This window comes from Haloarcula salina (assembly GCF_049603855.1).
GTDB classification, from domain to species: Archaea; Halobacteriota; Halobacteria; order Halobacteriales; family Haloarculaceae; genus Haloarcula; species Haloarcula salina_A.
Genome location: NZ_CP187146.1, coordinates 278,875 through 334,798 on the forward strand (window position 1 = coordinate 278,875; position 55,924 = coordinate 334,798).

Annotated in this window: 53 protein-coding genes (2 of these 53 running past the window's edge); 34 read left to right on the forward strand and 19 right to left on the reverse strand. The window is 68.5% G+C overall.

From position 1 onward, the window contains the following. The 3 genes from ACOZ4I_RS01420 to ACOZ4I_RS01430 form a co-directional block, all read left to right on the forward strand. Positions 1-144, forward strand: partial view of a metallophosphoesterase family protein gene (locus ACOZ4I_RS01420; protein ID WP_424002286.1) — the final stretch only. Its footprint begins 567 nt before the window's first position; the window shows 144 of its 711 coding nt (coding positions 568-711); the start codon falls outside the window, past its left edge; its stop codon occupies positions 142-144. Positions 145-147: 3 nt separating this feature from the next. After that, complete coding sequence (gene ppk1, locus ACOZ4I_RS01425; RefSeq protein WP_424002288.1) at positions 148-2,619, forward strand: polyphosphate kinase 1; 2,472 nt, start codon at positions 148-150, stop codon at positions 2,617-2,619. A 221-nt stretch (positions 2,620-2,840) separates the two neighbouring features. Beyond that, a complete protein-coding gene (locus ACOZ4I_RS01430; protein ID WP_424002290.1) occupies positions 2,841-4,196 on the forward strand; it encodes a right-handed parallel beta-helix repeat-containing protein in 1,356 nt (451 codons plus the stop codon). 174 nt (positions 4,197-4,370) lie between these two features. On the opposite strand, the gene ACOZ4I_RS01435 is transcribed toward ACOZ4I_RS01430, so the two are convergent. Further along, complete coding sequence (locus ACOZ4I_RS01435) at positions 4,371-5,312, reverse strand: M48 family metallopeptidase (RefSeq protein WP_424002292.1); 942 nt, start codon at positions 5,310-5,312, stop codon at positions 4,371-4,373. A 159-nt stretch (positions 5,313-5,471) separates the two neighbouring features. Between ACOZ4I_RS01435 and ACOZ4I_RS01440 the strand changes: the two genes are divergently transcribed. Continuing rightward, positions 5,472-6,686, forward strand: coding sequence for an ABC transporter substrate-binding protein (locus tag ACOZ4I_RS01440; protein WP_424002294.1), 1,215 nt, complete (start codon positions 5,472-5,474; stop codon positions 6,684-6,686). A gap of 971 nt (positions 6,687-7,657) precedes the next feature. Here ACOZ4I_RS01440 and ACOZ4I_RS01445 read toward each other — a convergent pair. Both ACOZ4I_RS01445 and ACOZ4I_RS01450 read right to left on the reverse strand, forming a co-directional pair. Further along, on the reverse strand, positions 7,658-9,403 hold the full coding sequence (locus ACOZ4I_RS01445; RefSeq protein WP_424002296.1) for an excinuclease ABC subunit C: 1,746 nt from the start codon (positions 9,401-9,403) through the stop codon (positions 7,658-7,660). Between the two features lie 33 nt (positions 9,404-9,436). Then, entirely contained in the window at positions 9,437-10,063 is a 627-nt protein-coding gene (locus tag ACOZ4I_RS01450; protein ID WP_424002298.1) for a hypothetical protein, read from the reverse strand. A gap of 74 nt (positions 10,064-10,137) precedes the next feature. Here ACOZ4I_RS01450 and ACOZ4I_RS01455 point away from each other — a divergent pair, with 74 nt between their 5' ends. Continuing rightward, positions 10,138-10,644: a hypothetical protein gene (locus tag ACOZ4I_RS01455; RefSeq protein WP_424002300.1), complete on the forward strand. Its 507-nt coding sequence runs from the start codon at positions 10,138-10,140 to the stop codon at positions 10,642-10,644. Positions 10,645-10,665: 21 nt separating this feature from the next. Here the strand turns inward: ACOZ4I_RS01455 and ACOZ4I_RS01460 are convergent, their stop codons facing one another. Continuing rightward, complete coding sequence (locus ACOZ4I_RS01460; RefSeq protein WP_424002302.1) at positions 10,666-10,863, reverse strand: hypothetical protein; 198 nt, start codon at positions 10,861-10,863, stop codon at positions 10,666-10,668. 172 nt (positions 10,864-11,035) lie between these two features. On the opposite strand from ACOZ4I_RS01460, the gene ACOZ4I_RS01465 reads away from it, so the two are divergent. From ACOZ4I_RS01465 to ACOZ4I_RS01490, 6 genes are all read left to right on the forward strand, one after another. Continuing rightward, positions 11,036-12,148, forward strand: a complete 1,113-nt coding sequence (locus ACOZ4I_RS01465; RefSeq protein ID WP_424002304.1) for a pyridoxal-phosphate-dependent aminotransferase family protein — start codon at positions 11,036-11,038, stop codon at positions 12,146-12,148. Positions 12,149-12,309: 161 nt separating this feature from the next. Next, on the forward strand, positions 12,310-13,911 hold the full coding sequence (locus ACOZ4I_RS01470) for a methyl-accepting chemotaxis protein (protein ID WP_424002306.1): 1,602 nt from the start codon (positions 12,310-12,312) through the stop codon (positions 13,909-13,911). Beyond that, complete coding sequence (locus tag ACOZ4I_RS01475; RefSeq protein ID WP_424002308.1) at positions 13,904-14,626, forward strand: rhodopsin; 723 nt, start codon at positions 13,904-13,906, stop codon at positions 14,624-14,626. The genes ACOZ4I_RS01470 and ACOZ4I_RS01475 overlap by 8 nt, the downstream gene beginning before the upstream one ends. 286 nt (positions 14,627-14,912) lie before the next feature. Further along, on the forward strand, positions 14,913-15,185 hold the full coding sequence (locus ACOZ4I_RS01480; RefSeq protein ID WP_424002310.1) for a HalOD1 output domain-containing protein: 273 nt from the start codon (positions 14,913-14,915) through the stop codon (positions 15,183-15,185). A 108-nt stretch (positions 15,186-15,293) separates the two neighbouring features. Next, positions 15,294-17,378 carry an NAD-dependent DNA ligase LigA gene (gene ligA / locus ACOZ4I_RS01485; protein WP_424002312.1) on the forward strand — a complete coding sequence of 695 codons (2,085 nt, stop codon included), beginning with the start codon at positions 15,294-15,296 and terminating at the stop codon, positions 17,376-17,378. Between the two features lie 150 nt (positions 17,379-17,528). Next, a complete protein-coding gene (locus ACOZ4I_RS01490) occupies positions 17,529-19,730 on the forward strand; it encodes a response regulator (RefSeq protein ID WP_424002314.1) in 2,202 nt (733 codons plus the stop codon). A gap of 20 nt (positions 19,731-19,750) precedes the next feature. Here the strand turns inward: ACOZ4I_RS01490 and ACOZ4I_RS01495 are convergent, their stop codons facing one another. The 3 genes from ACOZ4I_RS01495 to ACOZ4I_RS01505 all read right to left on the reverse strand — a co-directional run bounded on the left by ACOZ4I_RS01495 (position 19,751) and on the right by ACOZ4I_RS01505 (position 22,089). Continuing rightward, positions 19,751-20,755 (reverse strand): ABC transporter permease, encoded by a 1,005-nt coding sequence (locus ACOZ4I_RS01495; RefSeq protein WP_424002316.1) that lies wholly within the window; start codon positions 20,753-20,755, stop codon positions 19,751-19,753. Further along, complete coding sequence (locus tag ACOZ4I_RS01500; protein WP_424002318.1) at positions 20,752-21,690, reverse strand: ATP-binding cassette domain-containing protein; 939 nt, start codon at positions 21,688-21,690, stop codon at positions 20,752-20,754. Before ACOZ4I_RS01500 ends, ACOZ4I_RS01495 begins: the two co-directional genes overlap by 4 nt. 123 nt (positions 21,691-21,813) lie before the next feature. Further along, positions 21,814-22,089 (reverse strand): hypothetical protein, encoded by a 276-nt coding sequence (locus ACOZ4I_RS01505; RefSeq protein ID WP_424002320.1) that lies wholly within the window; start codon positions 22,087-22,089, stop codon positions 21,814-21,816. Positions 22,090-22,255: 166 nt separating this feature from the next. Between ACOZ4I_RS01505 and ACOZ4I_RS01510 the strand changes: the two genes are divergently transcribed. From ACOZ4I_RS01510 to ACOZ4I_RS01530, 5 genes are read left to right on the forward strand one after another with little or no spacing between them, the layout of a single operon-like run. Then, positions 22,256-25,018 (forward strand): transglutaminase TgpA family protein, encoded by a 2,763-nt coding sequence (locus ACOZ4I_RS01510; protein WP_424002322.1) that lies wholly within the window; start codon positions 22,256-22,258, stop codon positions 25,016-25,018. Then, the gene (locus ACOZ4I_RS01515; protein ID WP_424002324.1) at positions 25,018-25,614 is read left to right on the forward strand and encodes a DUF7269 family protein; all 597 of its coding nucleotides are present in this window, start codon (positions 25,018-25,020) and stop codon (positions 25,612-25,614) included. Before ACOZ4I_RS01510 ends, ACOZ4I_RS01515 begins: the two co-directional genes overlap by 1 nt. Continuing rightward, positions 25,611-27,002: a DUF58 domain-containing protein gene (locus tag ACOZ4I_RS01520; RefSeq protein WP_424002326.1), complete on the forward strand. Its 1,392-nt coding sequence runs from the start codon at positions 25,611-25,613 to the stop codon at positions 27,000-27,002. The genes ACOZ4I_RS01515 and ACOZ4I_RS01520 overlap by 4 nt, the downstream gene beginning before the upstream one ends. 2 nt (positions 27,003-27,004) lie before the next feature. Further along, a complete protein-coding gene (locus ACOZ4I_RS01525; RefSeq protein ID WP_424002328.1) occupies positions 27,005-28,618 on the forward strand; it encodes a DUF7519 family protein in 1,614 nt (537 codons plus the stop codon). A 56-nt stretch (positions 28,619-28,674) separates the two neighbouring features. Beyond that, complete coding sequence (locus ACOZ4I_RS01530) at positions 28,675-29,085, forward strand: SHOCT domain-containing protein (protein ID WP_424002330.1); 411 nt, start codon at positions 28,675-28,677, stop codon at positions 29,083-29,085. Between the two features lie 2 nt (positions 29,086-29,087). Here the strand turns inward: ACOZ4I_RS01530 and ACOZ4I_RS01535 are convergent, their stop codons facing one another. Next, positions 29,088-29,420, reverse strand: coding sequence for a DMT family transporter (locus ACOZ4I_RS01535; protein ID WP_424002332.1), 333 nt, complete (start codon positions 29,418-29,420; stop codon positions 29,088-29,090). A gap of 187 nt (positions 29,421-29,607) precedes the next feature. Between ACOZ4I_RS01535 and ACOZ4I_RS01540 the strand changes: the two genes are divergently transcribed. Beyond that, positions 29,608-30,399: a TrmB family transcriptional regulator gene (locus tag ACOZ4I_RS01540; protein ID WP_424002334.1), complete on the forward strand. Its 792-nt coding sequence runs from the start codon at positions 29,608-29,610 to the stop codon at positions 30,397-30,399. 27 nt (positions 30,400-30,426) lie between these two features. Here the strand turns inward: ACOZ4I_RS01540 and ACOZ4I_RS01545 are convergent, their stop codons facing one another. Further along, entirely contained in the window at positions 30,427-31,386 is a 960-nt protein-coding gene (locus tag ACOZ4I_RS01545; protein ID WP_424002336.1) for an AAA family ATPase, read from the reverse strand. A 141-nt stretch (positions 31,387-31,527) separates the two neighbouring features. On the opposite strand from ACOZ4I_RS01545, the gene ACOZ4I_RS01550 reads away from it, so the two are divergent. The 3 genes from ACOZ4I_RS01550 (at position 31,528) to ACOZ4I_RS01560 (ending at position 34,387) form a co-directional block, all read left to right on the forward strand. After that, on the forward strand, positions 31,528-32,814 hold the full coding sequence (locus ACOZ4I_RS01550) for an O-acetylhomoserine aminocarboxypropyltransferase/cysteine synthase family protein (RefSeq protein WP_424002338.1): 1,287 nt from the start codon (positions 31,528-31,530) through the stop codon (positions 32,812-32,814). Then, positions 32,811-34,013: a homoserine O-acetyltransferase MetX gene (gene metX, locus ACOZ4I_RS01555; protein ID WP_424002340.1), complete on the forward strand. Its 1,203-nt coding sequence runs from the start codon at positions 32,811-32,813 to the stop codon at positions 34,011-34,013. Before ACOZ4I_RS01550 ends, metX begins: the two co-directional genes overlap by 4 nt. A 71-nt stretch (positions 34,014-34,084) precedes the next feature. Beyond that, a complete protein-coding gene (locus tag ACOZ4I_RS01560) occupies positions 34,085-34,387 on the forward strand; it encodes a DUF7130 family rubredoxin-like protein (RefSeq protein WP_424002342.1) in 303 nt (100 codons plus the stop codon). A 9-nt stretch (positions 34,388-34,396) separates the two neighbouring features. Here the strand turns inward: ACOZ4I_RS01560 and ACOZ4I_RS01565 are convergent, their stop codons facing one another. Further along, on the reverse strand, positions 34,397-34,972 hold the full coding sequence (locus tag ACOZ4I_RS01565) for a hypothetical protein (RefSeq protein WP_424002344.1): 576 nt from the start codon (positions 34,970-34,972) through the stop codon (positions 34,397-34,399). 90 nt (positions 34,973-35,062) lie between these two features. Between ACOZ4I_RS01565 and ACOZ4I_RS01570 the strand changes: the two genes are divergently transcribed. From ACOZ4I_RS01570 to ACOZ4I_RS01580, 3 genes are all read left to right on the forward strand, one after another. Next, a complete protein-coding gene (locus ACOZ4I_RS01570; protein WP_424002346.1) occupies positions 35,063-35,944 on the forward strand; it encodes a ketopantoate reductase family protein in 882 nt (293 codons plus the stop codon). 255 nt (positions 35,945-36,199) lie between these two features. Next, positions 36,200-37,366, forward strand: a complete 1,167-nt coding sequence (gene dgoD, locus ACOZ4I_RS01575; RefSeq protein WP_424002348.1) for a galactonate dehydratase — start codon at positions 36,200-36,202, stop codon at positions 37,364-37,366. A gap of 129 nt (positions 37,367-37,495) precedes the next feature. After that, complete coding sequence (locus ACOZ4I_RS01580; protein ID WP_424002350.1) at positions 37,496-38,158, forward strand: DUF502 domain-containing protein; 663 nt, start codon at positions 37,496-37,498, stop codon at positions 38,156-38,158. A gap of 101 nt (positions 38,159-38,259) precedes the next feature. On the opposite strand, the gene ACOZ4I_RS01585 is transcribed toward ACOZ4I_RS01580, so the two are convergent. Further along, on the reverse strand, positions 38,260-39,192 hold the full coding sequence (locus tag ACOZ4I_RS01585) for a branched-chain amino acid transaminase (RefSeq protein WP_424002352.1): 933 nt from the start codon (positions 39,190-39,192) through the stop codon (positions 38,260-38,262). A gap of 155 nt (positions 39,193-39,347) precedes the next feature. On the opposite strand from ACOZ4I_RS01585, the gene ACOZ4I_RS01590 reads away from it, so the two are divergent. Next, entirely contained in the window at positions 39,348-40,241 is an 894-nt protein-coding gene (locus tag ACOZ4I_RS01590) for a CBS domain-containing protein (protein WP_424002354.1), read from the forward strand. A gap of 96 nt (positions 40,242-40,337) precedes the next feature. Further along, a complete protein-coding gene (locus ACOZ4I_RS01595) occupies positions 40,338-41,072 on the forward strand; it encodes an N-acetyltransferase family protein (protein ID WP_424002356.1) in 735 nt (244 codons plus the stop codon). A 3-nt stretch (positions 41,073-41,075) separates the two neighbouring features. On the opposite strand, the gene ACOZ4I_RS01600 is transcribed toward ACOZ4I_RS01595, so the two are convergent. From ACOZ4I_RS01600 to ACOZ4I_RS01615, 4 genes are all read right to left on the reverse strand, one after another. After that, positions 41,076-42,143 carry a nucleoside recognition protein gene (locus tag ACOZ4I_RS01600; protein ID WP_424002358.1) on the reverse strand — a complete coding sequence of 356 codons (1,068 nt, stop codon included), beginning with the start codon at positions 42,141-42,143 and terminating at the stop codon, positions 41,076-41,078. 64 nt (positions 42,144-42,207) lie between these two features. Then, a complete protein-coding gene (locus ACOZ4I_RS01605; protein WP_424004770.1) occupies positions 42,208-42,726 on the reverse strand; it encodes a magnesium transporter in 519 nt (172 codons plus the stop codon). 48 nt (positions 42,727-42,774) lie between these two features. Continuing rightward, positions 42,775-43,353, reverse strand: coding sequence for a magnesium transporter (locus ACOZ4I_RS01610; protein ID WP_424002360.1), 579 nt, complete (start codon positions 43,351-43,353; stop codon positions 42,775-42,777). A 98-nt stretch (positions 43,354-43,451) separates the two neighbouring features. After that, a complete protein-coding gene (locus ACOZ4I_RS01615; RefSeq protein WP_424002362.1) occupies positions 43,452-44,303 on the reverse strand; it encodes a DUF7537 family lipoprotein in 852 nt (283 codons plus the stop codon). 140 nt (positions 44,304-44,443) lie between these two features. Here ACOZ4I_RS01615 and ACOZ4I_RS01620 point away from each other — a divergent pair, with 140 nt between their 5' ends. The 6 genes from ACOZ4I_RS01620 to ACOZ4I_RS01645 all read left to right on the forward strand — a co-directional run bounded on the left by ACOZ4I_RS01620 (position 44,444) and on the right by ACOZ4I_RS01645 (position 50,192). Beyond that, positions 44,444-45,853, forward strand: coding sequence for a substrate-binding protein (locus tag ACOZ4I_RS01620; protein WP_424002364.1), 1,410 nt, complete (start codon positions 44,444-44,446; stop codon positions 45,851-45,853). A 135-nt stretch (positions 45,854-45,988) separates the two neighbouring features. Then, positions 45,989-46,927: a branched-chain amino acid ABC transporter permease gene (locus tag ACOZ4I_RS01625; protein ID WP_424002366.1), complete on the forward strand. Its 939-nt coding sequence runs from the start codon at positions 45,989-45,991 to the stop codon at positions 46,925-46,927. Further along, complete coding sequence (locus ACOZ4I_RS01630; protein WP_424002368.1) at positions 46,924-48,012, forward strand: branched-chain amino acid ABC transporter permease; 1,089 nt, start codon at positions 46,924-46,926, stop codon at positions 48,010-48,012. The genes ACOZ4I_RS01625 and ACOZ4I_RS01630 overlap by 4 nt, the downstream gene beginning before the upstream one ends. Continuing rightward, positions 48,009-48,767, forward strand: coding sequence for an ABC transporter ATP-binding protein (locus tag ACOZ4I_RS01635; protein ID WP_424002370.1), 759 nt, complete (start codon positions 48,009-48,011; stop codon positions 48,765-48,767). Before ACOZ4I_RS01630 ends, ACOZ4I_RS01635 begins: the two co-directional genes overlap by 4 nt. Next, positions 48,764-49,507 carry an ABC transporter ATP-binding protein gene (locus ACOZ4I_RS01640; protein ID WP_424002372.1) on the forward strand — a complete coding sequence of 248 codons (744 nt, stop codon included), beginning with the start codon at positions 48,764-48,766 and terminating at the stop codon, positions 49,505-49,507. Before ACOZ4I_RS01635 ends, ACOZ4I_RS01640 begins: the two co-directional genes overlap by 4 nt. Before the next feature lies 1 nt (position 49,508). Continuing rightward, positions 49,509-50,192, forward strand: a complete 684-nt coding sequence (locus ACOZ4I_RS01645) for a thioredoxin family protein (RefSeq protein WP_424002374.1) — start codon at positions 49,509-49,511, stop codon at positions 50,190-50,192. A gap of 22 nt (positions 50,193-50,214) precedes the next feature. Here the strand turns inward: ACOZ4I_RS01645 and ACOZ4I_RS01650 are convergent, their stop codons facing one another. Beyond that, on the reverse strand, positions 50,215-50,613 hold the full coding sequence (locus ACOZ4I_RS01650) for a universal stress protein (RefSeq protein ID WP_424002376.1): 399 nt from the start codon (positions 50,611-50,613) through the stop codon (positions 50,215-50,217). Between the two features lie 140 nt (positions 50,614-50,753). Next, positions 50,754-52,163: a signal recognition particle protein Srp54 gene (locus tag ACOZ4I_RS01655; protein WP_424002378.1), complete on the reverse strand. Its 1,410-nt coding sequence runs from the start codon at positions 52,161-52,163 to the stop codon at positions 50,754-50,756. A 119-nt stretch (positions 52,164-52,282) separates the two neighbouring features. Between ACOZ4I_RS01655 and ACOZ4I_RS01660 the strand changes: the two genes are divergently transcribed. From ACOZ4I_RS01660 to ACOZ4I_RS01670, 3 genes are read left to right on the forward strand one after another with little or no spacing between them, the layout of a single operon-like run. Beyond that, a complete protein-coding gene (locus ACOZ4I_RS01660; RefSeq protein WP_424002380.1) occupies positions 52,283-53,191 on the forward strand; it encodes an AEC family transporter in 909 nt (302 codons plus the stop codon). 39 nt (positions 53,192-53,230) lie between these two features. Beyond that, positions 53,231-53,605 (forward strand): cupin domain-containing protein, encoded by a 375-nt coding sequence (locus ACOZ4I_RS01665; protein ID WP_424002382.1) that lies wholly within the window; start codon positions 53,231-53,233, stop codon positions 53,603-53,605. A gap of 49 nt (positions 53,606-53,654) precedes the next feature. Continuing rightward, positions 53,655-54,305, forward strand: a complete 651-nt coding sequence (locus tag ACOZ4I_RS01670; protein ID WP_424002384.1) for a bifunctional 4-hydroxy-2-oxoglutarate aldolase/2-dehydro-3-deoxy-phosphogluconate aldolase — start codon at positions 53,655-53,657, stop codon at positions 54,303-54,305. A gap of 78 nt (positions 54,306-54,383) precedes the next feature. On the opposite strand, the gene ACOZ4I_RS01675 is transcribed toward ACOZ4I_RS01670, so the two are convergent. Further along, positions 54,384-54,890, reverse strand: a complete 507-nt coding sequence (locus ACOZ4I_RS01675) for a cell wall anchor protein (protein WP_424002386.1) — start codon at positions 54,888-54,890, stop codon at positions 54,384-54,386. 577 nt (positions 54,891-55,467) lie between these two features. Next, a protein-coding gene (locus ACOZ4I_RS01680) for a Coenzyme F420 hydrogenase/dehydrogenase, beta subunit C-terminal domain (RefSeq protein WP_424002388.1) crosses the window boundary here: on the reverse strand, positions 55,468-55,924 show its final stretch. The gene runs 1,130 nt beyond the window's last position; the window shows 457 of its 1,587 coding nt (coding positions 1,131-1,587); its start codon lies off the right edge, out of view; its stop codon occupies positions 55,468-55,470.

Here is a 55,924-nt window from a genome sequence, read left to right on the forward strand (position 1 = left end):
ACCGGCTGCGTCTACGGCGGCCAGCTGACGGCCTACCGATGTTCGACGGGTGAGTTCGTCGCGGTCGAGCCCGAGACGACCCACGAGGACCGCTCGGCCGACAGCATCGTCGACCCCGACCGGAACGCGCCGCTCTCCACCTGACTCATGAAGCGCCCCGAGTCCCCGGACATCGAGCCCTACCGGCCGGACGATGTCGACCTGACCGATTCGTCGCTGTATCTCAACCGCGAACTGAGCGAACTCGCCTTCCAGCGGCGCGTGCTCCACGAGGCGCTCGACGAGCGCAATCCGCTGCTCGAACGGGTCCGGTTCCTGTCCATCGTCACCCGAAATCTGGACGAGTTCGTGATGAAACGCGTCGGCGGCCTCAAACAGCAGATCGAGGCCGGCGTGACGGAGACGGCCCCGGACGGCCGAACGCCCCGCGAGCAGTGGGACGCGGTCCACGAGACGCTCCGCCCCATGCTCCAGACCCAGGCCCGGTGTTACCGGAGCGCGATTCGCCCGGCCCTTGCTGACGCGGGTATCCACGTTCTCGACTACGACGCGCTCAGCGACGCCGAGCGGGCGTCGATGCGCGAGTACTTCGAAGACTCGGTGCTGCCAACGCTGACGCCGCTGTCGTTCGACCCGGCCCATCCGTTCCCGTTCATCTCGAATCGGTCGCTGTCGCTGGCAGTCCTCACCCGCCAGCCGGACGCCGACGACCCGACGTTCACCCGCATCAAGATTCCGCCGAACCGTCCGCGGCTGATTCAGGTCGGCGACGACGCCCGCTACGTTCGTATCGAGGACGTCGTCCGCGAGAACCTGGACCTGCTGTTGCCCAACGTCGACATCGTCGACGCGGCGCTGTTCCGCCTGACTCGCAACGCCGAGGTGCGACGTAACGAGGAGGTCGCCGAGGACCTCATCGACATGGTCGAGGACGTGCTCGAACAGCGACGGTTCGCGACGGTCGTCCGGATGGAGATCTCCGCCGACGCCGACTCGCGCATCCGGGCGACGCTCACAGAGCAACTCGATCTCGACGAACGCGAGATATACGACCTCGCCGGCCCGCTGGACTACCGCGACTTCGCGGAACTGACCGACCTCGACCGCCCGGACCTCTCGCTCGACGAGTGGACGCCACAGCCACATCCGCGCCTCGACACCCGGGATCCGCGCCCGCTCCGCGACGCCGACGAGACCGCGACTCGCGACATCTTCGAGCGCATCCGGGAGGGAGACATGCTGTTGCACCACCCGTACCACGACTTCACGGACACGGTCCAGCGGTTCCTCTCGGCGGCCGCCGAGGATCCGAACGTGCTGGCGGTGAAGGCGGCCATCTACCGCACCGCCAGCGACTCGCAGGTGATTCAGTCGCTCATCGACGCCGCGGAGAACGGCAAGCAGGTAGCGGTGATGGTCGAACTCAAGGCCCGTTTCGACGAGCAGAACAACCTCGAATGGGTGCGCAAACTGGAGGAGAACGGCATCCACGTCGCCTACGGAACGGTCGGCCTCAAGACCCATACCAAGACAGCGCTCGTGGTGCGAGAGGAGGACGACGGCGTCGAACTGTACTCGCACATCGGGACCGGGAACTACCACTCCGAGACGGCGAAGGGGTACGTCGACCTGGGTCTGCTGACCGCCGACCGCGACATCGGTCGCGACCTGACGAAGGTGTTCAACTTCTTCACCGGCCCCTCGCTCGACGAGGAGTTCCGCGAACTGCTCATTGCGCCGGTCACGATGCGGCGGGAGTTCACCCGCTGTATCCGCCGAGAGGCGCAGCACGCGCTCGCCGGACGGCCCGCGCGCATCGTCGTCAAGGTCAACGGTCTCGAAGACCCCGCTATCGTCGAGGAACTGTACCGCGCGTCGATGGCCGGTGTCGACATCGACCTCGTCGTCCGGGACATCTGCCGGCTCCGACCGGATCTCGACGGCATCAGCGAGAACGTCTCCGTCTACTCGCTCGTCGGCCGGTTCCTGGAACACTCCCGCATCTTCTACTTCGAGAACGGCGCGCGGGCCGACAACGGTGCGGACGAGGACTGGGGCGATCCGGAGTACTACATCGGCAGCGCCGACTGGATGACGCGGAACCTCGACTACCGCGTCGAGGCGATCACGCCCGTCACGGACCCGGACGTCCAGCGCCAACTCCGCTTCAACCTCGAACTCGTCCTCGCGGACAACCGCAAGCTCTGGGAGATGGACGGCGACGGCGACTACCGCCAGCGCTACCCGGACGACGGCGAACGGGTCGTCAACGCACAGGAGGTGCTGATGCGCGAGACGCTGAAGGCGGGTCGCAACGAGGACTCCGCGGTCGGGATGCCCGGCGACTACCCCCTGGAGAGCGACCTGTGCGTCGTCGGCGAACGCGCCGACGATTCGGAGTCCACCGTCGAGCCGGCTTCGACCGAGCGACCGTCCGGTGCGCCCTCGGAAGTCACGGACGGCGGTAAATCGGTGCTCTCGAGCTTCGGCGACCGGTGGTACGTCCCGAACAGCGACACCTACGCGTACGCGGTCAGGACGCCCGACGGCGACCGCCGCTACCTGAAAACGAAGGCCGGCGCGGTGGACCTCCTCGAACGCCTGTATTCCGCGGACTAGCGGCGCTCTGGGCACCCCGCCTCCTCGCTCGGTTTCGTCGGTCGGTGTCGAGTCCACATCGCCCCAGCGAGCGGCGGCGCTCGCCCGGTCTGGCCCGAGCGTGGCGGCCGGGAACGCGCTCGTGGCGTGTCCGGTGAGTCAGATATCCGTACGTATCGGTACGTATCGGTCAGATCAGTAATATAAAGTGACAGTATCGGAGTGCCGACACGTTCGAGCGAATGCAATCCAGCACTCCGGCAGGCGACACCCAGCGCGGCGCGGGACTGCTACAGACCACTCGTCGGTCACTCCTCGGGAGCATCGGGGCGGCCGCCGGCCTCGGACTCGCGTCCGGCGACGGGCGTGCACAGATTTCCGGTGGGATCCCGGGCACGGGCGACGTGTACTTCGTGACGCGGAACGAGACGCCGGCCGCAGAGCGCGGGCGGGGCAACGGGACCGGCCGTGGGTCCGGCACGTATCTCGTCGTCGACGGCTCGACGGGCAGCGTCTCATTGGCCACCGACGACACCGCGGACGTGGCGTTTCAGCACGCCTTCGACCAGCTCGGCGAGTCCGGCGGGACCGTCGTCGCCAGCGCGCACACCTTCGAGTTCGGCGGTCCGGCGACGGTCGGCGACGACACGCTGGTGACCGGCCAGCGGGGGACCCGCCTCGTCGCGTCGCAGACCGGCAGCCGGGACGACCCGGCACCGACCGAGAGACAGGAAAATCCGCTGCCGACGGGGCACGACCTGCTCCGAGTCCGCGGCGACAACGTCGCCGTCACGGATATCGAGTTCGACGGTGCGGGCACGCAACTGGACAATCAGGCCGTTCAGGCCGACGGCTGTGACGGCCTCCTCGTCGCGAACACGCGGACGGTCAACGGCTTCCAGATGGGCATCTCGTTCACGCGGTGTACGAACGTGACCGTCCGCGACAACGAGGTCGTCGACCCGAACTGGTACGGCATCACCAGTCGGAGCGCGCCGGCGGGCGGCGAGTCTGACCTCCGCCGGTCGAGCGACGTCGTCATCGCGGGCAACCGCGTCTCCGGGATGAAGTTCAACAACATCGCGCCGTACAACGTCTCGCACTTCGTCGTCTCCGGCAACGTGGTCTTCGACGGGGGCCACAGCCTCATCGCCTGTTCGCCGGCCCAGCGGGGCGCGATCGTCGGCAACGTCTGTCGGGATCTGCACGAGTTCGCACCAGACCCCGGCGGCGAGGCCGGCATCGAGATCGAGTACAAGGAGACGCACCTGCGCGACGCGATCGCCGGGACGCCGGCGGCGCGCTCGGCCGACATCACGATCGCGGGGAATCAGGTCGCCGGCTGTCCCGTGGGAATCCTCTCCCGGACGGTTCCGGCCGACAGTGACGAGACGGAGGCCCGCCGGGAACAGCGCCCCCACGGCTTCACGGTCACCGGCAACGCCGTCAGCGGCGCGGCCGACGCCGGGATTCGGGTCCGCTCGGGCGAGCGTGGCGTCGTCGCGACGAACACGCTCCGTGATATCGGAACGGCCATCGATGTCGCCGACGGCTACACAGCCGGGCTCCAGATGGGACTGAACGCGACCGGTCCCTGAGAATCGGCCCCTCGATAGCGCTCTATCTCCCGCTACTCTTCTGGGTGGTGGCACTGACCACCGAAACGACGGCAGGCGACGGTATTTATCGCCCGACGAAAACCACTCTGAGAGAAAATTTCCGCAAGTGAGATTATCTGTCTCTGAAATACGAGGGATGGTGCGTGGTGGGTCTTATTTGACTGTCACGTATCGCGTTCGAGATTCGGATGCCGCTCGCGCTCGCAGTCGTTCGATGCGTTCGTCCATCGGTGGGTGCGTCGAAAGGAGGTGTGACAGGTCGTCGTCTTCGGTTCCGTGGACGTACAGCGGCGTCAGCGGCCCCAGGTCCGGCGTCGACGCCCGTTCGATCTTTCCGAGGGCGCGTGCCAGCGCGAGCGGCTTCCCGGTCACTTCGACGGCGCGGTCGTCCGCGGCCCACTCGCGACGCCGGGAGTACGCGAGCGCCAGGAGGGCGATGGCGAACCCGAGGAGGCCGACGAACTGCAGTGCCCGTCGCTGGGCGACGGCGAACCACGACCCCGACCAGGCCTCGGGCCGCCCGCGAATCAGCGCCAGTGCGCGAGCGATGCCGCCCGCGAGCGCCACGAGCGGGAGCACCGCGATGGCGATCAGGCCGACGACGCTCTGTAACATGCTGTAGAGCACCGTCTGGACGAACGCGTCGCGGGTTTCGAGGTGAGCGAGTTCGTGGGCCAGCAGCGCCTCCAGTTCGTCGGCCGAGAGGTAGCCGAACAGTCGTCGGTCGACGATGACGGCCCGCTCGCTCCCGCCGACTGCGAAGGCGTTCGGGACGGGGAGGCGCGCCACCAGCAGCGCGGGCGTCGACACGTCCATCCGTTCAGTGAGCGAGTCGAAGCGCCGGTAGACGCCGGGCGCTCGCGACCGCGGGAGTTCGACCGCGTCGACCGACCGTCTGATCTGACTCGTTCCGACCCAGTAACTCAGCGCTCCCATCGCCAGTGCCGTTCCGACGACGACGGCCGCCGCCGTTCCGGCCGATGGCCGTTGCGCCCACACCGTTACGAGTACCCGGTACCCCACGAACACCGCCGCCAGGTACACGGCGAGCGTCGTAACGCCGAGCACCGCGAGCAGCAGCCGCCTCGCGTCCATGACACTCGATACGGTTCGCACCGTGAAACCGACTTGGGTCCGGCGGATGGGAGCGGTGTCTCCGCGGCTGCCGTCGCCGTTGCGTCGACCGGGGCGCCTCACGATTTAGGCCTGCCGAAACTTCGAAATCGGTTTAACGCATTAGGCGAACCTAAAACTATGTCACAGGACGAAGCACTGACGCGGCGCGAGTGGCTCGCGTACGGCGGCGCAGTCGTCGGCGGCGGGCTACTGGCCGGGTGTAGCGATACGCAAGGAGCCAGCGACGCGGAGACGACGCAGACCGCGAACACGGCGAACGGTGGTGAGCCGACCCAGACACCGTCGCAGACGGACCAATCGTACACCGCTTCGATATCCCCGGTCGGCGAGGTGACGTTCGAGTCGCCGCCGGAGACCGTGTTCACGCGGCTCACCCACCACGCCGACATGGCGTTCGCGCTCGGCCGCGGGGACTCGGTCACCGCCATGCACGCGCCGGACTACTACGACGGGCTGTGGAACCAGTTCGTCGAGCGGCTTCCCGGCGTCTCGCTCGACTGGTCCGGGCTGTACTCCTCGTGGGAACCGAGCAAAGAGCAACTCTACGAACTCGACAGCGACGTGCACCTCGCTGACCCGGCGTGGATCGTCAAGCAGGACGCCTGGAGCCAGTCGGACATCGACGAAATCGCCGAGAACGTCTCCCCGTGGTTCGGGAACTCCCTGAGCGACCGCCACCAGCAACCACCGGACGCCTGGGAGGGGTCCTACGAGTACTACACGCTGTGGGAGCAGTTCGAACTCGTCGCGGAGGCGTTCCAAGAGCAGGAGCGGTACCAGGCGCTCGCTGCGATCCACGACGACCTGCTGTCGACCATCGAGTCGGGCCTCCCGCCCGAGTCGGAGCGGCCGACCGCGGTGATGCTCGCCTCGGCGGATCTCGACGAGATCTGGGCCTACACGATGGACCAGCCGGGCTTCCTGACTGCACACACCCGCCCGCTCGGACCCCGTGACGCCTTCGAGGGAGCGATCGAGACGAACTCGACGGTCGACTCCGAACTCCTCTTAGAGGCGGACCCCGAAGTGATCTTCTTCCTCGGGGGACTGGAACCGGGAACGAGTCTCCCGAAGCGACGGGAGACGTTCAACGCTGACCCGGCGGCCGCGGAGATCACCGCGGTGCAGAACGACCGGATGTACGCGCAAGGGGCCCGATACCAGGGTCCGATCCTGAACCTCTTCCAGCTGGAGATGACGGCGAAACAGCTCTACCCGGACCAGTTCGGCCAGTGGCCGACCTACGAGGAGGGCCCCTATCCCGAGATTCCCGAAGACGAACAGCTCTTCGACCGCCAGCGGGTCGCGAATATCATCAGCGGCGACTTCTGACGCCGCATCGCGACGACTCGATTCGGCACCTGCACGGCTCCGTGATTCTCTCGCAACCGCGCCCGAGTAGCGACTCCGCCGACCGCTCGCGAATCGCGTGCGTCGACGTGACCGATTCGTGGCCACTACCTCGATTTGATATAGCGAGATAAGATATACGACTGTGTACTGTCGACGACTCACCGACCACTCAAGACACGCCGAAGTGCTCTGTACCGGCGACAATCGGAAGATTCGGACAGTGATGCTCGCACCCCGGCGGGACAGGACTCCCTCGCGACGGACCGTCCGACTGGTGTTCGCTTCGACGTAGCTGTACCTGTTGACCGTGGCGTCCCGCACGTCATCGAGGCTCGGAGTTTCATCCCGGACGAAACCTTGCGAGTCAATATCACGCTTGGTCGCACTTGGCGCGACCCCTCCGAGCAGGAGAGGATTCGCTGACCAGTTCGTTCTCCGGCGACGCCGCCGGGAGACGGTACCCCACGCCGGAGGTTTCCTGGGTCGTCGTCGGTACCGTGGTGTCGGCCTGACCCCAATGCGTGCTATCTCGTGACATTCGATGACCCACTTCGTCAGCCACAGCGCACCGCGGTGCTGTCTTGGCTCCGGGGCGTGGTATCGTAGTGCCACGCCCGTGCCCTGCCCGGAGATTCCGCGGTCTCGTCGCGCGGAGGAGTTGGTACCTTCGTTGTGCGCCTGCGAGTCGACGAGTACTCCCGGGAGGGGTGACGGTCTCGGCATCCGGTGGTGCACCAGTCACTCGCTGTCGAATGGCCGAGATCCATCACGCCGTCTCGGCGGACAACTCGCCCGGCAGACTCTACTACATCACGCGCACGCGAGGTCCGACCCATGATCCCGAGCCCGAATTCGAGCGAAACACCGGATTTGCTAGCGCAGACAGTCTCTCAACGGTATTTCTGTGTTCTGTCCACTCTGTCCGATAAACCATTATCGGCGATACGAAATCAGCCGAGGCGCGTCTGGATCGTCTCGGCGGTCTGCTCGCCAATGCCGTCCAGCGCGGTCAGTTCCTCTCGCGAGGCCGCTCGCACGCCCGCGACGCTACCGAACCGGCGGAGCAGTCGCTTCCGCGTCGCGGGACCGATTCCGGGCACCTCGTCGAGCGCCGTCGACACGTCGTCCCGGAGCGTCTGGTGGTACTGGACGGCGAAGCGGTGGGCCTCGTCGCGGACCCGCTGGAGCAGGTGGAGGTGTGGCGCGTCGTCGTCCCAGTCGTACACGCGGTCGGCGGTTATCACCAGTTCCTCGTCTTTGGCGAGGGCGACCACCGGCACGTCCCATCCGGTCTCGGACAGCGCGTCGCGGGCGGCTCCGAGCTGTCCGTCGCCGCCGTCGATGAGTAACAGGTCGGGGTCCGGCCGGTCGTCGCGGTCCTCGACGGCGCGCAGCGCCCGCCAGCGAACGAGTTCGCGCATGTTCGCGTAGTCGTCGTTTCGCTCGGTGAGCTTCTTCCGGCGGTAGTCGCTCTTCTCGGGCGACCCGTCGACGAAGGCGACGTTCGACCCGACGACGGAGCGGCCCTGGGCGTGGCTCACGTCGAAGCCCTCGATGCGGGTCGGGCGGTCGATACCGAGCGCGTCGGCCAGTCGCCCGCCCTCGTCGTCGCTCCGGCCGCGCTGACGGGCGTTCTTCAGCGCGAGGTCGACCAGTGTCGCCTCGCGGCCCGCGCCGGGGACCGACAGCGTCACGCCCTCGCGCTCCAGCCACGACTCGATGTCCGGGTCGGCGGGGTCCTCTGCACACAGGATCCTGTCGGGAAGCTCTCGCTCCGCGTAGTACTGCGGGATGAACGCGCGGTAGACGCCGGCGGTCCCCTCGCCGTCGGGGGCCGCGAGCGTGTGGCGGTCGCGCTCGACCAGTTTGCCGCCCTCGGCGTGCAAGCGGGCGACGATGGCGGTCTCGCCTTCGACGGCAGCGCCCAGCACGTCAGTGCTCCGGTGGGTCGCCGAGTCGCTGACCGCCGCGTCGCCCTCGCCGTGGAGCGCCTCGACCGCGCCGAGCTTGTCCCGGAGGTTCGCCGCGCGCTCGAACTCCTGTGCCTGTGCGGCGGCCTCCATCTCGCGGCGCAGCGGGTCCGCGAGCACACCGGTCTCGCCCTCGAAGTACCGCCTGACGGACTCGGCGTCCGCGGCGTAGTCCGCCTCGCTGATCTCGCCGGTGCAGGGCGCGGTGCAGATGCCCATCTCGTAGTCGAGGCACGGGCGGTCGCGGTTGCTGTACTTGTGGTCCGAACACCCTCGAAGGCCGTAGGTCTCTCGCAGCGCCTTGACGACCGTCTCGACGCGCCCCTTGTCGGTGAACGGCCCGTAGACGGTCGCGCCGTCCTCGGGGTCGCGCGTCACCTCGATGCGGGGGACGGCGTGGTCGGTCAGCTGGACCAGCGGGTAGGACTTGTCGTCTTTCAGCCGGACGTTGTAGGGCGGCCGGTGGCGCTTGATGAGGTTCGCTTCGAGGAGCAGCGCCTGTGTCTCCGTGTCCGTGACGGCGAAGTCGACGCCGTCGGCGCGGTCGACCATCTTCGCGATGCGCTCGCTCCGGGGATCGGCGTACGAGCGCACCCGGTCTCGCAGGTCGACGGCCTTCCCGACGTAGAGGACGCGGCGCTGGTCGTCGACGTCGCGCTCGAACAGGTACACGCCGGGCTCTCTCGGGAGCGCGCCGGCGCGGTCTCGGACCTCGGCGGCGTCCATCGACTGGAGGTTAGCGCTCGGCGGAGTTGAACGTCACGCCAGCGGGTCGTCGGGCGGGGACGAGCCTGGGTCTCGTTCCTCGGCCGTTGCGGCTCCCGGCACGATTGCGGCCTCGACGCGGTCGGCGAGGCTCTCGTCGTCGGGCGCGGCGAGTTCGATGTCGTCGTCGCCGGCGACGCCGATGACGAGCAGGCGGTCGCGGCTCCAGAGGTAGACGGCGAAGACGACCGCGGCGAAGGCGAGTCCCAGCGCGCCGAACAGCCGCATGAGGTCGTCCAGCTGGGCCATGAGCGTCACCATCGTCTGGAGCATCCCCATCATGCCACCGATGCCGACGGCGCTGGCGGCCCCGCCGCTATCGAGCGAGATGTTCCCGACGAGACCGTCGAGGCTCACCGTCATCCCGGCCCCGACCAGCACGCCGCCGACGACCAGCGCCTTCACCGCGAGTTCCAGGAACTGCCAGTCGCCTCTCGTCGTCACGGCGACGCCGTCGACGTTCGGCCGGTCGACCTGGTGGAAGTTCGCCCCCTCGCGGTCCGGCGTGAACGCGAGGACGCGGTGGCTCGTCACCACGACGCCGCCGCTGTCGAGGCGGACGGACTCCTCGATCGCCTCCCCGTCGTACAGGAGGCGCTCAGCCCGTTCGACCCAATCCATACCCCCCGTTGCATGCCGACGACATTGAATCCTCCCCCCGTAACGGCTAACTGCCAGCCCGTGGACATGCTCCTATGCGCGAGGATCCCCGCTGCCCCCACTGCACCGAGAAAGTGAGCGCGACCGCGAGGTGGTGTATGCACTGCGGCCGGGACTTCGACGCGCCCGTCGACGCCGGGTCGCTCGGTTCGAGTACCACCGCCGACATCGAGACGGCGATGGAGTCCGGGGACTTCTCGGGGCTGCTGGTGTCGTTCGAGGAGCACGACAGCGGGCCGCTGCTCGTCGGTATCGCGCTCGGCGTCGTTGCGCTCTTTACCCTCCCGTTCGCCTCGCCGGCCGGCGTGACGCTGTGGTATCTCCTCGCCGTCGTGGGTATCGGCTACGTCGCGGCTGACGCCGATTCCGTCGACGCGGCCCTCGACCGCGGCGCGAAGGCGCTCGCGCTCACGCCGTTCCTGCTGGTGTTCGTTCGGATCATCCTCTCTGGATTCATGACCGTCTCCGTCCTGTCGCTGCTCGCGCCGAGCGTCTACGCCGCGCTGGTCCTGTTCGCCCACCGGGCGATCAGTCGCCGGTGACACGGCCGTCCGCAGTCGCTCTCACTCCCCGGCGCGCTCGCGGCGCGCTTCTGCGTCAGCCTTCGAGGCCACTGGCCCGCCTCGACGGTCGATCCCTGCCGGTGTCGGGCCGTCGCCCAGTTCGAGCCCGTGTTTGGCGAGCGTGTCCGCGACCTGCTCGACCGCCCTGTCGGCTACCGCAGCGCGCTGGTCGTCGGTGAGTGGGGCGTGGCGACCCATGGTAACATGTGACGCCTAATTCGGTAAATACTTCCTGTTGACTGCAACGACCGTGTGAGTTATCGGGTCACCGACGGCACCGTCACGCGACCCGCTCGCGTCGCGTTTCCTGCCCGGTATCAAAACTACCATGCCCGCTCGCTACGAGAGGCCACCTACGAAGGTGGCTTCCGTGACCGAAAAACGCGAATATACCGACGACTACCCCGACAAGACGCTGTACATCCCGGGTCCGACAGAGGTCCGCGAGGACGTCATCCAGGAGATGGCCCAGCCGATGTTCGGCCACCGGATGGACCGGATGACAGACCTCTACACGACCATCGTCGAGGACACGAAGGAGTTCCTCGGCACCGACAACGAGGTGATCATCCTCACGGCCTCCGGCACCGAGTTCTGGGAGGCCTCGACGCTCAACCTCGTCGACGAGAACATCCTCGTCCCGACCTGCGGGAGCTTCAGCGAGCGCCACGCCAACGTCGCCGAGCGCCTCGGCAAGGACGTCGACCGCCTCGAGTACGAGTGGGGCCAGGCCATCAAGCCCGAGGACATCCGCGAGCACCTCGAATCGACGGACAAGCACTACGACGTGGTCGCGACCGTGATGAACGAATCCTCGACCGGCGTCCGCAACCCCATCGAGGAGATCGGTGACGTGATCGCCGAATACCCGGACACCTACTTCGTCGTCGACGCCGTCTCCGCCCTCGGCGGGGACTACGTCGACATCGACGAGCACAACATCGACGTGATCTTCGCGTCGACGCAGAAGGCCTTCGCCATGCCGCCGGGCCTCGCCGTGTGCGTCGTCAGCGACGACGCCTACGAGCGGGAACTGGACACCGACTCCTCGTCGTGGTACGGCGGCTTCCAGCGCTGTCTCGACTACTACGACCGGAAGGGCCAGACCCACTCCACGCCGGCCATCCCGGTCATGCTCGCCTACCGCAAGCAGATGAAACACATGCTCGAAGAGGGCCACGAGGGCCGCGACGAGCGCCACCGCGAGATGACCGAGTACGTCCACGAGTGGGCCACCGACCACTTCGACCTGTTCGCCGAGGAGGGCTATCGCTCCCAGACGGTCTCCTGCATCGAGAACACCCAGGGCATCGACGTGGCCGAGACCATCGAGGCCGTCAGCGAGGAACACGACATGGTGTTCTCCAACGGCTACGGGTCCCAGCTGGGCGAGCAGACGTTCCGCATCGGCCACATGGGCGAACACACCGTCGAGAGCATCCGGGAACTCACCGACGCCATCGAAGACGCCGCCGACCTCTAACGAGTTCCCATCGCTGATACCGAGACTACGATTCCAGTATTTTCCGCGTGCGACCCTCTGGCGGACTATGATCCTCGATTCATCGTGGTCTTTGATCTATGATTATCAAAGGCTGAACTAGCGGGGGTAGCGTTAAGTCGAGAATTATCAAACTGCCGAGTATGGCATCTCTACCGGCAGTAGACTCGATTTCCGGGCACTACAGCCGTCGGATCGGTGCGGCCCTTGGCGTCACGCTGCTCGTGACGCTCGCGTTCGGTTCCCTCTTTGCCGCCCACGCGGCGGTAAACGGTGCCGGCCTGGCAGGTATCACCGGGACGCTGTTCGTGGTAGTTCTGAATCTGGGGCTGCTGGGCATCGTTCTCGGCGGTAACGTAGCGGTCGAACTCCGACAGCTGACAGAAGCGGCAGAGGCAATCGAGGACGGCGACCTCGACGCGAGTCCCGATGTGGACCGTGCCGACGAGTTCGGACAGCTCGCGACGGCCTTCGACAGTATGCGAGAGTCGCTCGGTGCGGCCCTGGCGGAATCGGAGTCGGCGCGAGCGGATGCGGAGGCGGCACAGGAAGACGCCGAGGCGGCCCGCCGAGAGGCCGAAGCGTTGAACGAAACCCTCATCGAGCACGCGACGACCATCGGTGACGCGATGACCGCGGCCGCGGCTGGCGATTTCACCCGTCGACTCGAGACGGACGCCGACGTCGACGCGGTCGAGCGGATCGCGCTCGCCTACGAGGAGATGGCCGACGGACTCTCCGAGACCGTCGACGAGATCCGCGAGTTCGCCACCGTCGTCGAGGACGCAAGCACGTCCGTCGCCGACGACGCGGCCGATCTCGAACGGCGTAACGCGTCGATCGCCGATGGCATCCGGGACCTCGCCATTGACATCGAGGGGCAGGCCGAACAACTCGAAACCGCGGTCTCGGAGACGAACGACCTCTCGGCGACCATCGAGGAGGTCGCCTCGACGACCGACGAAGTCACGCGGCAGGCGGGCGACGCGGCCGACGTTGGGGAGACCGGCGCTCGCCGCGTCGAAGACGCCATCGACGCGATTCAGGGCGTCGAGAGCGCCATCGGCGAACTCGACGAGATGATCGCGGAACTGGACGAGCGGATGACCGACGTGGAGTCGACGACCGGCATGATCGACGAGATCGCCGAGCAGACGAACATCCTCGCGCTCAACGCCAACATCGAGGCCTCCCACGCGGGCGATAGCGGCGCGGGGTTTGCCGTCGTCGCCGACGAGGTCAAAGATCTCGCCGAAGAGACCCAGAGCGCCATCGACGAAATCGAGTCGATCATCTCCGGGGCCCGATCGGACGTCGACGATGTGACGGCCGAGATGGACCACACCAGAGAGCGGATCGAGACGGGCGTCGAGACGGTCACCGCCGCCGGTGACACCCTGTCGAAACTCACCGAGACCGTGGACGACGTCGACGACGCGATGGGAGAGATCTCGCACGCGACCGACGATGGTGCGAGCGCCACTGAGGAGGTAGCCGCGACGGTTACCGCTGTCGGCGACGCCGCCCGCGAGGTCGCGGACCACTCCCACGACATTGCGAGTACGGCCCACGAGACCGCAGAGACGATGAGCGATGTCCGCAAGCGCGCCGATGACCTCGCTGGCCGGACGGAAGAACTGCTCGAGCGCCTGTCCTCCTTCGAGACGCGCGGTGACGTCACCGGCCCGACGGACGGACAGCAGTCCGGCGACCGGCGGGCAACTGCAGGTGGTGACGATGTTTAGTCCGTCTGCCGTCTACGGGACGTCCGCCGTCGTCTACGCGCTGGCGCTGGTGGTCCTCGTCACTCGACTCCGCGGTATGGCGAACGAGCGACGACGCTACTGTTACCCCGTCGTCGCCGTCCTCGTCGTCTCCATGCTCTGTAGCGTGCTCGTCACGGCCGGAATCGGACAAATCCCGGTGAACGGAGCCGAAGTCGACGTCCCCGGACTGATCGACGATCTGATCACGTATCCCGTGCTGTGGGGCGTCGCGGTCATGCTCGCCGGAGTCTCACGTCGAACGCTCGCGGCCCTCGCCGCCATCCCCGTCACCCAGGTGCTCGCGTTTCAGGTCGCGTCCGTCATCGGCGGACTCGTCGGTCTCGTCGGCCTCCTCGTGGTCGTCGGCGGCCACGGCGTCATCGCCTATCTCCTCCTCGGTCCGATCTGGGCGGACGCGCGGGACGTTCCCGCCAAACAGCGGCTCCTCCACTGGAAGTCACGGAACCTCCTGTTGTTCCTCGTGGGGATGCTCATCGCCTTCGCAGTCCTCTCGCTGTTCGGACTGTTCGATTCGTTCGTCGTCGTCGCACTGGGACAGTACGTGGACGTCCTGATCCGCGTCGGCGTCGCCAGCTTCCTGTTCGCCAACGTCGAGTCGATCGCTGTCGGAACCCTCGACGGGATGCCCGACGACCGCTCCGGCGCACTGACCGAAACGACCGGCGCGGACTGAGCGCGGCTTCTCCGGTCTGTCCACGCGCTATCGCGTCAGTCCCGACGAGCTTTCGACCCGTCTTCTCCCGCCCAACGTGGTATACGTTATCACTTCACGACATTCAGTGAGGCAGAGCGCCCGTGGCCGGCAGAGACCGAGATACGGGGCTGGAATGTGGGCGCTCAACATCGTTAGAGGTGTTTTCAGAGTCTGATAATGCTGGGGAGAGTATATTATCCCCCTGACGCAAAGATGTAGGTAGCCCAGTATGAGTAAGAGTAACCGATGGAGTGGGGACCGCGATGTGGCAGGACAGACGAGCGTCACCCGAAAGCAGTTCGACTGGAGCGAGACTCGACCGAGCATGGCCGTCCCGGAGTACATCTCCGCGATCACGGGCCGCGAACAGACCGACTTCGCGCCCCTCTACGAGGCGATCGACCCCGAGGCGCTCGACGCGCTCGTCAAGTCGGACTCGCCGGTGAGCGTCTCCTTCGAGCACGCGGGCCACTCGATCACAGTTCGAAGCGACGGAGAGGTCGTCGTTCAGACGGTGACCGCCTCCATCGGGCGGTAAGGACGATCCCCCGTACCTCCCGTTCTCCCGATTTTCTCCTCCACCGGTTTCGCCGACCCACGTCGGCGTTCACAGCGGCTTTGTAGCCGGGTCTCCCAGACTCGACAAATGGTTGCTGTCGACGACTCCGCCCCCGCGGACAACCCCTACGTCGCGGATCCGCCGACCGAGTTCGACCCGGTCGGGGACCTCGACGCGGAGCGGGCCCGCGAGCAGGCCGAGGCGCTGCGCGAGGCGATCCGCTATCACGACCACCGGTACTACGTCGAGGCCGACCCCCTCATCGGCGACCGCGCCTACGACGCGCTGTTCGCCCGCTTGCAGGACCTGGAGGCGGCCTTCGACCTCGACACCGACGGAAGCCCGACTCAGCGCGTCGGCGGCGCTCCGCTCGACGAACTCCCCGAGGTCGAACACATCGCGCCCATGCGCTCCATCGACCAGGGTGGCGAAGCGGCCGATGCGCGCGCCTTCGACGAGCGCGTCCGCGGCGGACTGGGGGTCGACGGCGTCGAGTACTTCTGCGAGCCGAAGTTCGACGGGCTCTCCGTCGAAATCGTCTACGAGGACGGCGTCTACCAGCGCGCCGCCACCCGCGGCGACGGCGAGGTCGGCGAGGACGTGACCGAGAACGTCCGCACGATCGCCGCCGTCCCCCAGCGCCTGCGCGGCGACTACCCCGAGTTTCTGGCCGTCCGCGGCGAGGTGTACATCCCGCGCGAGGCGTTCACCGCCTTCAACCGCGAGCGCGTCGAGCGCGGCGAGGACCCCTTTGCGAACCCGCGCAACGCCGCCGCCGGGACGCTCCGCCAGCTCGACCCGTCGGTGACCGCCGAGCGCCCGCTGTCGGTGTTCTTCTTCGGCGTTCTCGACGCCTCGATCGACTTCCAGAGCCACGCGGCGATGCACGAGCGCTTCCCCGAGTGGGGGCTGCGGGTCTGCGACCGGACGGCCGTCGTCGACGGAATCGACGCGGCCATCGACTACCGGGACGCGCAACTCGACGCCCGGGACGACCTCGACTACGAGATCGACGGCGTGGTGCTCAAGGTCAACGACGTCGGTGCCTGCGAACGGTTGGGCTCCACGTCGCGCGCCCCCCGGTGGGCCTTCGCCTACAAGTTCCCGGCCCGCAAGGAGGAGACGACCGTGCGGGACGTGGTCGTCCAGGTCGGCCGCACCGGCCGGCTCACGCCCGTCGCGCTCATGGACCCCGTCGAGGTCGGCGGCGTCACCGTCTCGCGGGCCTCGCTGCACAACCCCTCGCAGGTCGCAGATCTGGGCGTCGGCATCGACGACCGCGTGCGGATCAAACGTGCCGGCGACGTGATCCCGGAGGTCGTCGAGGTCGTCGAATCGGCCGGCGACGGCCACTTCGAGTTTCCGGAGACCTGCCCGGCCTGCGACAGCCCGGTCGAGCGCGACGGCCCGATGGCGTTCTGCACCGGCGGCCTGACCTGCCCCGCCCAGCGCGAGCGCAGCATCGAACACTACGCCAGCCGCGACGCCCTCGACATCGAGGGGCTGGGCGAGAAGGCGGTCCGGCAACTGCTGGACGCCGGCCTCGTCGCGGACCCAGCGGACCTCTACGAACTCTCCGTGGCGGACCTCGCCGACCTGGAGGGGTGGGGCGAGACGAGCGCAGCGAATCTCGTCGAGACGGTCGATGCGAGCCGCGAGCCGCCGCTCTCAGACTTCCTCACCGCGCTGGGCATCCCCGAGGTCGGGAGCGTCACCGCCCGGAACCTCGCACAGGAATTCGGGACGTTCGACGCCATCGTGGCGGCCGCCGACCGCGGCGACGTCGCGGCCTTCGAGGCGGTGCCGGACGTGGGCGAGACCGTCGCCCGCTCCATCGTCGACTTCTTCGAGGGCGAGGGCAACCGCGCCGTCATAGAGCGCCTGCTCGACCACGTCGACCCGCAGGCCGCAGAGGAGACCGGGGGTGACGCGCTCGACGGCCTGACGTTCGTCTTCACCGGGTCGCTGGACGGGTACACCCGGAGCGAGGCCCAGGAACTGGTCGAACGCAACGGCGGGTCGGCGACCAGCAGCGTCTCGGGCAACACGGACTACCTGGTGTGCGGCGACAACCCGGGCCAGCGAAAACGCGACGCCGCGGCGGACCACGGCGTCGAGACGCTCGACGAAGCAGCGTTCGAGGCCCTGCTTTCCGACGCCGGCGTGCTGTGAGCGGCGGGTCGGGTAGTCACGGGACCGCCGCCGCCGATCGCGATTGCTGACGGAGGCGGGTTCGACGTGAGCGCGCTCTCGATCCGTCGTCTCGTGTGCGCTCTCGGCCCTATCTATTTGTGTACCTATCCCTATAGTGCCTGAAAGACAATGTACTTTGCCGGTGAGTCGGTCCGCGTTCTCCACGTCGACGACAACTCGGACCTCGTGGAGGTGACTGCGACAGTCCTCGAACACGAGGACGACCGGCTGTGCGTCGAGACCGCGACGACCATCGGCGCGGCGCTGGAGCGACTCTCCGAGGAGCGCTTCGACTGCGTCGTCTCGGACTACGACATGCCGGGCCAGAACGGGATCGAGTTCCTCGAGGCCGTTCGTGAGGCCCACGGCGACCTCCCGTTCATCCTCTACACCGGGAAAGGCTCCGAGGAAATCGCGAGCGACGCGATCTCCGCGGGCGTGACCGATTACCTCCAGAAGGGGGCGGGCACCGACCAGTACAAACTGCTCGCGAACCGCATTCGCAACGCTGTCGACGCACGCCGCTCCCAGCGAGAACTCGACGAGCGAACCCGCCGACTGGAGTCGCTCATCAGTAGCCTTCCAGGGATGGTCTATCGCTGTCTCATCACACCGGACTGGCCGATGGAAACCGTCGAGGGCGAGGTCGAAGCTCTCACCGGTTACACGGCCGCCGACTTCGAGACGGGGACGGTGGTCTGGGGCGACGACGTACTCCATCCCGAGGACCGCGACCGGATCTGGGAGACGGTTCAGGACGCGCTCGCGAACGAGGGGGAGTTCGAGGTGACCTATCGGATCATCACCGAAGACGGCACCACGAAGTGGATGTGGGAACACGGACACCGGGTCACAGGGGGGAACGCCGACGACCCGGACGCGCTAGAGGGATTCATCACCGATATCACCGATCTCAGGGAGCGAGAGCGGAAACTGCGGCGGTACGAACGAATGGTGAACACGATGCCGGAGGCGGCCTGCATCTACGACGTGGAGGGGCGATTCGAACTCGTCAATCAGTATCTGGCCTCGTTCTACGGAACGACGAGAGGCGAACTGGAGGGGGAACCGAGTAACCTCATCCCGAAGATTCGCAAGGAGTACGAGGGAGATCCGTACCAGGACCTGCTCGACGGTGAACGCGAGGAACTCCGCGGGGAGGTGAGCGGTGAGTTCCCCGAGCACGGGTACGAGGTGCTGGAGTACCGGCTCACGCCCCTGATCATCGATGGGACGGTCGAGGGCGTGGTCGGCGTCACCCGCGAAGTGACCGAACAGCGGGAACACGAGGAGAAACTCGCCAGGCAGCGGTCGATTCTCAAAGCACAGCAAGAGGCGGTGATCGACGGGATACTCGTCGTCGACGAGGACGATACCATCGTCTCGTACAACGAGCGATTCGTCGACATGTGGGACATCCCGCGGGAGATCGTCGAACGTGGCGACGAAGAAGTCGCTCTCGAGTGGGCGATGGAGCACGTCGCCGAGCCGGAGGCGTTCCGCGCGAAGGTCGAGGCCCTGTACGAAAACCCCGAACTGACCGCCAGAGACGAGATCGAACTCGCCGACGGTCGCGTGTTCGACCGCTATACGGCACCCGTCGTCGGCGAGGACAGGGCGTGGTACGGCCGGCTGTGGACCTTTCGAGATATCACGGAGCTGAAAGCGCGTGAACGGGAGTTGGCGCAACAGAACGAGCGCCTGGAGGAGTTTGTCGGCGTCGTCTCTCACGACCTCCAAAACCCGCTGCAAGTGGCTCGGAGTCGACTGATGCTCGCCCACGAGGAGTGTGACAGTGAGCATCTGGATCCGATCGACAACGCGCTCCGTCGGATACACAACATCGCCGACGACGTCCTCAGACTGGCGCGCGAGGGGGTCGATCTCGGGGCGACGGAACCCGTCGATCTCCGGGAGACGGCCGACGACGCCTGGCGACTCGCTGCGGACGGCACCGAAGACGCCGAGCTACGGTATGCGTCCGACGCGGACCGGCAGTGGACGGTCGAGGCCGACGGCGACCGGCTGTCGGGCCTGTTCGAGAACCTCTTCGGGAACGCGATCGACCACGGCGGTCCGGGGGTAACCGTCTCGGTCGGACTCCTCGACGACGAAATGGGGTTCTACGTGACCGACGACGGCCCGGGCATCCCCGCCGACGAGCGCGAGCAGGTGTTCGAGCCGGGGTACTCGACCGCCGAGGACGGGACCGGCTTCGGGCTGCGAATCGCCAGACAGATCGCCGAGGCCCACGGCTGGGAGATCCACGTCACCGACGGAGAAGACGGGGGCGCTCGGTTCGAAATCACCGGTGTCGACGGTCCCGAGTGACGTGTCCGTAGCGACGGGCGTTACAGGTCCTTGCCCTCGAAGGCGAAGTAGCCCGCGACCAGCGGGACGACGAGCCACAGCAGGAGGTAGCCGACGACGGCGACGGTACCGTACTGCGGTGGCAGCGCGGCCTCAGCGCACTGGGGGCCCGTCTGGGTCATTTCGATCGTGCCGCCGAGCATCTCTTCGCAGGCGGCCTGGGGGTTCGACGTGAGTCCGATCCGAGAGAGGATCGCCGACTCCTGGAGCAGTCCCTGCACGAGCGTCCGGTAGGCCGTGATGGGGCTCAGCAGCGAGACGAACAGTTCCACGTGCAGCCGCGTCACTTGCGAGATGTTCGCGTGGTCGGCCAGGAGCCGGCCGAGGCCGGGCCCGAGGTTCGACCAGAACACCTGCAGGTAGACGTAGATGCCGAGCGACGCGGCCATCGTCCGCCGGGCCGTCTTCAGCGCCGCCGAGAGGCCGATGGCGAACGCGGTGAACACGACGCCGTAGGCCATCGTCACCAGCGCGAACAGCAGGTACGTCTGCCAGGCGACCTCGATCTGCGAGGGGAGCAACACGAGCAGTGCGGTCAGCAGACCGACCGTCACCGGGATGAGCGTGATGGCGCTCCGGCCGACGAACTTCCCCGCGAGGATCTCGCCGCGAGTGTAGGGGAGCGACAGCAGTATCTTCAGCGATCCGCGCTCGCTCTCGCGGGCGATGGCGGCGTAGCCGATGACGATGGCGACGGCCGGCAAGAGCGGCGCGGTGATGGGGAGCGCGAACTGGACGTAGGCGTCCGAGGTCAGCGACGCGCCGGCGTCGGCGAACTGCTGGCCGATGTTGAAGTACAGCCCCAGCATCGCCGGCAGGGCGAACAGGACGATGAAGATGAACGACAGCAGCCAGATCCACGGGGAGCGAACGGTGTCGCGGAACTCCTTCTTGCTGACGGGATACCAGTCGGCGAACTCGGAGTTCTTGATGCTCGTATCGATGTCGCCCAGCAGGCGCGTGACGGGGTTCTCGCCGGCGCTCATGCGTCGACCTCCGGCTGGGTCTGCTCCTGGTCGCCGGTGTAGGCGGCGAACACCTCGTCCAGGGACGCCTCCTCGGTCTCGAAGTTGGCGACCTCGTTGCCGCTCTCCTCGACGGCGTTGAGGACGGCCATCTTCGCGTCGCCGTCGCAGGTGACGGTCAGTGTCGTTCCGTCGGCGGTCACGGCGGAGACTTCGTCGAGTCCCTCGACGGCCGCGCTGGCGTCCGCCACGCCGTCGGCGTCGGAAAGCGTCACCCGGAGGACGGTGTCGCCGGCTGCGGCCTCGCGGAGTCCCTCGACGCTGTCTTTCGCGATGAGGCGACCGTCCTGGAGGATGCCGACGGTGTCACAGACGGCCTCGACCTGGCCGAGGATGTGACTGGAGAAGAACACCGTCGCGCCGCGCTCGTTCTCCTCGCGGATGAGTTCGCGCATCAGGCGCGCCCCGTTGGGGTCGAGACCCGTCGTGGGTTCGTCGAGGATGAGCAGGTCGGGCTCGCCGACCAGCGCCATCGCGAGGACCAGTCGCTGTTGCATCCCCTTCGAGTAGCCGCCGGCCTTCCGGTCGATGGCGTCGGCGATGCCGACCCGCTCGGCGAGCGCGCCGGGGTCGTCGTCGGCGTCTTTCGACTCGACGACGAACTGGAGGTGCTGTCGCCCGGTGAGGCGGTCGTACACGTCGTAGCCTTCGGGGAGGACGCCGGTCCGGGCGCGAATCGCCTTGGACTCGTCGTGGATGTCGTGGCCGAGGACGGTCGCCGACCCGTCCGTCGCCCGGACGAAGTCGAGGAGGATGTTGATGGTCGTCGACTTTCCGGCCCCGTTGGGACCGAGAAAGCCGAAGATCTCACCCTCTTCGACGGTGAGATCGACCCCTTGCAGCGCGGTGAGGTCGCCGAACTGCTTGGTGACGCCGTCCAGTTCTATCGCTGCCATACGGCGCGTTTGTGCCGGCCGCGTGTATAGTCTTTCGTGTTCTGCGTGTCAGGGAAAAAACATCACGGCGGCTCTTTCGGGCGGTTCGTCGGCGGTTTCGCCACCGTCCCGTCGTCGAAGCACTCAGACTTCCGCGTCGGGGTCGTGGCGCTCGGCCATCCGCTCGGCCTCGGCGGCGTAGCGCTCGCGCGTCTCCTCGTCGGTCACCGGTTCGAGCCGTTCCGGCTCCACGTCGACGGCCGCGGTGACGCGCTTTCGCATGAGCAGGTTCGGCGAGAGCTGCTTGGTCAGCTGTCGGTCGCCCGTCGGGGTCGCGTAGACGAGCGTCACCATGCGTTCGTCGCCGTAACTGGACCGCTCGACCAGCCAGCACCGGACGGTCTCCTCGGAGTCGCTCATTGCCGCCCGGTTGTTGGGCCGGGGGCTTGTATCCACCGAGCCGCGTCGGACCGACGGCGGTGGCAGATCGTGCGACCGCCGGACGGAACGGTCACGCACCCCGTCGCTGACAGCAGATTTATACCGCCGGGACCGAGATGGCTACACAACTGATTTCCGCCGTTTCATGGTCTCCGACGACTCGCCCTTCGGTGACGTATCGGCCGACCGGGACTACCTCCGGGTCCTGCTCACCGCGGTCTGCGTGGTCGCCCTCCTCCTCGCGGCGGCGACGCTCCCGATTCTCGCTCCGGCCGGCGCACAGAGTCCCGCCGAGTCGCTCGTCCCGCTCCCAGGCGAGAGCCCCTTCGAGGGCGGGAGCTCGCCGGGCGGGAGCGGCGGCGGACTGGGCGCGCTGAACCCAGGCGGCCAGACCTCGGTCGGCGGCGACCTCGGCGGCGACGGCGCGTTCACCTCACAGAGCACGGAGACGCACTTCACGGTCCGGAGCGCCGAGCCGGCCTACTGGCGGACCGCCGCGTACGGGAACTACACCGGGGCGGGCTGGACCGGGCGCGCCCGGCCGAGACCGTACGACGGTCCGATTCCGACCGAGGGCTTGGCCGACGCCACGGTCAGCTACGACGTGCAACTGGCGAAGTCGGCGTCCTCGCTGCCGACCGTCTGGCGGCCGCGAACGGTGTCGCGCGATGACGTGCTGGTCACGCAGGACCGCGCGATCACGACCGAGCGGGCGCTCCCGGCCGGGACCACCTACAGTGCGACCAGCGTCACGCCGCCGGACGACCCCGCCGTCTTGCGCGCGAGCGGTCGCGACTACCCCGAGCACATCGAGGAGCGCTACACCGGCGTCCCCGCCGAGTCGTCGGCCCGCATCGGCCCGTTCACCGACCGGCTCACCGCCGACAGCGAGTCGCCCTACGAGACGGCGACGATCGTCGAGCGGTGGCTGGAGGCGAACAAGAACTACTCGCTGAACGTCAGCCAGCCGCCGGACGACGACGTGGCCTCCGAGTTCGTCTTCGAGATGGACGAGGGGTACTGCGAGTACTTCGCCACGTCGATGGCGGTGATGCTGCGGAGCCAGGACATCCCCGCGCGCTACGTCGTCGGCTACTCCACCGGCGAGCGAACGGGCCGCAGCGAGTACACCGTGCGGGGCATGAACGCCCACGCGTGGGTGGAGGTGTACTTCGAGGGCGTCGGCTGGGTGAAGTTCGATCCGACGCCCGGACAGGAGCGACTGGCGTCGGAGCAGCAGGCGATGCGAAACGCGAGCCAGTCATACAGCGCCTCGGAGTCCGGCAGTCCCGGCGAGAACTTCTCGGTCGGGACGCCGACCCCCACGCCCCCGGGAACCGCCGCACCGACGGACGGCGAGGGAACCGGCGCTACCGGGGCCGACGAAACCGGGACGGAGACTGACGGCGGGTCCGACTCGGGTGATTCCGACGGCGAGTCGAGCGGCGACGACGCGGGCGGCGAGTCCGACGCGTTCTCCGTCGAACTCAACCGGACGGCGACGCCGGGGGCGGCGGTCACGGCCACGGTAACCCGCGACGGCGCGCCCATCGAGGGCGCGGCGGTGTACTTCAACGGCGAGCCGGTGGGGACCACCGGACCCGACGGGACCGTCGTCGGGACCGTCCCCTACGAGGAGCGGCTGACGATCAGCGTCTCCGCGCCCGGCGGGGAGCCGTCGCTGTCGGTCCCGGCGGTGCCGCGGGACGCGGGCCGCGCCTTCGCCGTCGCCGGGCCGCGGGCCCAGCAGTCGGCGAACGAGACCTTCGACCTGGAGACCGAGGCCGCGGTGAGCGTCACTGGCGAGACGGTCACCGGCGGCGAGGTGACCGTCACCGCGTCCGTCGACGACGTGCCGGTTCGCGAGGCCGCCGTCTTCCGCAACGACGAGCGCGTCGCCACGACCGACCGGCGGGGCCGCGCCACCGTCACGCTCCCGTCCGAACCGGGCGAGGTCTTGCTCACCGTCCGTCGCGGCTCGGTCCGCGGCAACGCGACTGTCGAACTCGAACGCCTCGCCGTGTCCACGTCTCCGACGCTCCCGCTCGCGCTCCCGGGGACCGGTCAGACGGTGAACGCGACGATGGGCGGCGAGCCGGTGGCGAACGCGACCATCGAACTGGACGGAACACCCGTCGCGAGCACCGGCGCGACCGGCACGGCGACGGTCGGTCTGCCGCTCGCGTCCGGGGCCGAACTCGCGGTGTCGAAGCACGGCCAGACGGCGACGACGACCGTCGGCGGGCTGTTCGTCAACGCCGCGCTGGTCGGCGTCCCCCTCGCCGCGCTCCTCGTCGGTTCGGTCGCGGGCGCGCGCCGCCGGAACGTCACGCCGGCGACCCTGCTGGCGCTGCTCGGCGCGGCGCGCGAGGCCGCCGTCGGGGCGCTCGTCGCGCTCGCCGGACTGTGCGACGACCTGCTCGTCTCGCTCCGCGACCGACTGGCGCTGACCGCCGCGGCGCTCCGGGACCTGGTCGCCGGCCGCGCGACCCCGAGCGAACTGCTCGCCGCGCTTCGGGCGTGGCTCCGCGACCGCCGCGCCGCCGCCGAGGAGGCAGTCGGCGACGCGTTCGGCGCTGCCTCCGGCGCTGAGGCGGCCTCGTCCGACGGAGACGCTGCCCGGATCACCGTCCGCGAGGCGTGGTCGCGCTTCCTCGGTCACGTCTCGCTCCGCCGGTACTGGACGCGGACGCCCGGCGAGATCGCCGCCCACGCCATCGAGCGCGACAGACTCCCACCGGCCGCCGTGCGGACGGTCCGCGACGCCTTCCGCGCCGTGGAGTACGGCCAGCGCGACGCCGAATCACACGTCGAGGGCATCGAGGAGGCGATCCAGACCATCGAGGCCGCGGCCCGCGAGCGCGAGGCGGGCGACGACGCGACCGACGGCTCGGAGGGTCGGTCCTGATGCGCCTGCGGACCGCCGTCTTCGGAACGGTCGGCCTGCTGGCCACGGCGCTCGCCGCGGCGCTCGTGCTCGCCCCCGCGGCCGTCGGCGAGTCGGTAGTCGCCGCCGCAGGCGCGTTCGACCCCTCGTTCGCGCTGGTCGGCGGCAGCCTGCTCGTCGGCCTCTGTGCGGCGCTCGCGGCGTGGCTCGGCGGCGACGCCGGCGGGTCGGGAACGGCGTTCGACGCGGCGGTCGACCAGCCGCCGGAGGCGGTGACGGCGACGGAGAGCGCGCTCGTCGCCGCCGAGGTCGACGCGGCCATCGACGACGCGGTCGCCGGCGACGACGAGGCCATGGAGGCCGTCGCCCGACGGCTGGCCGAGGCGGCGACGACGGCCCACGCGATCGGGGCCGGCGTCTCCCGTGAGTCGGCCCGGAAGGCGGTGCGCTCGGGGACGTGGACGGAGGACGCCGTCGCGGCCGCGCTGCTCGACCCGTCGCGGCCGCAGTCGCTGCTGGCTCGCCTCCGCCTGTGGCTCGACCCCGAGAGCGAGCGCCGCCGTCGCATCCGTCGGACCGTCGACGCCATCGAGCGGGCGTCGGGAGGGGAGCGATGACGACCCACCGGCGGGTCCGGCGCTGGCGCGGCGGTCTCGCCGCCACACTGTTCCTCGTCAGCGTCGCCCTGCTGACCGCCGAGCCGCTGTTGCTCGCGGCGACGGCCGTCCCCCTCGCGTACGTCGCCTACGGCGCGCTCTCGCGGGTCCCGCCGGGGATCGACGTGCGGGCGACCCGCGCCGTCTCTGACGCCCAGCCGACGCCGGGCGAGCCGGTCGAAATCGAACTGACGGTGACCAACGAGGGCGACCGCTCGCTGACGGACGTGCGCGTCGTCGACGGCGTGCCCGAGGAGCTGGCCGTCGTCGAGGGGTCGCCGCGGCGCTGTACCTCGCTGCGACCCGGCGAGCGCGCGACGCTCTCGTACGCGGTGATGGCCAAGCGCGGGACCTACACGTTCGAGCCGACCGCCGTCCGGATCCGGACGCTGTCGGCCAGCGACGAGGTGACCGCGGACCTCCCGGCGGCCGGCGACGAGACGCTGACGTGTTCGAACACCGTCTCGGAGGTACCGCTGGCGGACGCGACGCTCCCGCGGGCGGGGACGCTCCCGACCGACGCCGGCGGCAGCGGGCTGGAGTTCCACTCGACGCGGACCTACCAGCACGGCGACCCGGTCAACCGCATCGACTGGCGGCGCTACGCCAAGACCGACGAGCTGACGACCGTCGACTACCGCGAGGAGCAGGCCGTCAGGACCGTGCTGGTCGTCGACGCCCGCCCTCCGTCCCGCGTGACGCCCGAACCCGGCTTCCCGACGGGCGCGGAGCTGTCGGCCTACGCCGCCGAGCGCCTGTTCGACGCGCTCTCGCGGACCAGCGTGGTCGCCAGCGTCTGCGCCGTCGGCCTCGCGGACGAGGACGTCCCCGGCGGCGTCGGCCCCGACGGACTGGCGTGGGTCGACGCCTCGGGCGGGCACGCGGCCGCCCACGCGAGACAGGTGTTCGACAGCGTGGGTCGGGCCGTGGCACGCCAGTCGGCCGGCGACGGCGAGACCGAGCCCCACGACGTGGACGCGCCGGCCGACGCGACCGGGGAGTCGGTCCCAGCGGCCGCGACCGCCGACGGCGGGACGGTCGACGACCCCGACCTCCTGGCGGTGCTCGCCCGCCTCCCGCCGACGGCGCAGGTGGTGGTGTTCTCACCGGCCGCCGACGACTGGGCCGTCTCGCTCGTCTCGTCGCTGGCCGTCCGGGACTACCCGACGACGCTGGTCAGCCCGGCGCTGGCCCGCGGCGACTCGCTCGGGGCCGCCGTCGCCGGCGTCGAACGCACCGCCCGGATCCAGCGGGCCGAACTGACCGGCGCGACCGTCATCGACTGGGACATCGACAGTCCCATCGACGTGGCGCTGCGGGCCTCGCTCGCGGACCTCTTCAGCGCGTGACCATGACCGGAAACACACCGATCCGAACGCGGACGCCGCCGACGAGCCTCGCCACCGTCACCGTCCTGACGGCGCTGGTCGTGGCCGGACTGCTGCGGACCGTCGGCGCGACGCGGGCCGCGGCCGTCGGCGCGGCGACCGGCGTCCTGCTGGCGCTGTCGCTGTGGCTAGTCGGCTGGGACCGCTGGCAGGCGGTCGGGACGGTGCTGGCGAGCGCGCTCTCGCTGCCGCTCGCCGTCGGGCTGGCGGTCGCCAGCGGCGGGACGGTCGTCGCCCTCGGCGCGGACCTGTTCCCCGTCTCGACGCAGGCCGCCGTCCGCCCGATGGTCGTCGCGCTCGTCTCGCAGGTGCTCGTCGTGCTGGGCTGTCTGGTGGCGGTGTTCGGCGCGAGCGCGGCCGTCCGCGGCGTCGTCGACACCGAACGCGTGGCCGACTACGCCGGCGTCCTCGTGCGCACGACGCTCCTCCCGTTCCTCGCCGTCGCGGCGCTCGGCCTCCGCGGGGCCATCGGCTACCTGCAGTCGAACGCCGGGACGCCGGGCGTCCAGCAACTGACCGGCGAGGCGCTCCGCGGCGTCCTCGGGCCGGTGTTCGACCCGGTCCCCGGCCGCACGCACCTCGCCGTGTTCTGCCTGTTGCTCGGCGTCTCCGCCGGAGCAGTGGCCCGCGGGGTCGCCGCGCTGCCGCTGGCCGAACTGGTCCCCGAGACGGCCGACGCGCCGGACGTATCGAGGGCCGTCGACGCGGTCGAGCGCTCGCTCCGGTGGATCAGCAGGCTCGCGATCCTGGTGGTCCCGCTCGCCGCGCTCGTCGAACTGACGGCCGGCCAGACGGCGCTCGCGGCGACGCTTCCGGGCGGCCTGTACGACCTGCTCGTCGCGGTGACGGCCGCGCCGGCGCTTCGGGGCCTCCTCTGGTGGCTGCTGCTCGCCGGGGCCGCGTTCTCGGTCGCCGTGTGGTTCCTCCGACGGGCCGTCCAGAGCTCTGCCGACCGTGTCGGGTCGGTCCTCGCGCCGTACGTCGGCGGTGCGGCCGTCGTCCTCGCGGTGCTGGCCGTCGCCGGACCGGTCGTCGACGCCGTCGCGGCGGCGCTACGGTCGACGCCGGCTGCGTCCGCCGTCGACCGGTTCTTCGTGCCCGTCGTCGACGTGTACGGGGCCGAGACCGTCGCGCTGGCGCTCGTCGTGGCGTCGCTGTTCGCGCTCGTCACCGCCGTCGGCCAGCTCTGGCTGGCGCTGGCGACCACCTCGCTCCGCGAGGCGACCGCTGGTGTCTCGCTCGCCGGCGGCGGGCTGTTCGTCGCGAGCGCCTTCGCCGCGACCCTCGACGCCCCCGTCTGGCTCGTGCTCGCCGGCCTCGTCGGCGCGTTCGTCGTCTGGGATGCGGGCTCGTTCGGCGCGACGCTCGGCCGTGAGGTGGGGACCGCGGCGTCGACGCGGCGCACGGAACTCGTCCATACCGGCGGCTCGGTCGCCGTCGGCGGCGTCGGCGCTGTCGCGACGGTCGGGCTGGCCGGTCTCGCCAGCGGCTCGGTCGCCGTGGCCTCGCCGGTCGCGCTCGCGGCCCTCGTCGGCTGTCTCGTCGCCGTCGTGGCGCTGGCAGTGGCGCTCCGGTAGCGACCGAGCGCCGGCTCACCGAATCACCCTTTGCTCAGTCGTGAGAAGCCGACGCTATGCGCACCCGGTCACTCACAGAGCGGGCCAGGGACAACGCGACCGAACTCGCCTCGCTGGTCGTGACCGGCGTCTGGCTCGTCGCCCTCGTCACCGACCAGAGCTGGTGGCTGGCGGCGCTGCTCGTCGGCTACGTGGTGGTCGTCCCGCTCACCGAACTGCTGTTCGGCGACTCCGACGACGAGGATGTCGACGAACCCGCCGACGAGCCACGTCGCGCGCCCGCGCCGTCGCCGGACCGCGCGGACGAGGACGCGCCCCTCGACCGACTGCGCCGCCGCTACGCCGAGGGCGAACTGACCGACGAGCAGTTCGAGCGGAAACTGGAGCGGTTGCTGGAGACGGAGACGCTGGAGGACGTCGAGGACGCGACCCGTCGCGAGCGCGAACGGGAGTTCGAGCGCAACTGAGGTCAGTGTGCGGCCATCGACGACAGGACGTTGAGGCAGTACACGCCGGCGACGATGAGCGCGATGCCGACGACGCCGACCGCGTCGACCGGTTCGTCGAACACGACGGTCCCGATGGCGGCGACGCCGACGATGCCCAGCGCGGCCCACGTCCCGTAGACGACGCCGATGGGGAGGTCCTCCAGGGTCAGCGAGACGAGGTAGAACGCCGCGCCGTAGCCGAGGACGACGCCGAGACTGGGAACAGGCTTCGAGAATCCCTCCGAGAGCTTGAGCGCGGTCGTTCCGAGCAGTTCCGAGACGATCGCGGCTCCGAGCACCACGTACGGATTCATAGTGAGATCGCCGGCGCGCGGGGGGATGAACGTGCTGAAACGTCCCGCCACTGTCGGCGTGTTTCGGCCGCTCGGCGGCTGTGGAGTTGTTTTCGGCCGCCGACGCCGAGGGCGGATCCCGGAAGCGTTTTCCCCCCGTCGCGCTCGGTCCTGTGGACCTTTGTACCGGCCGTTCGACCACCCGACGATGACCGAACTGGGCGAACTCGGCCTCTCGAACTACGAGGAGACGGCCTACCGGACGCTGCTGGTGACCGGTGCGGTGTCCGCGAGCGACCTCTCCGACGCCAGCGGCGTCCCCAGAGGCCGGATCTACGACGTGCTCAACGGCCTCGAAGCCCGCGGTGTCGTCCGGACACAGTCGACCGAGCCGACGCGGTACGCCGCCGTCGACCCCGAGACGGCCGTCGACAGACTGCTCGCCGAGCGGACCAGGGAACTGGCGGCGGAGTTCGACCGCTACCGATCGGTCGCCGCGTCCGTCCGGTCCGACCTCCTGCCCGAGACGCCCGCAGACAGCAGCTTCTGGCTCGGCTCGCTCGGCAGCGACGAGATGCGGGCGGCGATGCGACGCCACGTCGGGACGGCCCGAGAGTGCGTCCGGGCGACCGTCGGTCCCCCGTACGAGCGCGCGTCGTGGGAGACGCTCCAGACCGAGGTCGACGCGTTCCTCGACGGCGTGGACGAGGACGTGCGGGTCGACCTGCTCTGTAGCGAGGCGGTGCTCGACGTGCTCCCAGAGTCCCTCCCCGACCTCCTCGCGGACCGGTCGGCCGACGCGGCGGTCCGGACCGCGCCGACGGTCGGGCTCTCCTTCGACGTGCTCGACGGCGCGGCGGTGACGCTGGACGTCCCGGACCCGCTCTCGCCCGCCGACAGGCTCGGCGTGGTCGGAACCACCGACGCCGAGGTCGCGGCGGCGTTCGAGGCCCGCTTCGAGCGACTGTGGGACGAGGCGGAGCCGCTGCTGGCGCGGTGATCGGGAGCGGAGTGGCCCCGGGCCGTCTCAGCGGCCGGGGCTGACCGCGGGCACTTCGACGCTGTCGACCACGTCCCGGACGACCGTGACGGGGTCGACGCCGCGGACCCCAGCGTCGGCGGTCAGGACGAGGCGGTGGGCGAAGGCCTGCTCGACGACCCCCTTCACGTCGTCGGGGACGGCGTAGTCCCGGCCGTCGATGACGGCGGCGGCGCGGGTCGCCTCGAAGAGGCGCTGGATGCCACGCGGGGAGACGCCCACGTCGACGCGGTCGTCCTCGCGGGTGGCCCGCCCGAGTTCGACCACGTAGTCCCTGAGTTTCCCGTCGACGGTGACCGTCTCGACGGCGCGCTGGAGCGCGGGGATGCGCTCGCCGTCGATGACGCCGGTGACGCTCGGGGCCTGCTCGGTGCGGTCGGCCCGCCGGTCGATGAGTTCGCGCTCGCCGGCGAAGTCGGGGTAGCCCATCGAGGTCTTGACGATGAAGCGGTCGCGCTGAGCCTCAGGCAGGCCGAAGGTCCCCTCCTGCTCGACGGGGTTCTGCGTGGCGATGACGAAGAACGGCTCGGGCAGTTCGTGGGTCACGCCGTCGACGGTGACCTGCTTCTCGCCCATCGCCTCCAGCAGGGCGGCCTGGGTCTTCGGCGGCGCGCGGTTGATCTCGTCGGCCAGCACGACGTTCGCGAAGACGGGACCGGGCTGGAAGTCGAACTCGCCGGTGGCCTCGTCGAAGACGTTCGAGCCGGTGATGTCGGCCGGCAGGAGGTCCGGCGTGAACTGCACGCGCGTGAACGAGAGGCCGAGCGCCGTCGCGAACGACCGGGCGGTGAGCGTCTTGCCCGTGCCGGGCACGTCCTCCAGCAGGACGTGGCCCCGGGCGAGGACGCCGGTCATGACCGTTTCGAGAAACCGATCGTCGGCGACGACGGCGTTCCCGACGGCGTCGAGGATCTGCCGGCTGGTCCGGCCGGCGGTCTCGTGGTCCATACCGGCGTGTGGACAGCCTCCGACAAATACCCACTCACTATCGGTCGGTAGCGTCCGATTCCCCTGTGACGGCTCCGCACTGTCAGAGAGTTTTGCCGTAACTGGTAGTTATAGATGCGTGGAGATATATGCACGTGGTACATGACTGACTACGGATTCGGGACGCGCTGTGTCCACGCCGGCCAGGAGGAGCCGGACCCCGCGACGGGGGCACGCGCGCCGCCCATCTACCAGACCTCGTCGTACGTCTTCGAGGACGCGGAGACGGCGGCCGAGCGGTACGCGCTGGAGGACCAGGGCAACGTCTACTCCCGGTTCGACAACCCCACTGTCAGGACCCTCGAAAAGCGCCTCGCGTCGCTGGAGAACGGCGTCGACGCCGTCGCCACCGGGTCGGGGATGGCCGCGCTCGACGCCGGGACGCTCGTGCTCGCCGAGGCCGGCGACAACGTGGTGTCCGCCTCGTCGATCTACGGCGGAACCCACGCCTACCTCACCCACACGGCCAGTCGCCGGGGTATCGAGTCCCGGTTCGTCGACACGCTGGACCCGGACGCCTACGCCGCGGCCATCGACGACGACACGGCCTACGTCCACTGCGAGACCATCGGGAACCCATCGCTCGTCGTCCCGCCCCTCGAAGAGATCGCCGAGGTGGCCCACGACCACGGCGTCCCGCTGTTCGTCGACAACACCTTCGGGACGCCCGCGCTCTGTAACCCGCTCGACCACGGCGTCGACGTCGTCTGGGAGTCGACGACGAAGTGGATTCACGGCTCCGGAACGACGGTCGGCGGCGTCCTCGTCGACGGCGGCTCGTTCCCGTGGGGCGAGTACCCCGAGAAGTACCCCGAACTCGGCGCGCCGAACGCGGCGTTCAACGACACGGACTTCTCGGAGGCCTTCGGCGACCGCGCGTTCACCGTCGCCGCCCGCCAGCGGGGCCTCCGCTCGCTCGGCGACGGCCAGAAGCCCTTCGACGCGTGGGCGACCCTCCAGGGCTCGGAGACGCTCTCGCTACGGATGGAACGACACTGCGAGAACGCGATGACCGTCGCCGAGCACCTGCGGGACCACCCCGACGTGGCGTGGGTCACCTACCCCGGCCTCGAATCGCACGAGACCCACGACCTCGCGACGGAGTACCTCTCGGGCGGCTTCGGCGGCATCGTCACCTTCGGTCTCGAAGGCGGCTACGAGGCGAGCCAGCGCTTCTGCGAGGAGACCGACCTCGCGCAGTTCCTCGCCAACATCGGCGACGCGAAGACGCTGGTCATCCACCCCGCGAGCACCACGCACGCACAGCTCACCGAGGAAGAACAGCGCGCCAGCGGCGTCAGTCCGGACCTCGTGCGGATGAGCGTCGGCATCGAGGACCCCGAGGACATCCTCGCGGACGTCGACGACGCAATCGAGCGTGTGACATGAACGTCGAACACGGCACGGTCTCGGTGGGCGAGTTCGAGTTCGACTGCGGGGAGACGATTCCCGACCTCGAACTCGCCTACGAGGCCTACGGCGAGTTCGACGGCGAGAACGCCGTCCTGGTCTGTCACGCGCTGACCGGAAGCGCCCACGTCGCCGGCCGCGACCGGGTCGACAGCGCCGACCAGGCCCGCGCCTGGTGGGACGACATCGTCGGGCCGGGCAAGGCCATCGACACCACGGAGTACTACGCCATCTGCGTGAACGTCCCCGGGTCCTGTTACGGGTCGACCGGCCCGGCCAGCGAGAACCCCGAGACGGGCGAGCCCTACGGCACGGACTTCCCGCCGGTCACCGTCCGCGACTGGACCGAGGCCCAGCGCGCCCTGCTCGACGCGCTCGGCGTCCCGCACCTCCACGCCGTCGTCGGCGGGAGCGTCGGCGGCATGAACGTCCTGGAGTGGGCGAAACGCCACCCCGACCACGTCGAGCGCATCGTCCCCATCGCCACCGCCGCGCGGCTGGACCCGCAGTGCCTCGCGCTCGACGCCATCGCCCGGCGGGCCATCACGACCGACCCGAACTGGAACCGGGGGCACTACTACGACGGCGACCCGCCGAGCGACGGCCTCGCCCTGGCCCGCCAGCTCGGCCACGTGATGTACCTCTCGAAGGCGTCGATGGAACAGAAGTTCGGCCGCCGCGCCGCCGGCCGCGACGCCGTCCGCACGTTCCCCGTCGACGCCGCCGGGTCGTTCTTCCCGTACCGCGACGTGGAGTCCTACCTCGATTACAACGCCGAGAAGTTCACCGAGCGCTTCGACGCCAACAGCTACCTCTACCTGACGCGGGCGATGGACAACTACGACCTCGCCGCGGGCTTCGACTCCGATGCGGACGCGCTGGCGGCCTTCGACGGCGAGGCGCTCGTGATGTCCTTTACCGCCGACTGGCACTTCACCACCCAGCAGGCCGAGGCGCTGGCCGACTCGCTCCGCGAGGCCGACGCGGGCGTCGCCCACCACGTCATCGACTCCGACCACGGCCACGACGCGTTCCTCGTCGAACCGGACAACGTCGGCCCGCCGCTGTCGGACTTCCTCGACGCCGGCGTCGACGGCAAGGCCGTCACCGACTCGGTGGTCGAAGACAGCGAGGAGAGCAACTTCGCGCCGGTCCACAACAGCCTGTTCTCGCGGTGAACACCGCGCACGCAGTGGTCCTGCACGACCACGCTAGTCTTTATCACATCTCGGCGCGTCAGTAATTCTGTATGGGCGACATGCGAACGAACATCGAGAGCGAGGAGTATTCGTTCGGACAGACGGTGTTCGACGACGAGGGGAACAGGCTCGGGACCATCCGCGGCTTCGACGAGCACGGCTTCTACGTCACCGTCGAGGACGGCATCGAGGCGCTGTCGAGCGAGCACCTCAAATCGGGCAGCGCCGGCGAGGCGGAACTGATGTGGCGCTGCTGGGAGTGTGGCGAGATGGGCGAACTGGACGAGATGCCCGAGGAATGCCCGGACTGTGGCGCGCCCAAAGAGGACATTTACTACTGGAAAGAGGACTGACTGCGGTCGCTACCGTTCCCGCTCGATCCGGTCGCCGTCGAGCGCGGCGACGGCCGCTCGCACGTCCTCGACCGCCGAGGGCGGCAGCGAGAACCTGAGCGTCGTCCAGTCGCGCTCGACGATCACTCGTCCCGCGGCGTCACAGACAACGACGTAGCGGAGTGCGTCGCCGTGGACCCGGGCCAGCGCGTCGAACGTCTCGTCCGTCAGCGGGACGCGCCCGGTCGTGTGGTCGTCCGCCGCCGTCACGTCGCGGTGACCGGCCAGCGTCTCCACGGCAAATCGCTCGCCGCCGGGGTCGGCGCGCCGGCCCAGGCCGAGGTTGACGAACGCCGCGTCGGGCGTGCGCGGTGTCGCATCGAGCACGGCCGCGAGCACGTCCAGCCCGATGGCCTCGTCAGGGGCCGTTAGTTCCAGTCGGTACTGCGACTCCCCACCGGGCCACGTCGGTCCCTCGCGTTCCTCGTCCAGTTGCTCCCACGCGTCGACGATGGCGTCGGTGAGCCGGTCGACGCCGATGTCGTCGATGGCGCGGACCACCGCTGCGGCCTCGCTCTCTGCGTCGTCGTGGTCGTCGTCGCTCATGCCCGACCGTTCGCCGCTCGCGTGCAAGTGCGTGCTGGTCGAGGGCCGCCGGTGGTAGCTTTTTGTTCGGGCCGGCCCTCCCCGTATCTGATGGACATCGTCGTCATGGGTGCCGGCAGCCTCGGGAGCCTCCTCGGGGGGCTGCTCGCCCGGGAACACGACGTGACGCTGGTCGGCCGGGAGCCCCACGTGAGCCGGGTCGCCGACGAGGGCCTGTCGGTCGTCGGGACCGAGCAGTTCCGGGTGTTTCCCGACGCGCGGACCGACCCGCCCGCCGGCGCGGACCTCGCGCTGGTGACGGTGAAGGCCTACGACACCGCCGACGCCGCCGCGGCACTGGCCGACTGCGCGCTCGACGCCTGTTGCTCGCTCCAGAACGGGCTGGGCAACGAGGAGACGCTCGCCGCGGCCCTCGACTGTCCGGTGCTCGCGGGGACGTGCTCGTACGGCGCTCGCCTCCGCGAACCCGGCACCGTCGCGTTCACCGGCCGCGGCGAGGTGGTCCTGGGCGAGCGCGAGGGCGGGGGCTCGCCGGTCGCGGACGAGGCGGGCGCGGCGTTCCGGGACGCCGGCGTCGAGACGACCGTCGCGACCGACATGCCGACGCGCCTCTGGGAGAAACTCGCGGTCAACGCCGGCATCAACGCGGTGACGGCGCTCGCCCGCGTCGAGAACGGCGCACTCGCGGACCCGCCGGCCGACGACCTCGCCGCCGACGCCGCCCGCGAGACGGCAACGGTCGCGCGCGAGCACGGGATCGACCTCTCGGACGCCCGCGCCGTCTCACTGACCGAGGACGTGATCGAACGGACCGCCGCCAATCGCTCCTCGATGCATCAGGACGTTGCGGCCGGTCGGCGGACGGAGATCGACGCGATCAACGGGTACGTCGTCGACGCGGCGGCGAGTCCGGTCCCGGTGAACGAGACGCTGACGCGACTGATTCGCACGTGGGAATCGGGCGCGCTGTGAGTCGAGGCGCTGCCTCGGGGTGACCGTTGCTACCGCTGGCGCTTCGGCCCGGTCGCCGAAGACCGTCTCGAAGGGACTAGCGGGACGGCCGTTCGCAGTTCCGGCGGCGAGGGCACAATCGTTAACTCCGCGCTGGTCGACGGGTCCGACGATGCACACACGCTCAGCTCCGATGGGGAACGCCTCGGTACGTCGCGGTCCCGCGAGCCGGCCCGGATCGACGCTCGGTGGCTGTCTGACGGGAGGACAGAAGCCATGAGCGACGGTGGGAATCGCGTCGTCGACTACGAACTGTTCGAGGTCCCGCCCCGGTGGCTCTTCCTGCGACTGGAGACCGAGGACGGGACGGTCGGCTGGGGGGAGCCGGTCGTCGAAGGGCGGGCCCACACCGTCCGTGCCGCGGTCGAGGAACTGCTCGATTCCTACCTGCTCGGCGAGAACCCCGAGGACATCGAGGATCACTGGCAGGCGATGTACCGCGGCGGCTTCTACCGCGGCGGTCCGGTCCTGATGTCGGCCATCGCTGGCATCGACCAGGCCCTGTGGGACATCAAGGGCAAACAGCTCGGCGCGCCGGTCCACCAGCTCATGGGCGGCGCGGCCCGGGACCGCATCCGCGTCTACCAGTGGATCGGCGGCGACGAGCCCTCGGACGTGGCCGACGCCGCGCGCGAGCAGGTCGACGCCGGCTTCACGGCGCTGAAGATGAACGCCACGCCGGAGATCGAGCGCATCGACGACCCGGCGACGGTCGAGGCGGCCGCGACGCGCCTGCGCCAGGTCCGCGAGGCCGTCGGTTCCGAGGTCGACATCGGCGTGGACTTCCACGGCCGCGTGACGAAGCCGATGGTCAAGCGCCTGGCCTCGGCGATGGAGCCCTACGACCCGATGTTCATCGAGGAGCCGGTCCTGCCGGAGCACAACGACGCGCTGCCGGCCATCGCCGCCAGCACGGACATCCCCATCGCCACGGGCGAGCGGATGTACTCGCGCTGGGACTACAAGCAGGTGTTCGAGGACGGCTCCGTCGACCTCATCCAGCCGGACCTCTCGCACGCCGGCGGCATCACCGAGGTGAAGAAGATCGCGGCGATGGCGGAGGCCTACGACGTGGCGATGGCCCCCCACTGCCCGCTCGGTCCCGTCGCGCTGGCCTCTTGCGTGCAGGTCGACGCCTGCTCACCCAACGCGCTCATCCAGGAGCAGAGCATCGACATCCACTACAACGAGACCTCGGACGTGCTCGACTACCTCGCCGACCCGTCGGTCTTCGAGTACGAGGACGGCTTCGTCACCGTCCCGACGGACCCCGGTCTCGGCATCGAGATCGACGAGTCGTTCGTCCGCGAGCAGGCCGAAAAGGACGTGGACTGGCACAACCCGATCTGGCGACACGACGACGGCAGCGTCGCCGAGTGGTAGCCGGGCGGTCGGAATCCGGGCCTCGTCTCGCCGTCTCAGTCAGGCCAGCAGGACCAGCAGTCCGTCAGCCGGCCGGCGTCGCGGTGTCTAAAGGAAAGGGCTGATAGTCCGCGCCCGACAGGTATAGATATGGCCTCGTCCACGTCGTGGAAGCGCGATTTCGCGAGCGGGCTCATCATCCTGTTGCCCCTGCTGGTGACGATTTACGTCATCGTCTATCTCTACGGTATCCTCGCCTCTGCGGCGGTCATTCCGGCGATCGACGCCGAACTCCTGTCGGCACTCGGGCTCCCCTCCAGCGCCGGGTTCGTCGAGTTCGCCCGCGTGTTCACCACGCTCGTGATCTTCATCCTGATCGTCTTCTCGATCGGGTATCTGATGCGGACGGCCGTCGGCGACCTCGTCGAACGGGCCATCGACGACGTGATGAACCACGTGCCAGGGCTCCGGGTCGTGTACAACGCCTCGAAGATGGCGGTCGAGACGGCCCTCTCGGGCACCGAGGAACTCCAGTCGCCGGTGAAACTCGAGGTGTGGGACGGGATGCGGATGACGGCGTTCAAGACGGGCAAGACGACCGAGGACGGTCGAGAGGTGCTCTTCTTGCCGACCGCGCCGAACATCACGACCGGCTACGTCCTCGAAGTGGAGCCACACCGCTACGAGGAGATCGACGAGCGAGTCGAGGACGCGCTGACGCGCATCCTGAGCGCCGGCTTCGGCGATACGAACCGCAACGCCGGCGGCACGCCGATTCCGGTCGCTGACGAGGAAGAGTACGCAGACGACTGACGGTCTGGATCGCGTGACCGGCCATCGCCGGTGGGTGTGCAGGAAAACTGACCGCGTCGGGCGGTCGCACGGGAGAATCGGCCCCGCTCAGGTGAGCGCGCTCAGATGTAGCGGAACCACTCTTCGCGGTCGCCGCTGTCGATGAGGTCGAAGAACGCTGTCTGGATGTCGTCGGTGACAGGGCCTTTCGTCCCCGAACCGATCTCGTTGTCGTCGACGCTACGGATGGGCGTCACTTCCGCGGCCGTGCCCGTGAAGAACAGCTCGTCGGCGGTGTACAGTTCGCCCCGGGAGATGGTGGCCTCCTCGTGGACGGTGTAGCCCAGTTCCTCGGCGAGCGTGATGGCGGTGTTGCGGGTGATGCCCTCGAGGATGCTCTCGGCCAGCCCGGGCGTGTAGATCTCGCCGTCGCGGACGACGAAGACGTTCTCGCCCGGTCCCTCGGCGACGTTGCCCTCCTTGTTCAGGACGATGGCCTCGGTGTAGCCGTTGCGGCGCGCCTCCTCGCCGGCGAGCATGCTGTTGACGTACAGGCCCGTGGTCTTGATGTTCGTCGGGATCTGGCTGGAGGCGTGCTTGCGCCAGGACGACACCATCACGTCGACGCCCTCCTCAAGGGCCTCCTCGCCGAGGTACGCGCCCCACGGCCAGGCTGCGACGACGGTCCGCGTCGGGCAGTTCTTCGGGCTGACGCCCAGCGAGTCGAAGCCGTAGTAGACGATGGGGCGGATGTAACACGACTCGAAGCCCTCAGAGCGGATGAGTTCCGTCGTCGCCTCGGTGAGTTCCGCCTTGCTGAACTCGATGTCGAGGTCGTAGGGCTTTGCCGACTTGTACAGGCGGTCGAGGTGCTCCTCCCAGCGGAAGATCGCCGGGCCCTGTTCGGTGTCGTAACAGCGCACGCCCTCGAAGACGCCGGTCCCGTAGTGGAGCGCGTGGGTGAGGACGTGGGTCTGTGCGTCCTCGAAGTCGACGAACTCGCCGTCCATCCAGATTCGGTCGGCCCCTTCGAACATCTCCGGGCGGTCGCTCATCGAGCGGCCCTCCCGGCGGGGTGGCAGTCGCGGTGACCGCGTGTCGTCTCGACGTGTGTCATATTTACCCCATTGATGTCCGTGTTTAAGAGTGTTGACGGTCCGCGCGCGACCTGGGCGGACTGTTATACGTTTGCCACGTGTGCCCCCACACGATGCTCGTCCCACTGCCTGTCAGAGACGTTATGCGAACCCCGGTCGCGACGATCGGGCCGGACGCCACGGTCGTCGAGGCGGCTCGCCGACTCCGCGACGAGGGAATCGGCTCGCTCGTCGTCGAGGCGGACGGCGACTGCGTGGGTATCATCACCGAGAGCGACGTCGTGGCGGTCACCGCCGAGGAGGGCGACACGGCCGCGCTGACCGTCGGCGACGTGATGGCCGAGGCGCTGGTGACCGTCGCCCCCGACGCGGACATTGAGACGGCCGTCGAGCGACTGCGAACGCACAACATCAAGAAACTCCCGGTGATCGAGGACGGGTCGCTGGTCGGGATCATCACGACGACGGACCTCTCGAACTACATCCCGCACGTCTCGCGACCGACGCCGACGGGTGACCTGCCCTCCCAGCGCACGCGGTTCACCCGCCCGGACACGCTCTACGAGAACGAGGACTGGAAGTTCGAGAGCTACGGAACGGCCGACGGCATCGACGTGGGGGATCACGTCCGCTTCAGCAAGACGCTCTCGCAGTCCGACGTGGAGGCGTTCGCCGAGGCCAGCGGCGACACCAACCGCCTCCACCTCGACGAGGCGTTCGCCGAGGGGACGCGCTTCGGCCGGCGGATCGCTCACGGGACACTCGTCTCCGGCGTCATCAGCGCGGCGCTGGCCCGACTGCCGGGACTGACCATCTATCTCTCGCAGGAACTGAGCTACCGCGGCCCCGTCGACATCGGCGACCGGGTCACGGCCCACTGCGAGGTCGTCGAGCGCATCAAGGACGATCGGTTCCGCCTGACCACGGCCGTCGACGACGAGACCGGTGACTGCGTGGTGGAAGGCGAGGCCGTCGTCATCTCGGACCCGATCCCGGAGAGCGCCTGAGCGCCGTCCCACACCGTGTCCGAGGTCGCGGCGGCAGCTCGTGTTTCCTGTTACCAAATAACAATGATTAAGCACCTGCCAGATCATACCCCCGATATGGACGCAGTTGAACGGCCGACGTTCGAAACGACGGCGGCGATGGAGGTGTACCAGCTCGTCGAACGGCACGGGACTGCGGCGCGCCACCGGGTCCGGGAGATGGCAGACCTCGACCCCGAAGCGTTCGAGGAGGCGCTGAACCACCTGCTGTCGAAGGGGTACATCAGGGACGACGGCGGGACGCTGATGCTGGCGCTCGACGTGGGATCCGTCGAGGAGCACGAGACCGAGGGCCTGACCTACACGATCCGTCCGGCGCGCAACGACGACTTCGAGGGGCTCGTTCAGACAATCCGCGACGTATCGAGCGACGGGACGTACGTAGTCGCCGAGAGCATCGCCGAGCAGTTGCTGTACGAGGACGCCGTCACGCGGCACAACACCGTCGAGTCGCGCGTGTTCTTCGTCGCCACGGTCGACGGCGAGGTGATCGGCTGGTGTCACCTCGACCTGCCCCAGCTCGACAAGCTCCGGGAGACGGCACAGCTCACTGTCGGGGTGAGAGACGAGTACCGCGGCCACGGCGTCGGGAGCCAGCTGATGCACCGCGGGCTCGACTGGGCGAAGGCCAACGGCTACCGGAAGCTGTACAACAGCGTCCCGGCCATCACGGAGAGCGCGATGGTGTTCCTAGAGGAGCACGGCTGGAACACCGAGGGCATCCGCAAGAACCACTACACCATCGGCGGCGAGGAGGTCGACGAAGTGATGATGGCCTACACGTTCGACTAGCGCTCAGAGCAACAGGGCCAGCGCCGCCGCGATCCAGACGATTTTCAGCGCCGTGTTCACCGCGACGACCTTCGTCCCGAACTCCCGGCCCCAGATACCGAACTGGAACGGGATGGAGCGCTTGAACGTGGAGACGGCAAAGGAGATGATGCCGCCGACGAGCATCGTCGCCACCGCCGTCCGCGCCGTGAACGTCCCGTTCCTGATGAGCGGCGCGATGACCGTCGCGCCAGACGTGGTGTCGAGCGCGTACGCCGCGATGACGGGAATCGCCGCGCCGGGGAGACCGAGCAGGCCCGCGAAGCCGTCCGCGGCTGCGGTGACGCCCGCCGCGTCCCGTCCGACGAAGGCGAGGATCTCGTCGCCGTAGGCCACGAGCAGCGAGACGACGGCGTAGATGACCGCCAGCCGCGGGAGGATGTCCCTGACCTTCTCGCCCGTCTCGGCGAGAGCGGTTCGGACGGCTGTGCGGCGACTCGCCGGCGGGTCGTCGAGCACGTCGGCGGGATCGGTCTCGCTTCCCGTCGCGCTCGGGTCGGCCGTCCCGCCGTCCGGTGACGCGTCGGGGTCGGCCGCCGAGCGACCGACGTTCGACGCGTCGAGCAGGAGCGCCCCCCCGGCGATGCCGGTCAGCGTGATCGCCAGCGCGACCAGGCCCCGCGTCGCGACGTAGAGGACGCCGACACGGAGGCCCAGTATCGGGATCAGGACCGGCGCGTAGAACGTGACGATGTGCTGGGCGAACCCGAAGAACGTGTTGATGGTGACAGCGACGAGCGTCGCCCGGTCCGAGAGGACGCCCGACTCGCGGAAGTCCGCGAGCATGCCGTAGCCGGCCGTCGTCGAAGCCGTCGTCGTCAGGATGGCCGTCCCCACCTCGTCCGGGAGGTTCGCCGGCGCGGTGAGATAGCGCGAGACGACGGCGATCTTCTCGACGAGGCCGAACGCCACCGCGAGCTCCGCGAGGAAGACGCCCAGCGAGAGGAAGACCGTGATTCGGAGGACCCGGACGACCACGTCCGCGAGCACGGCGGTCGCGGGGTGTCCGAGGGCGGCTGCGAGCGACTGCACGCGTCGTCCTCGGGCGGTGACCGGCAAAGGCCCATCGGTCGCGTCGGCCCGAGGGGAGCCCGTCTCAGACGAGCAGGCGCACCGCGCCGAACAGCACGACGACTCCGAGCACGTCGCAGACGTTCGTGACCACCGGGATGACCACGTCGTCCGGGTCGAGCCCGAAGCGATAGGCCGCGTAGGTCGTCACCGCGGTGACGACGATGGCCAGCACCGCCAGCAGGCTCCCGCTGAGGAGCGCGACGAGGACGACCGTCGGGAGCGGGAGGGCGGTCCCGCCGAGGGCGGTCTGGACGCCCCACGCGCCCGCGCCGACGAGCGGGAAGATGGTCACCGCGAGCCCGACCGTGGCCACGGCGTTGCCCGCCAGCCGGTCGTCGGTCGCCTCGAACGACAGCAGGCCGAGGTGAAACGCCGTCGAGAGCCGGGCCGCAAGCACGCTCCCGAGGTTTCCCGCCATCCCGATGGTGACCGGCACGAGCACGAGCAGCGATGGGTAGCGCAGCAGCGTGCCCTCGAAGGTATCGAGAACGAGCCCGCTTCCGAGTTCGATAGCGGTCAGGACGAGCAAGATCGGGAACATCGTCCGGACGATCCCGGGGACCGACCACTGCGCGTCGAAGTCCGTCACTCAGCCACCCCCGAGCGCGAGGACGAGCCGCGTCGCCCCGAGCATCGTCGCGACGCCGACCACGTCGCCCGTCGTCGTCACGACCGGGCCGGCGAGCGTGTCGGGGTTGAGCCCGCGCCGGTAGCCGACGAACACCACGGAGACGACGGCGACGGTCAACAGCAGCCCGGAGACGATACCCGCGAGCAGGGCGATGGCGACCAGCGTCGCCAGCGAGGCAACGGGCCGTCCGAGCGCGACGAGGAGTGCGACGGCCATCACCGCGGCGACGCCGCTGACGAGGACGCCGTTCGCGAGCGCCGCCGCGACCGCCGCGTTGACGCGCTCGTCGTCGAAAGAGAACGTCGGCTCGATGAGCCCCTGGTGGAGCGCCGAGCCGAGCCGCCCTCCGAGCGACCCGTAGACGTTCCCGCGCGTGGCCAGCAGCGCCGGCACGAGGACGAGCAGGCCCGAGACCGCCCGGAGTTCGGCCTCCATGCCGCCGAGCACCACCCCCGCGAAGAGACCGCCGACCGCGCTGAGCGCCAGCACGGGGAGCGATTCCCGATAGGCCTCGGCGGCGACCTCGCGGAGACTCATGTACCGGTCGAACGGCGGCGCGCGAAAAAAAGCCACCTGATAGCGGGGCGCGCTCGCCCTGAGTAGCGATGGCCCGCTCGCCCGACGGCGGCCGCTGCTCACTCGGTGGTCGACCGCGCCCGGTCGTACCACGACGGGCGGCCGACTGTCGTGTTCCCGACCTCCTCGAACCGGACGGTGCGCGTGACGCGGACCCGCTCGCCGCCCGTCGTCGCGGTGTACTCGGTCCGGTAGGCCCGGACGAGCCCGTCCTCGGTGACCCTGGCGGCCAGCGTCGCGTTCCGGCGCGCCGACCACGGGGCCCCGACTTCGCCCCGACGCAGTCGGTCGCCGCTGACGACGTACTCCGTCCCGTCGCCGCTCTCGGCCCTGGCGACGCGGGTCTGGAACGGCGCGACCGTCTGGGTCACGTCGGCGGCAGGCCGGCCGTTGAGCGCGGCCGTGTGCACCCAGTAGCGCCACGTCCCGGCGTAGCTGTCAGGTGGTTCGTACTCGTTGTAGATGGTCCGGTTGTCGCGAGTCAGCTGGCGGAGGTACACGTCGCCGTCGGACCAGAACGACGCCGAGGCCGGCGGTCGGCCGAGCAACACCGGGGCCGCGTGGCCGCGCACGGAGACGTTGGCGAAGTGTGTTCTGTTGGCGTCGAGGGCGACCTCGATCCGAAGGTGCGAGCGGAGCGTGCCGTTCGCGTACCGCACCGTCCGGGTCATCTCCAGCGTGTAGCTCGTCCCGTTGAGGGTATCTGCGTGGGCAGCGCCAAGGAGCGACGGGCTGGTGACGCCGCCGGGTCCGAGGCCGACGGGATACGCTCCCACGTCGTCGCTCGGGACCGGTGCGGGTGTCACCGTCGACACTCTACCGTTCCCGCCGTCGAACGCGAACCCGCTACAGCCCGCCGTAACGACGACGATGGCGACGAGGAGGTACCGGGACGGTCGACGACCTGCCATATCATCCCTCTCCCCTCGCGGCGGGATAAACGCTCTGACGAAATCGAACCGGAGACCGCCTCGTCCGGGTTTTTCCCACAAGTGAAACATTCACTTAATCTTCCACAACTATTATGATAGATTGGCCCCCCGTATGGACTATGCCAACTGATGGCAGATCGGTTAGTCGACGACGGCTGCTGAAGAGTACGGGAATTGCAGGGGTCGCGGGTCTGACAGGACTCGCGGGATGCTCTGGTGGAGACGGTGGCGACGGCGGCGGTGATGGCGGCGACGGCGGTGGTGGAGACGGTGGCGACGGCGGCGACGGTGGTGGCAGTACCGACTACCCGTCGCTCGGGAACTTCCCCGTCGAGGGCGATACGGTCACGTTCGGGTTCAACGTCCCGCAGTCCGGGCCGTATTCCTCCGAAGGGCAGGACGAACTCCGGGCGTATCAACTGGCGAAGAAGCACCTCAACAACGGGGGTGGCTGGGTCGATAGCTTCCCGGACCTCAGCGGCGACGGCGTCCTGGGCTATACGGTCGACTCGGTGAACGGCGACACGGCGACCGACGCCGACACCGCCCGCCAGTCCGCCTCGCGGATGATCAACCGCGACGACGCGGTGATGATCTCCGGGGGCTCCTCCAGTGCAGTGGCCATCGCCGTGCAGGGTCTCTGTCAGCAGGAGAAGGTCATGTTCATGTGCTGTCTGACGCACTCGAACGACACCACCGGGAAGGACTGCGTCCGCTACAGCTTCCGGGAGATGTTCAACGCCTACATGACGGGCCAGGCGCTCGCACCGGTGCTGGAGAGCGAGTACGGCTCGGACAACTCCTTCTACCAGCTGTACGCCGACTACTCCTGGGGGCAGACCCAGCAGGAGTCGATGAACCAGTTCCTCTCCGATATCGGGTGGTCGCAGGTCGAGAGCGTCCCGACGCCGCTGGGTACCTCCGACTTCTCCTCGTACCTCTCAGAGGCCGCGAACTCGGGGGCCGACGTGCTGGTGCTGAACCACTACGGGCTGGACGGCGCGAACTCCGTCTCCCAGGCCGTCGACGCGGGCATCGACGAGGACATGGAAATCGTCGTTCCGCTGTACAACCGGCCGATGGCCCAGGCCGCCGGCGGTGCCATCGAGGGAATCTTCGGGACCATCGCGTGGGACTCCCAGATCGACAACGAACCCTCGAACACGTTCACGCAGGCGTTCATGGACGAATACGACCGGACCCCGTCCGGTCCGGCACAACTGGCCTACGCCCAGACGCTCCAGTACGCGGCCGCCGCCGAGCGAGCGGGCACGTTCTACCCGCCGGAGGTCATCCGTCAACTGGAGGGCTACGAGTACAGCAACATCGGGATGGGCGAGGAACTCATGCGCGCCTGCGACCACCAGGCACAGCGGGCCATTCCGGTCGCACGCGGCCTGCCCGAGAGCGAGCAGTCCGATGGGAACTTCATCGAGATCGTCGAACTGACCGCCCGCGACGACGTCGGATACGGCTGTGACTCCGGTCCGGCCGCCGAGTGTGAACTGGGCGACTACGGCGACGAGTAGGGACCGACCCTGACACGCCGCTCGAATCTCCTCAGGATTTATAATGCAAGGGACCGCGTTACGTGATAGATCAACATTAGTCATGATTAGAAATGAAGAATTACTGAGATACTCGCACAGTGGTGGGGTGGCACGGTGACGTTACTAGCTGACATCCTCACGCTACTATTGAACGGCCTGCAACAGGGCGCGATTTACGTCCTGCTTGCGGTCGGGCTGTCGATCATTCTCGGGACGCTGAAGTTCGTCAACTTCGCCCACGGGGCGCTGTACCTCGTGGGTGCGTACCTGGGACTGTTTATCACCACAGAAGTACCGCTGACGAACGGCCAACTGGCGGAGTGGGGCATCCAGTCCTACGGTATCGGTCTCGGGTTCATCGCCGCGCTCGTTATCGTCCCCATCGTCGTGTTCGTGATCGGTCTCCTGATGGAGCGATTCGTCGCACAGGCGTTTTACTCCCGACCGGACACCGACCAGATTCTCGTCACGTTCGGTCTGGCGATCATCGTTCAGGAGACGCTCCGGGCGCTGCTCGGCGGAAACAGCCAGCCGTTCCAGCAGCCCTCGTGGGCATCCGGCCCGATCGCGCTCCCGATCATCGGGAACTTCCCGCGGTGGCGGCTTGGCGTCATCGCCATCACGGCTGTGCTCGTACTCGGCGTCTACCTGCTGGTCGAGTACACCGACTTCGGGCTCATCGTCCAGGCCGGGACGCTCGACGGTGAGATGGTCAGACTGCTCGGGATCAAACTGAGCCGTCCGTATCTCGTCGTGTTCGGCATCGGCGCCGCACTCGCCGGCGTCGCCGGCGTGGTCGGCGGCCCGCTCGCCAACGTCAACCCCAACATCGGCACCGAACAGTTGGTGCCGGCGTTCCTGACCGTCGTCATCGGCGGCGTCGGGAAAATTGAAGGGGCCGTGGTAGCTGGCCTGATGCTGGGCACGCTGCAAGTGGCCCTCATCCAGACCGGCAACGCCGCCTGGAGTCAGGTCGGCATCTACGCGCTCGCGGCGGTCATCCTGCTGGTCCGTCCGCAGGGACTGCTGGGTTCGGAGGTGGAAGTCTCGTGAGCGACGAACCCCGCGACGCGACCCCCACCGCGACGACTGACGCGGACGAGGTCAGCGGTGGTCTCGCAGACCAGTGGGCCAACTTCCGAGACCGGGAGATATCGACGGTGCTGCTCACGCTGGTGGGCGTCGCCGTCTTCCCGTTCCTGTTCAACAACTACCTCGACGGCTACACGCAACTGGCGACGCTGATGCTCATCTACGGCATCTTCGCCATCGGGTTCGACATCCTGCTCGGGTACACCGGCCTGCTGTCGTTCGGCCACGCCGTCTTCTTCGGCGGCGCGGCCTACGCGGCCGGCATCTTCAGTGCGAGCGTCAGTAGCTCCCCGCTACTCGTTGTGCTCGCCGGCACGGTGTTCGCGGTCCTGATGGCGTGGATCGTCGGATTCCTGTCGCTCCGTCGCGGCGGGATCTACTTCGCCATCCTGACGCTGACGTTCGGCCAGATGTCGTTCTACCTCGCTGCGTCGCCGCTCGCGTTCCTCACGAACGGCGAGAACGGCTTTACGTCAGTGGACATCGGGCACCTGCTGGGCGTCGTCGACCTCCACGGCGGGGTCCCGTTCCCGCTGTCGATACTGGTCGACAACATGGTGTACGTGTTCGTGGCCGTCATCACCGTGCTGTCGGTGGCGATGGCGAACCGCATCCTGCACTCCCCGTACGGGACCGTGTTCCGTGCGATTCGCGAGAACGAGAGCCGCGCGGAGTTCGTCGGGCTAAACGTCTGGCGGTACAAGCTGATGGCGTTCATCATCTCGGCCGCTTTCGCCGGTATCGCCGGCAGCCTGTTCGCCATCGAGGGGAGCTACGTGCCCCTCGAGTCGCTGTACTGGACCGAGTCCGGGCGCATCGTCATCATGACCGTTCTCGGCGGCGTCGGGTCGCTGTTCGGGCCGCTGTTCGGCGCCGGACTGTACCTGTACATCGAGAACATCGTCAGCGGGTTCCCGACGCTGGGACCTTTCTGGCACCTCATCCTCGGTCTGGTGTTCGTCGTGATGGTCGTCCTCTTCCCCAACGGCATCTGGGGCGGTATCGACTACGTCCGGGAGAAACTCGTCGGAGGTGAGGAGTCGTGACTGTCCTCGAAACCGAGCGGCTCACCAAGCAGTTCGGCGGCCTCACGGCCGTCGACGAGGTCGACATGGCGATCGAACAGGGCGAGGGCGTCAGTCTCATCGGGCCCAACGGCGCGGGTAAGTCGACGTTCATCAACCTCGTCACCCGGCGGCTCGATCCGAGCTACGGCGAGATCCTGTTCAAGGGCGACTCCATCGTCGGGATGGAGCCCCACCAGGTCGTCCAGATGGGGATGAGCAAGTCGTTCCAGACGGCGTCGATCTTCCCGGAGCTGACCGTCGAGGAGAACGCCGTCATCGCGGCGCTCGCGGCTGAACACGGTTCGTTCCGGTTCAACTTCTTCCGCCACGAGAACGCCTATCCCGAGGTCACCAGGGTCGCCGACGAGGTCCTGAAGTCCGTCGGGCTCTACGAGGAGCGCGAGTCACAGGCCGACAGCCTCGACTACGGGAACAAGCGCCGGCTGGAGATCGGTATCGCGCTCGCCGCGGAGCCGGACATGCTGCTGATGGACGAGCCGACGGCGGGGATGTCCCCCGAGGAGACGAAATCGACCGTCGAACTCATCAAAGAGGTCAAGCGGGAACTCGACCTGACCTTCCTGCTGGTCGAACACGACATGGAGATCGTCTTCGACATCTCGGACCGCATCGTCGTCCTCAACCGCGGCTCCGTCATCGCCGAAGGAACGCCCGACGAGGTCCAGAACGACCCGGCCGTTCAGGAGGCCTACCTGGGAGGTGTCGAGGAGTGACGCTGCTCGAAGTCGAGGACATCAACGGCTACTACGGCGAGAGCCACATCATCCAGGACGTGTCGATGAACGTCGACGACGGTGAGATCACCGCGCTGCTGGGCCGCAACGGAGCGGGGAAGACGTCGACGCTGCGCTGTATCTCCGGGGCGACCCCGCCGGACGTCCGCAGCGGCTCGATCCGGTTCGCCGGGACCGACATCACGAACGAACCGCCGGAGGACATCGCCGTCCGCGGCGTCTCGCTCGTCCCCGAGGAGCGGCGGGTGTTCACCGACCTCACCGTCGCCGAGAACCTCCACCTCGCGGAGACCGTCCGCAACAAGTCCAACACCTGGGGACGGAACCTCGACTTCCGCGACGAGGGGATGTCGACCGAGGAGATCTACGAGTACTTCCCGCGCCTTGACGAGCGCCGGTCACAGAAGGCCGGGACACTCTCCGGTGGCGAACAGCAGATGCTCGCCATCGCCCGCGCGCTCCACCAGAGCACCGACCTGCTGATGCTCGACGAACCGTACGAGGGGCTGGCCCCCCAGATCATCGAGTCCGTCGAGAACGCCATCCGGCGCATCAGCGAGGACGGGACGACCATCCTGCTCGTCGAGCAGAACGCCATCGCCGCGATGAAGATCGCGGACCGGTGTTACGTCCTCGACCGCGGGACGGTCGTCTTCGAGGGGGACGCGGAGACGCTCCGAAACGACCAAGAGACGCGAGACCGCTACCTGGGTGTCTGAGATGGCGGAGACACGGCAACCGGACGCGCTGATCGACGCGCTCGAACGTGAGGGCGTCGTGGTCGTCGACCCGGAGACGGACGCGGTCAGCACGACCGAGGCCTTCGAGGCCGACCGCGAGGTGTACTACGACACCTACGTGACGATGCCCGACGACGAGTTCCACCAGTCAGTCGCCGAGGTGTTCGGCCTCGACTCCCCCGAAGCGGCGGCCGAGCGCGTCGACGAACTGGGCGTCACCCGCGAGGAGTTCGCGACGTTCCTGACGCTCCGGTCGACCGTCGAGGAGTCGTACTCCCTGCCGGAACTGACGACGATGGCCCAGATGGCGACGGAACTCGGTCCCGAGACGCCGGTGCCGGACGGGGTCGAGCACCTGGACGACGACAGCTACGAGGCGTTCGTCGAGGGTCACCGGCGGTGTGTCGTCACCGTCTGGAAGCTGTTCTGTGACCCCTGCGAAGCGATGAAAGAGCAACTCGACGACGTGCTCTCGGCGTTCCCCGAGGGCGTTCCGATCGGCGGCGTCGCGGGCGAGCGCTCGCCCGAGTTCTGCCGCTCGGTCGGCGTCAATGCGGCCCCCGCGTTCGTGCTGTTCGACGACGGGGAGCCGGTCGAGATCATCACCGGCCGGACCGACCCGTCGGCGCTCGCCGAGCGGGTCGAAGACGTCTACGGGTCCTGAGCCGGTTTTTCGGTCTCCGTTTTCAGTTCTCGTCGCCGCTACAGACCAGCACCGGCCGGTCCGTCCCGAGAATCACGCTCTGGGTGACGCTCCCGAACAGCACCTTCCCGGTCGGCGTCCGCTTGCGCCCGGCGACCACGATCATCTCCGCGTCCTGGTCGTCGGCCAGTCGGAGGATGGCGTCTGCCGGCTCGCCGCTCGACTCTTCGAGCACCACCTCGATGCCGACCTCCTCGAGGATGTCCCTGGCGTGGCGGACGGACGCCACCTGGTCGACGGAGGCTCCTTCGGGGTTGTCCTGGAAGTCGTGCAACAGCGTCACGCGAACATCGCTGTGGTCGAGTGGCATCTCGGTGATCGATTCCGCGATCGCGCGCCCACGGTCCTCGCTCTTGTCGATGCCGGCAACGATTTCGTACATGCTCGCTCCCTCGGTACGAGTGGCCTCACCTTAGTTCTGGTCCGTATATCGGGTCATCGAACGTGACAGATACCGCTGGGAACACGTTCGACCCCGTTATTTTCGGGTAACTGGTCGCCCGGGAGAAGAATCGTGCCGCCTCAGTCGCCGAACGGACCCATCCCGCCGCCGCCCATGCCGCCCATACCGCCGCCACCGCCGCCGCCCTGTTGCATCTGTTTCATCATCCGCTCCATGTCGCCGTCGCCCATGCCCTGGAACTGCTTCAGCATCTGATCCATCTGCTTGTGCTGCTGGAGGAGTTCGCGCACGCGCTCCTCGGGCTTGCCCGAGCCGCGACAGATCCGCTCGGTCCGAGACTGGCCGACGACGCGGGGGTTCTCCAGTTCCTCCTCGGTCATCGAGTCCATGATGACGTCGAAGTCCCGCATCCGCTCCTGGGTCACGTCCATCGCGTCGTCGGGCAACTGATCCATCAGGCCGCCGCCCAGCCCGGGGATCATGTCCATCACCTGGTCGAGGGGCCCCATGTTGTTCATCGTCTCCATCTGCTTGCGCATGTCCTTGAGGGTGAACTGCCCCTCCAGCATGTCCTCGGGGTCCCAGTCTTCGTCGTCGCCCTCCTGGGTTTCCTCCATCGCCCGCTCGACGCGCTCGGTGAGCTGTTTGAGATCGCCCATGCCGAGCAGTCGGGAGATGAAGCCCGAGGGCTCGAAGCGCTCGATGTCCTTGACGGTCTCACCGGAGCCCAGGAAGGCGATGGTCGAGTCCGTCTCGTTGACGGCGGCGAGCGCGCCGCCACCTTTCGCCGTCCCGTCGAGCTTGGTGATGACGACGCCGTCGATGCCGATGGCCGCCTCGAAGTCCGCGGCCTGGCTCTTGGCGCTCTGGCCCATCGCGGCGTCGAGCACGAGGAGGTTCCGGTCGGGCTGGACCTCCCGCTCGATGCGCTCGATCTGTTCGATGAGCTCCTCGTTCAGGCCGTCGCGGCCGGCCGTGTCGACGATGCGCACGTCGGCGCTCTCGGTCGCGGCGAGCCCCTCGCGGGCGATCGTCACCGGGTCGTCCTCGTCCGGGTCGCCGTAGAACTCCACCTCGGCGCGCTCGGCCATCTCCTTGGCCTGGTCGTACGCGCCGGGGCGGTCGGTGTCGGTCTGGATGATCGCGGGGCGAAGGCCCTTCGTCGAGAACCACCACGCCATCTTCGCGGCCGTCGTCGTCTTCCCCGACCCGTAGAGGCCGGCGAGCATGATGGTCTGTTCTTCGAGCGGGAGGTCGGTGGACTCGCCGACGAGGTCGACCAGTTCCTCGTAGACGATGCGCAGGACCCAGTCCCGCGGCGTCGTGCCGGCGGGGGGCTCCTCGTCGAGCGCGCGCGACTCGATGCTGTTCGAGAGGTCCTGGACGAGGCCCACGTCCACGTCCGCCTGCAACAGCGACCGCTGGATCTCCTTGACGATGTCCGCGATGTCTTCCTCTGAGAGGCGGGACTTCCCCCGGAGGTCGTCGAGGGTCCCCCGGAGCGAACTCCCGAGATCGTCGAGTACCATTGTTGCAGCGAGGTACGCGACCGCGCGGGTAAAGGCTTGCCGTCGCGTTCGGGGCCGTCTAATCCGCCAAATCTGCAGCCGACGAAAGGGTCAAGAGGGGGACCCGTCTGGACCCCAGTATGGGCGTGCTCGGACAACTGGGGTTCATGGTCGCGTTTCTCGCCGCCGGTGTCGTCGCCGGCCACCTCGGGCTCCTGACCGAGCGGCGCACCGACGTTCTCACCACGCTCGTGTTCACCGTCGCGTTGCCGTCGCTGGTGTTCCGGTCCACCTACGGGGAACCGCTGCGAGAGATCATCTCCCCCTCGCTACTGGCCGGCTTCTGGGTCGTCATCGCCGTGACGATCGGTCTCGGCTGGCTCGTTCACCGACGGCTGGAGACGGCCGATCACCGGAGCGTCTCGGTCGTCCAGTCGTATCACAGCAACATGGGCTTTCTCGGCCTCCCACTCGTCGCGGAGACGATGGGCGGCGACGCCACGACGGTCGCGAGCGTCCTCCTCGGCATCGGCTCGATCACGCACGTCCCGGTGACGGTGTTCCTGCTGGTCCGCATCAACGGGAGCGACGCCTCGATGGTCGCCGAGTGTAAGAAACTCCTCACGAACCCGGTACTCGTCGCGCTCACTGCGGGTATCGGAGCGTCGGTCCTCGGCGTGCCCGTCCCCGGTACGTTCGTCGACGCGCTCGCCGTGCCGGCGGAACTGGCGCTCCCGCTCGCGCTCCTGTGTATCGGGGCCTCGCTCGACACGGACCTGCCGGCGGCCCACGTCGAGAAGACCGCCAGCGTGGTCGCGCTGAAGGTGCTCTGGATGCCGGCGCTGGCGTGGCTGGTGTACTCCTCGCTCCCGGTCGGCTCGACCGCGCTCGGGACCGCGGTCGTGATGTTCGGCGCGCCGACCGCGGTGTCGACGTACGTCTACACGACGGAGATGGGCGGCGACGCGGCGTTCGCGTCGCTGAACGTCTTCACGTCGACGGTGGTCTCCATCGGGACACTCTCCGTCCTCGTCTGGCTGTTCGCCTGACGTGGCCACGCTTTTGCCGGCCGCCGCCCCACCGGCGGTATGGCCTACCACCAGCTCGACCCGGAGGACTTGCCGGCGACGGACGACTACCCCTGCGACCGGCGGGCCCTCTCCGAGGCCGTCGAACTCCACGCGCTCCACGCCGCTACCTACGAGATGGCTCCGGGCGAACAGCTCCCCCGGACCTACCACTACCACGAGCACCGCGAGGAACTGTTCTACGTCGTCGAGGGGACGCTTCACGTCGAGACGCCGGAACGGGAGTACGAGGTGCCCGCGGGCGAGGTGTTCGTCGCGGAGCCGGAGAGTCCGCACCGCGCGCACAACCCCGACGACGCCGCGGCGTCGGTGCGCGTGCTGGGTGTCGGTGCGCCGCCGACCGACATCGCGCTGCCGTACGATCCCGACGAGTAGGGCGGGCCCTTCAGTCACGCTTTTGGGCCACCCCGTCGCAGGTGCGCCCATGACGAGCAAGCAAGCGGTCCAGCAGAAACTGGTCGACAGCGGCGTCACGGCGGTCCTGCGCGGGATCCCCGAGGAGAAGATGGTGGACGTGGCGACGGCCGTCCACGAGGGCGGCGTCACTGCGCTGGAACTCACCGCCGACGCCAAGCGCTGTTCGGACATGATCGCCGCCGTCGACAAGGCGCTCTCCGATACCGACGCCGTCATCGGTGCCGGGACGGTCATGGACGCCGCTGCGGCGCGGAACGTCATCGAGGCCGGCGCGGAGTTCGTCCTCGCGCCGAACCTCAACGAGGACGTCATCGACGTGTGCAACCGCGAGGGCGTCGTCGTCATCCCCGGCGTCATGACGCCGACGGAGGCCGCCGACGCGATGGAGGCCGGCGCGGACATCCTGAAGATGTTCCCCGCGAAGACGGTGGGCCCGGGCCACATCGGCGCGATTCAGGGGCCGCTGGGCGACGTGCCGATCATGCCGACCGGCGGCGTCTCGACGGACAACGTCGACGACTTCTTCGACGCCGGGGCGGTCGCCGTCGGAGCGGGCTCGGCGCTGGTCAACTACGAGGCCATCGAGAACGACGACATGGACGGCGTGCGCGAACAGGCGGCGGAGTTCGTCGCCGCGGTCGAAGCCGCCCGAGAATAGCAACGCAACACGGCCCCGACGGAAACCGGGAGATTCCCGGCCCGACGGATCGAACGGCGGTTCGGAACGACTCCGGCGTTACTCTTCGGTCTCGGTCGCCGTCTCGTTGCCGGGCGTGGCCGTCTCGTTTCCGAGCGAGGTCTCGTTGCCGGGCGTGGCGGTCTCGTTGCCAAGCGAGGTTTCGTTACCGGGCGTGGCGGTCTCGTTTCCGAGCGAGGTCTCGTTGCCGGGCGTCCCCGTTTCGTTGCCGATCGACGTCTCGTTGCCCGACATTCCGGTTTCGGTCGTCGTGCCGGTGTCGGTCTCGTTAGTCAGCCCCGTGTCGGTGTCGGTGGTTTCGCCAATCTCCGATTCGGTCTCGGTGGTTTCGCCCATCTCGGACTCGGTTTCGGTGGTCTCACCCATGCCCGACTCGGTCTCGGTGGTCTCGCCCATACCGGACTCGGTCCCCGTCCCCGGGCCTTCGGCACCGCCGCCCTCGGTCGGGGTTCCGCTACTTCCGCTGTCGCTACAGCCGGCGAGGGCGACGAGCGCCCCACCGGCGAGTTTGATGACGTTCCGTCGTGTACTGCTCTGGCTTCCCATAGCGTTTCACCGAACGATATCGGGGCAGTTTATGAATGACCTGCTAAGGATCGACTGTGCGGACGACGGTGCGTCTTAGCACCGTCCGAACGCACACGGTGACGCTGTCAGAGTCGAAATTCTGGCGATAAATCGACTCTACGGCACGACTGCGGACTCGTCGCGGCCCGCGGTGGCCGTTTCGATCCGGCCGGGTTCGAGTCCGCAAGCCGGTGTCAGGGCGGCTGTGAGTAAATCCGCGATTCACTCTCGAAACGCGGGATTATCGCGCTGAACGGTCCGGGACTCCGCCCGCCTCGGACCGTTTCGCTCGTCGCGTCTCCGCCCGAAGTCGGGACGAGACTCACGAAATCGGGCCCGACTGGTAATCTCACCCACTGCTATTGTGTCGGACACTCTCATAGGGAGGCGAACAGTCAGATATATCGCGTCCAGAGTGGCGACACAAGGTCGGCTTACGATCGCGCTCCCGATCGTCTGACGGTCAAAATCCGTTCGACCGACGGGCGAATTCGGGCTTAACAACGAAATAATCCGGTGTGAACGGTGATGTCACCCTGATTTGCCACCCCGCGAGTCAGTGGTCGCTCTCGTGGGGGTTGCGCGTCGTGCCGTAGTTATCGGCGTGGTCCGTGTAGTCGATGAACCGGGGGGCGTCGGGGTCGAAGGGCCGCTGCAGCGAGTCGAAGGCCTTCTTCTTGTCCCAGCCCTGGAGCTTCCCGATGGCCGAGCGGTCCTCGAGGTCGTGGTAGTCGAGGTCGGGTTCCGTCAGTTCCCACGCGCGCAGCCCCTGCTCGGTGCGGACGATGACCGAGGAGTACTCGTCGCTCGAGCCGACCGATCCGACGGTGAGGTCGGCGCAGTAGCCCGTGAAGTCCGCGCATTCGTCACACCCCTTGAGCGCGGCGTCGTGGAACGCCTCGATGTCCTCCTCCAGCAGCATCTCGCCGTCCTCGCCGTAGACCATCAGCTTCCCGTGGAGCACGTCCAGCTTGCCGATGTCCGACCGGTCGATGCCCCGCTCCTCCTCGATG

Bases quoted from the DNA above. Each gene is read 5' to 3' on its own strand.
- ppk1 (WP_424002288.1), top strand. From the start codon at position 148: ATGAAGCGCCCCGAGTCCCCGGACATCGAGCCCTACCGGCCGGACGAT.
- ACOZ4I_RS01430 (WP_424002290.1), top strand. From the start codon at position 2,841: ATGCAATCCAGCACTCCGGCAGGCGACACCCAGCGCGGCGCGGGACTG.
- ACOZ4I_RS01435 (WP_424002292.1), bottom strand. From the start codon at position 5,312: ATGGACGCGAGGCGGCTGCTGCTCGCGGTGCTCGGCGTTACGACGCTC.
- ACOZ4I_RS01440 (WP_424002294.1), top strand. From the start codon at position 5,472: ATGTCACAGGACGAAGCACTGACGCGGCGCGAGTGGCTCGCGTACGGC.
- ACOZ4I_RS01445 (WP_424002296.1), bottom strand. From the start codon at position 9,403: ATGGACGCCGCCGAGGTCCGAGACCGCGCCGGCGCGCTCCCGAGAGAG.
- ACOZ4I_RS01450 (WP_424002298.1), bottom strand. From the start codon at position 10,063: ATGGATTGGGTCGAACGGGCTGAGCGCCTCCTGTACGACGGGGAGGCG.
- ACOZ4I_RS01455 (WP_424002300.1), top strand. From the start codon at position 10,138: ATGCGCGAGGATCCCCGCTGCCCCCACTGCACCGAGAAAGTGAGCGCG.
- ACOZ4I_RS01460 (WP_424002302.1), bottom strand. From the start codon at position 10,863: ATGGGTCGCCACGCCCCACTCACCGACGACCAGCGCGCTGCGGTAGCC.
- ACOZ4I_RS01470 (WP_424002306.1), top strand. From the start codon at position 12,310: ATGGCATCTCTACCGGCAGTAGACTCGATTTCCGGGCACTACAGCCGT.
- ACOZ4I_RS01475 (WP_424002308.1), top strand. From the start codon at position 13,904: ATGTTTAGTCCGTCTGCCGTCTACGGGACGTCCGCCGTCGTCTACGCG.
- ligA (WP_424002312.1), top strand. From the start codon at position 15,294: ATGGTTGCTGTCGACGACTCCGCCCCCGCGGACAACCCCTACGTCGCG.
- ACOZ4I_RS01490 (WP_424002314.1), top strand. From the start codon at position 17,529: ATGTACTTTGCCGGTGAGTCGGTCCGCGTTCTCCACGTCGACGACAAC.
- ACOZ4I_RS01495 (WP_424002316.1), bottom strand. From the start codon at position 20,755: ATGAGCGCCGGCGAGAACCCCGTCACGCGCCTGCTGGGCGACATCGAT.
- ACOZ4I_RS01500 (WP_424002318.1), bottom strand. From the start codon at position 21,690: ATGGCAGCGATAGAACTGGACGGCGTCACCAAGCAGTTCGGCGACCTC.
- ACOZ4I_RS01505 (WP_424002320.1), bottom strand. From the start codon at position 22,089: ATGAGCGACTCCGAGGAGACCGTCCGGTGCTGGCTGGTCGAGCGGTCC.
- ACOZ4I_RS01510 (WP_424002322.1), top strand. From the start codon at position 22,256: ATGGTCTCCGACGACTCGCCCTTCGGTGACGTATCGGCCGACCGGGAC.
- ACOZ4I_RS01515 (WP_424002324.1), top strand. From the start codon at position 25,018: ATGCGCCTGCGGACCGCCGTCTTCGGAACGGTCGGCCTGCTGGCCACG.
- ACOZ4I_RS01520 (WP_424002326.1), top strand. From the start codon at position 25,611: ATGACGACCCACCGGCGGGTCCGGCGCTGGCGCGGCGGTCTCGCCGCC.
- ACOZ4I_RS01525 (WP_424002328.1), top strand. From the start codon at position 27,005: ATGACCGGAAACACACCGATCCGAACGCGGACGCCGCCGACGAGCCTC.
- ACOZ4I_RS01530 (WP_424002330.1), top strand. From the start codon at position 28,675: ATGCGCACCCGGTCACTCACAGAGCGGGCCAGGGACAACGCGACCGAA.
- ACOZ4I_RS01535 (WP_424002332.1), bottom strand. From the start codon at position 29,420: ATGAATCCGTACGTGGTGCTCGGAGCCGCGATCGTCTCGGAACTGCTC.
- ACOZ4I_RS01540 (WP_424002334.1), top strand. From the start codon at position 29,608: ATGACCGAACTGGGCGAACTCGGCCTCTCGAACTACGAGGAGACGGCC.
- ACOZ4I_RS01545 (WP_424002336.1), bottom strand. From the start codon at position 31,386: ATGGACCACGAGACCGCCGGCCGGACCAGCCGGCAGATCCTCGACGCC.
- ACOZ4I_RS01550 (WP_424002338.1), top strand. From the start codon at position 31,528: ATGACTGACTACGGATTCGGGACGCGCTGTGTCCACGCCGGCCAGGAG.
- metX (WP_424002340.1), top strand. From the start codon at position 32,811: ATGAACGTCGAACACGGCACGGTCTCGGTGGGCGAGTTCGAGTTCGAC.
- ACOZ4I_RS01560 (WP_424002342.1), top strand. From the start codon at position 34,085: ATGGGCGACATGCGAACGAACATCGAGAGCGAGGAGTATTCGTTCGGA.
- ACOZ4I_RS01565 (WP_424002344.1), bottom strand. From the start codon at position 34,972: ATGAGCGACGACGACCACGACGACGCAGAGAGCGAGGCCGCAGCGGTG.
- ACOZ4I_RS01570 (WP_424002346.1), top strand. From the start codon at position 35,063: ATGGACATCGTCGTCATGGGTGCCGGCAGCCTCGGGAGCCTCCTCGGG.
- dgoD (WP_424002348.1), top strand. From the start codon at position 36,200: ATGAGCGACGGTGGGAATCGCGTCGTCGACTACGAACTGTTCGAGGTC.
- ACOZ4I_RS01580 (WP_424002350.1), top strand. From the start codon at position 37,496: ATGGCCTCGTCCACGTCGTGGAAGCGCGATTTCGCGAGCGGGCTCATC.
- ACOZ4I_RS01585 (WP_424002352.1), bottom strand. From the start codon at position 39,192: ATGAGCGACCGCCCGGAGATGTTCGAAGGGGCCGACCGAATCTGGATG.
- ACOZ4I_RS01590 (WP_424002354.1), top strand. From the start codon at position 39,348: ATGCTCGTCCCACTGCCTGTCAGAGACGTTATGCGAACCCCGGTCGCG.
- ACOZ4I_RS01595 (WP_424002356.1), top strand. From the start codon at position 40,338: ATGGACGCAGTTGAACGGCCGACGTTCGAAACGACGGCGGCGATGGAG.
- ACOZ4I_RS01605 (WP_424004770.1), bottom strand. From the start codon at position 42,726: ATGTTCCCGATCTTGCTCGTCCTGACCGCTATCGAACTCGGAAGCGGG.
- ACOZ4I_RS01610 (WP_424002360.1), bottom strand. From the start codon at position 43,353: ATGAGTCTCCGCGAGGTCGCCGCCGAGGCCTATCGGGAATCGCTCCCC.
- ACOZ4I_RS01615 (WP_424002362.1), bottom strand. From the start codon at position 44,303: ATGGCAGGTCGTCGACCGTCCCGGTACCTCCTCGTCGCCATCGTCGTC.
- ACOZ4I_RS01620 (WP_424002364.1), top strand. From the start codon at position 44,444: ATGCCAACTGATGGCAGATCGGTTAGTCGACGACGGCTGCTGAAGAGT.
- ACOZ4I_RS01645 (WP_424002374.1), top strand. From the start codon at position 49,509: ATGGCGGAGACACGGCAACCGGACGCGCTGATCGACGCGCTCGAACGT.
- ACOZ4I_RS01650 (WP_424002376.1), bottom strand. From the start codon at position 50,613: ATGTACGAAATCGTTGCCGGCATCGACAAGAGCGAGGACCGTGGGCGC.
- ACOZ4I_RS01655 (WP_424002378.1), bottom strand. From the start codon at position 52,163: ATGGTACTCGACGATCTCGGGAGTTCGCTCCGGGGGACCCTCGACGAC.
- ACOZ4I_RS01660 (WP_424002380.1), top strand. From the start codon at position 52,283: ATGGGCGTGCTCGGACAACTGGGGTTCATGGTCGCGTTTCTCGCCGCC.
- ACOZ4I_RS01665 (WP_424002382.1), top strand. From the start codon at position 53,231: ATGGCCTACCACCAGCTCGACCCGGAGGACTTGCCGGCGACGGACGAC.
- ACOZ4I_RS01670 (WP_424002384.1), top strand. From the start codon at position 53,655: ATGACGAGCAAGCAAGCGGTCCAGCAGAAACTGGTCGACAGCGGCGTC.
- ACOZ4I_RS01675 (WP_424002386.1), bottom strand. From the start codon at position 54,890: ATGGGAAGCCAGAGCAGTACACGACGGAACGTCATCAAACTCGCCGGT.